This window comes from Kribbella catacumbae DSM 19601, from assembly GCF_000372465.1.
In the GTDB taxonomy this organism is placed as follows: domain Bacteria; phylum Actinomycetota; class Actinomycetes; order Propionibacteriales; family Kribbellaceae; genus Kribbella; species Kribbella catacumbae.
Genome location: NZ_AQUZ01000005.1, coordinates 226393 through 282293, shown reverse-complemented (window position 1 = coordinate 282293; position 55901 = coordinate 226393). Strand labels below are relative to the sequence as shown.

58 protein-coding genes (2 of these 58 only partly in view) are annotated in these 55901 nt (G+C 68.2%); 32 read left to right on the top strand and 26 right to left on the bottom strand.

All coding sequences use genetic code 11. The features are described from left to right. A protein-coding gene (locus A3ES_RS0108200; RefSeq protein WP_020386312.1) for an NAD(P)-dependent oxidoreductase crosses the window boundary here: on the bottom strand, positions 1 to 176 show its start. 514 nt of this gene lie to the left of the window's left edge; the window shows 176 of its 690 coding nt (coding positions 1-176); the start codon lies at positions 174 to 176; its stop codon lies beyond the left edge, outside the window. A 97-nt stretch (positions 177 to 273) separates the two neighbouring features. On the opposite strand from A3ES_RS0108200, the gene A3ES_RS0108195 reads away from it, so the two are divergent. Next, positions 274 to 936: a TetR/AcrR family transcriptional regulator C-terminal domain-containing protein gene (locus A3ES_RS0108195; protein WP_020386311.1), complete on the top strand. Its 663-nt coding sequence runs from the start codon at positions 274 to 276 to the stop codon at positions 934 to 936. Here the strand turns inward: A3ES_RS0108195 and A3ES_RS46585 are convergent. Together A3ES_RS46585 and A3ES_RS0108185 are read right to left on the bottom strand one after the other, a co-directional pair. Further along, complete coding sequence (locus tag A3ES_RS46585; protein WP_020386310.1) at positions 933 to 2222, bottom strand: HRDC domain-containing protein; 1290 nt, start codon at positions 2220 to 2222, stop codon at positions 933 to 935. The two genes, A3ES_RS0108195 and A3ES_RS46585, sit on opposite strands and share 4 nt — an antisense overlap. Continuing rightward, a complete protein-coding gene (locus A3ES_RS0108185; protein WP_020386309.1) occupies positions 2219 to 2821 on the bottom strand; it encodes a DUF3000 domain-containing protein in 603 nt (200 codons plus the stop codon). The genes A3ES_RS46585 and A3ES_RS0108185 overlap by 4 nt, the downstream gene beginning before the upstream one ends. An 83-nt stretch (positions 2822 to 2904) precedes the next feature. Here A3ES_RS0108185 and hemE point away from each other — a divergent pair, with 83 nt between their 5' ends. Genes hemE through hemG form a run of 3 tightly spaced genes read left to right on the top strand, consistent with a single transcriptional unit; the run spans position 2905 to position 5929 of the window. Next, entirely contained in the window at positions 2905 to 3990 is a 1086-nt protein-coding gene (gene hemE / locus A3ES_RS0108180) for a uroporphyrinogen decarboxylase (RefSeq protein ID WP_040454250.1), read from the top strand. Further along, positions 3983 to 4498: a GNAT family N-acetyltransferase gene (locus A3ES_RS0108175; RefSeq protein ID WP_237744884.1), complete on the top strand. Its 516-nt coding sequence runs from the start codon at positions 3983 to 3985 to the stop codon at positions 4496 to 4498. The genes hemE and A3ES_RS0108175 overlap by 8 nt, the downstream gene beginning before the upstream one ends. A gap of 12 nt (positions 4499 to 4510) precedes the next feature. After that, the gene (gene hemG / locus A3ES_RS0108170; RefSeq protein ID WP_040454203.1) at positions 4511 to 5929 is read left to right on the top strand and encodes a protoporphyrinogen oxidase; all 1419 of its coding nucleotides are present in this window, start codon (positions 4511 to 4513) and stop codon (positions 5927 to 5929) included. On the opposite strand, the gene A3ES_RS46580 is transcribed toward hemG, so the two are convergent. Continuing rightward, a complete protein-coding gene (locus A3ES_RS46580) occupies positions 5918 to 6562 on the bottom strand; it encodes a DUF4328 domain-containing protein (protein WP_157630387.1) in 645 nt (214 codons plus the stop codon). The genes hemG and A3ES_RS46580 overlap by 12 nt on opposite strands. An 88-nt stretch (positions 6563 to 6650) precedes the next feature. Between A3ES_RS46580 and hemQ the strand changes: the two genes are divergently transcribed. Together hemQ and A3ES_RS0108155 are read left to right on the top strand one after the other, a co-directional pair. Then, on the top strand, positions 6651 to 7352 hold the full coding sequence (gene hemQ / locus A3ES_RS0108160) for a hydrogen peroxide-dependent heme synthase (RefSeq protein ID WP_020386304.1): 702 nt from the start codon (positions 6651 to 6653) through the stop codon (positions 7350 to 7352). 3 nt (positions 7353 to 7355) lie between these two features. After that, on the top strand, positions 7356 to 7733 hold the full coding sequence (locus tag A3ES_RS0108155) for a VOC family protein (protein ID WP_020386303.1): 378 nt from the start codon (positions 7356 to 7358) through the stop codon (positions 7731 to 7733). 4 nt (positions 7734 to 7737) lie between these two features. On the opposite strand, the gene A3ES_RS0108150 is transcribed toward A3ES_RS0108155, so the two are convergent. From A3ES_RS0108150 to A3ES_RS0108135, 4 genes are all read right to left on the bottom strand, one after another. Next, on the bottom strand, positions 7738 to 8301 hold the full coding sequence (locus A3ES_RS0108150) for a molybdopterin-dependent oxidoreductase (RefSeq protein WP_272944602.1): 564 nt from the start codon (positions 8299 to 8301) through the stop codon (positions 7738 to 7740). A 198-nt stretch (positions 8302 to 8499) separates the two neighbouring features. Next, a complete protein-coding gene (locus A3ES_RS0108145; RefSeq protein WP_020386301.1) occupies positions 8500 to 8988 on the bottom strand; it encodes a hypothetical protein in 489 nt (162 codons plus the stop codon). A gap of 82 nt (positions 8989 to 9070) precedes the next feature. Then, the gene (gene msrB, locus A3ES_RS0108140) at positions 9071 to 9490 is read right to left on the bottom strand and encodes a peptide-methionine (R)-S-oxide reductase MsrB (protein WP_020386300.1); all 420 of its coding nucleotides are present in this window, start codon (positions 9488 to 9490) and stop codon (positions 9071 to 9073) included. A 117-nt stretch (positions 9491 to 9607) separates the two neighbouring features. Beyond that, the gene (locus A3ES_RS0108135) at positions 9608 to 11203 is read right to left on the bottom strand and encodes a M4 family metallopeptidase (protein ID WP_020386299.1); all 1596 of its coding nucleotides are present in this window, start codon (positions 11201 to 11203) and stop codon (positions 9608 to 9610) included. Between the two features lie 171 nt (positions 11204 to 11374). Between A3ES_RS0108135 and A3ES_RS0108130 the strand changes: the two genes are divergently transcribed. After that, a complete protein-coding gene (locus A3ES_RS0108130) occupies positions 11375 to 12454 on the top strand; it encodes a DNA polymerase domain-containing protein (protein ID WP_020386298.1) in 1080 nt (359 codons plus the stop codon). A 4-nt stretch (positions 12455 to 12458) separates the two neighbouring features. Here the strand turns inward: A3ES_RS0108130 and A3ES_RS0108125 are convergent, their stop codons facing one another. Beyond that, a complete protein-coding gene (locus A3ES_RS0108125) occupies positions 12459 to 13214 on the bottom strand; it encodes an SDR family oxidoreductase (RefSeq protein WP_020386297.1) in 756 nt (251 codons plus the stop codon). Between the two features lie 75 nt (positions 13215 to 13289). Continuing rightward, on the bottom strand, positions 13290 to 14087 hold the full coding sequence (locus A3ES_RS0108120; RefSeq protein ID WP_237744882.1) for an SURF1 family cytochrome oxidase biogenesis protein: 798 nt from the start codon (positions 14085 to 14087) through the stop codon (positions 13290 to 13292). 68 nt (positions 14088 to 14155) lie between these two features. Here A3ES_RS0108120 and moaA point away from each other — a divergent pair, with 68 nt between their 5' ends. Continuing rightward, positions 14156 to 15172, top strand: coding sequence for a GTP 3',8-cyclase MoaA (moaA, locus tag A3ES_RS0108115; RefSeq protein WP_026162667.1), 1017 nt, complete (start codon positions 14156 to 14158; stop codon positions 15170 to 15172). Positions 15173 to 15252: 80 nt separating this feature from the next. Here the strand turns inward: moaA and A3ES_RS0108110 are convergent, their stop codons facing one another. Then, positions 15253 to 15486, bottom strand: a complete 234-nt coding sequence (locus A3ES_RS0108110) for a hypothetical protein (RefSeq protein WP_020386294.1) — start codon at positions 15484 to 15486, stop codon at positions 15253 to 15255. A gap of 210 nt (positions 15487 to 15696) precedes the next feature. Then, positions 15697 to 16020, bottom strand: coding sequence for a DUF3099 domain-containing protein (locus tag A3ES_RS46575; RefSeq protein ID WP_083933265.1), 324 nt, complete (start codon positions 16018 to 16020; stop codon positions 15697 to 15699). A 72-nt stretch (positions 16021 to 16092) separates the two neighbouring features. On the opposite strand from A3ES_RS46575, the gene A3ES_RS0108100 reads away from it, so the two are divergent. From A3ES_RS0108100 to A3ES_RS0108080, 5 genes are all read left to right on the top strand, one after another. Next, positions 16093 to 16305, top strand: coding sequence for a dodecin (locus A3ES_RS0108100; RefSeq protein WP_020386292.1), 213 nt, complete (start codon positions 16093 to 16095; stop codon positions 16303 to 16305). 187 nt (positions 16306 to 16492) lie between these two features. Then, entirely contained in the window at positions 16493 to 17197 is a 705-nt protein-coding gene (fabG, locus tag A3ES_RS0108095; RefSeq protein WP_020386291.1) for a 3-oxoacyl-[acyl-carrier-protein] reductase, read from the top strand. A gap of 27 nt (positions 17198 to 17224) precedes the next feature. Continuing rightward, on the top strand, positions 17225 to 18001 hold the full coding sequence (gene fabI / locus A3ES_RS0108090) for an enoyl-ACP reductase FabI (RefSeq protein WP_020386290.1): 777 nt from the start codon (positions 17225 to 17227) through the stop codon (positions 17999 to 18001). Beyond that, positions 18001 to 19686, top strand: coding sequence for a Mur ligase family protein (locus A3ES_RS0108085; RefSeq protein WP_026162665.1), 1686 nt, complete (start codon positions 18001 to 18003; stop codon positions 19684 to 19686). The genes fabI and A3ES_RS0108085 overlap by 1 nt, the downstream gene beginning before the upstream one ends. 40 nt (positions 19687 to 19726) lie before the next feature. After that, a complete protein-coding gene (locus tag A3ES_RS0108080; protein ID WP_020386288.1) occupies positions 19727 to 20569 on the top strand; it encodes a hypothetical protein in 843 nt (280 codons plus the stop codon). Positions 20570 to 20705: 136 nt separating this feature from the next. Here A3ES_RS0108080 and A3ES_RS0108075 read toward each other — a convergent pair whose 3' ends face one another. The 8 genes from A3ES_RS0108075 to A3ES_RS0108040 all read right to left on the bottom strand — a co-directional run bounded on the left by A3ES_RS0108075 (position 20706) and on the right by A3ES_RS0108040 (position 31712). Beyond that, positions 20706 to 21728: a PQQ-dependent sugar dehydrogenase gene (locus A3ES_RS0108075; RefSeq protein ID WP_040454246.1), complete on the bottom strand. Its 1023-nt coding sequence runs from the start codon at positions 21726 to 21728 to the stop codon at positions 20706 to 20708. Between the two features lie 656 nt (positions 21729 to 22384). Further along, positions 22385 to 23548, bottom strand: coding sequence for a Dyp-type peroxidase (locus A3ES_RS0108070; protein ID WP_020386286.1), 1164 nt, complete (start codon positions 23546 to 23548; stop codon positions 22385 to 22387). After that, positions 23545 to 23940 (bottom strand): copper chaperone PCu(A)C, encoded by a 396-nt coding sequence (locus A3ES_RS46570; RefSeq protein WP_020386285.1) that lies wholly within the window; start codon positions 23938 to 23940, stop codon positions 23545 to 23547. Before A3ES_RS46570 ends, A3ES_RS0108070 begins: the two co-directional genes overlap by 4 nt. A 7-nt stretch (positions 23941 to 23947) precedes the next feature. Continuing rightward, on the bottom strand, positions 23948 to 26755 hold the full coding sequence (gene cphA / locus A3ES_RS0108060; RefSeq protein WP_020386284.1) for a cyanophycin synthetase: 2808 nt from the start codon (positions 26753 to 26755) through the stop codon (positions 23948 to 23950). Continuing rightward, a complete protein-coding gene (locus A3ES_RS46565; RefSeq protein ID WP_020386283.1) occupies positions 26752 to 27903 on the bottom strand; it encodes a cyanophycinase in 1152 nt (383 codons plus the stop codon). Before A3ES_RS46565 ends, cphA begins: the two co-directional genes overlap by 4 nt. Before the next feature lie 73 nt (positions 27904 to 27976). Beyond that, positions 27977 to 29389 (bottom strand): glycoside hydrolase family 16 protein, encoded by a 1413-nt coding sequence (locus tag A3ES_RS0108050; protein WP_020386282.1) that lies wholly within the window; start codon positions 29387 to 29389, stop codon positions 27977 to 27979. Positions 29390 to 29728: 339 nt separating this feature from the next. Then, positions 29729 to 30949, bottom strand: coding sequence for a phosphoserine phosphatase SerB (serB, locus tag A3ES_RS0108045; protein WP_020386281.1), 1221 nt, complete (start codon positions 30947 to 30949; stop codon positions 29729 to 29731). A gap of 28 nt (positions 30950 to 30977) precedes the next feature. Continuing rightward, positions 30978 to 31712, bottom strand: coding sequence for a hypothetical protein (locus tag A3ES_RS0108040; protein ID WP_157630386.1), 735 nt, complete (start codon positions 31710 to 31712; stop codon positions 30978 to 30980). A 148-nt stretch (positions 31713 to 31860) separates the two neighbouring features. On the opposite strand from A3ES_RS0108040, the gene A3ES_RS0108035 reads away from it, so the two are divergent. The 4 genes from A3ES_RS0108035 to A3ES_RS0108020 all read left to right on the top strand — a co-directional run bounded on the left by A3ES_RS0108035 (position 31861) and on the right by A3ES_RS0108020 (position 35979). Beyond that, positions 31861 to 32643, top strand: coding sequence for an ABC transporter ATP-binding protein (locus A3ES_RS0108035; protein ID WP_020386279.1), 783 nt, complete (start codon positions 31861 to 31863; stop codon positions 32641 to 32643). A 127-nt stretch (positions 32644 to 32770) separates the two neighbouring features. Further along, the gene (locus A3ES_RS0108030) at positions 32771 to 33295 is read left to right on the top strand and encodes an NfeD family protein (RefSeq protein ID WP_020386278.1); all 525 of its coding nucleotides are present in this window, start codon (positions 32771 to 32773) and stop codon (positions 33293 to 33295) included. Positions 33296 to 33928: 633 nt separating this feature from the next. Then, on the top strand, positions 33929 to 35092 hold the full coding sequence (locus A3ES_RS0108025) for an SPFH domain-containing protein (RefSeq protein ID WP_020386277.1): 1164 nt from the start codon (positions 33929 to 33931) through the stop codon (positions 35090 to 35092). Between the two features lie 140 nt (positions 35093 to 35232). Beyond that, the gene (locus tag A3ES_RS0108020; protein WP_020386276.1) at positions 35233 to 35979 is read left to right on the top strand and encodes a sulfite exporter TauE/SafE family protein; all 747 of its coding nucleotides are present in this window, start codon (positions 35233 to 35235) and stop codon (positions 35977 to 35979) included. Here the strand turns inward: A3ES_RS0108020 and A3ES_RS0108015 are convergent. Beyond that, the gene (locus A3ES_RS0108015; RefSeq protein ID WP_020386275.1) at positions 35963 to 36625 is read right to left on the bottom strand and encodes a TetR/AcrR family transcriptional regulator; all 663 of its coding nucleotides are present in this window, start codon (positions 36623 to 36625) and stop codon (positions 35963 to 35965) included. The two genes, A3ES_RS0108020 and A3ES_RS0108015, sit on opposite strands and share 17 nt — an antisense overlap. A gap of 87 nt (positions 36626 to 36712) precedes the next feature. Here A3ES_RS0108015 and A3ES_RS0108010 point away from each other — a divergent pair, with 87 nt between their 5' ends. Then, positions 36713 to 37666: a quinone oxidoreductase family protein gene (locus A3ES_RS0108010; protein WP_020386274.1), complete on the top strand. Its 954-nt coding sequence runs from the start codon at positions 36713 to 36715 to the stop codon at positions 37664 to 37666. Positions 37667 to 37693: 27 nt separating this feature from the next. Continuing rightward, positions 37694 to 38125, top strand: a complete 432-nt coding sequence (locus tag A3ES_RS0108005) for an organic hydroperoxide resistance protein (protein WP_020386273.1) — start codon at positions 37694 to 37696, stop codon at positions 38123 to 38125. 109 nt (positions 38126 to 38234) lie between these two features. Here the strand turns inward: A3ES_RS0108005 and A3ES_RS0108000 are convergent, their stop codons facing one another. From A3ES_RS0108000 to A3ES_RS0107990, 3 genes are all read right to left on the bottom strand, one after another. Continuing rightward, positions 38235 to 39059: a helix-turn-helix domain-containing protein gene (locus tag A3ES_RS0108000; protein ID WP_020386272.1), complete on the bottom strand. Its 825-nt coding sequence runs from the start codon at positions 39057 to 39059 to the stop codon at positions 38235 to 38237. Between the two features lie 65 nt (positions 39060 to 39124). Continuing rightward, the gene (locus A3ES_RS0107995) at positions 39125 to 39658 is read right to left on the bottom strand and encodes a YbaK/EbsC family protein (protein ID WP_020386271.1); all 534 of its coding nucleotides are present in this window, start codon (positions 39656 to 39658) and stop codon (positions 39125 to 39127) included. Then, entirely contained in the window at positions 39655 to 39951 is a 297-nt protein-coding gene (locus A3ES_RS0107990) for a GNAT family N-acetyltransferase (protein ID WP_020386270.1), read from the bottom strand. Before A3ES_RS0107990 ends, A3ES_RS0107995 begins: the two co-directional genes overlap by 4 nt. 62 nt (positions 39952 to 40013) lie before the next feature. On the opposite strand from A3ES_RS0107990, the gene A3ES_RS0107985 reads away from it, so the two are divergent. From A3ES_RS0107985 to A3ES_RS0107935, 10 genes are all read left to right on the top strand, one after another. Next, a complete protein-coding gene (locus A3ES_RS0107985; protein WP_020386269.1) occupies positions 40014 to 41486 on the top strand; it encodes a cobyric acid synthase in 1473 nt (490 codons plus the stop codon). Between the two features lie 15 nt (positions 41487 to 41501). Continuing rightward, on the top strand, positions 41502 to 42065 hold the full coding sequence (locus tag A3ES_RS0107980) for a DinB family protein (RefSeq protein ID WP_020386268.1): 564 nt from the start codon (positions 41502 to 41504) through the stop codon (positions 42063 to 42065). A gap of 370 nt (positions 42066 to 42435) precedes the next feature. Continuing rightward, complete coding sequence (locus tag A3ES_RS0107975) at positions 42436 to 43308, top strand: RNA polymerase sigma-70 factor (protein WP_020386267.1); 873 nt, start codon at positions 42436 to 42438, stop codon at positions 43306 to 43308. A 19-nt stretch (positions 43309 to 43327) separates the two neighbouring features. Beyond that, positions 43328 to 44071, top strand: a complete 744-nt coding sequence (locus tag A3ES_RS0107970; protein ID WP_020386266.1) for an SDR family oxidoreductase — start codon at positions 43328 to 43330, stop codon at positions 44069 to 44071. Then, on the top strand, positions 44068 to 44463 hold the full coding sequence (locus tag A3ES_RS0107965; protein ID WP_020386265.1) for a hypothetical protein: 396 nt from the start codon (positions 44068 to 44070) through the stop codon (positions 44461 to 44463). Before A3ES_RS0107970 ends, A3ES_RS0107965 begins: the two co-directional genes overlap by 4 nt. 39 nt (positions 44464 to 44502) lie before the next feature. Then, positions 44503 to 45627 carry a CaiB/BaiF CoA transferase family protein gene (locus A3ES_RS0107960; protein WP_026162661.1) on the top strand — a complete coding sequence of 375 codons (1125 nt, stop codon included), beginning with the start codon at positions 44503 to 44505 and terminating at the stop codon, positions 45625 to 45627. A gap of 27 nt (positions 45628 to 45654) precedes the next feature. Next, positions 45655 to 46797, top strand: coding sequence for an acyl-CoA dehydrogenase family protein (locus A3ES_RS0107955; RefSeq protein ID WP_020386263.1), 1143 nt, complete (start codon positions 45655 to 45657; stop codon positions 46795 to 46797). Positions 46798 to 47168: 371 nt separating this feature from the next. Beyond that, positions 47169 to 48242 (top strand): substrate-binding domain-containing protein, encoded by a 1074-nt coding sequence (locus A3ES_RS0107945; RefSeq protein ID WP_020386261.1) that lies wholly within the window; start codon positions 47169 to 47171, stop codon positions 48240 to 48242. After that, positions 48242 to 49033, top strand: coding sequence for an ATP-binding cassette domain-containing protein (locus tag A3ES_RS0107940; protein WP_020386260.1), 792 nt, complete (start codon positions 48242 to 48244; stop codon positions 49031 to 49033). Before A3ES_RS0107945 ends, A3ES_RS0107940 begins: the two co-directional genes overlap by 1 nt. Beyond that, entirely contained in the window at positions 49033 to 50256 is a 1224-nt protein-coding gene (locus A3ES_RS0107935) for a sugar ABC transporter permease (RefSeq protein WP_157630385.1), read from the top strand. Before A3ES_RS0107940 ends, A3ES_RS0107935 begins: the two co-directional genes overlap by 1 nt. A 9-nt stretch (positions 50257 to 50265) precedes the next feature. Here A3ES_RS0107935 and A3ES_RS0107930 read toward each other — a convergent pair whose 3' ends face one another. Next, positions 50266 to 51033 (bottom strand): MerR family transcriptional regulator, encoded by a 768-nt coding sequence (locus tag A3ES_RS0107930; RefSeq protein WP_020386258.1) that lies wholly within the window; start codon positions 51031 to 51033, stop codon positions 50266 to 50268. A gap of 91 nt (positions 51034 to 51124) precedes the next feature. On the opposite strand from A3ES_RS0107930, the gene A3ES_RS0107925 reads away from it, so the two are divergent. Beyond that, a complete protein-coding gene (locus A3ES_RS0107925) occupies positions 51125 to 52351 on the top strand; it encodes an acetyl-CoA C-acetyltransferase (RefSeq protein ID WP_020386257.1) in 1227 nt (408 codons plus the stop codon). Next, on the top strand, positions 52348 to 54492 hold the full coding sequence (locus tag A3ES_RS0107920; RefSeq protein ID WP_020386256.1) for a 3-hydroxyacyl-CoA dehydrogenase NAD-binding domain-containing protein: 2145 nt from the start codon (positions 52348 to 52350) through the stop codon (positions 54490 to 54492). The genes A3ES_RS0107925 and A3ES_RS0107920 overlap by 4 nt, the downstream gene beginning before the upstream one ends. 150 nt (positions 54493 to 54642) lie before the next feature. Here A3ES_RS0107920 and A3ES_RS0107915 read toward each other — a convergent pair whose 3' ends face one another. Then, positions 54643 to 55179 (bottom strand): YbhB/YbcL family Raf kinase inhibitor-like protein, encoded by a 537-nt coding sequence (locus tag A3ES_RS0107915; RefSeq protein ID WP_020386255.1) that lies wholly within the window; start codon positions 55177 to 55179, stop codon positions 54643 to 54645. Between the two features lie 146 nt (positions 55180 to 55325). Between A3ES_RS0107915 and cobT the strand changes: the two genes are divergently transcribed. After that, positions 55326 to 55901: the 5' portion of a nicotinate-nucleotide--dimethylbenzimidazole phosphoribosyltransferase gene (gene cobT, locus A3ES_RS0107910; RefSeq protein ID WP_020386254.1), read on the top strand. 465 nt of this gene lie beyond the right edge of the window; only the first 576 of its 1041 coding nucleotides appear in the window; its start codon is at positions 55326 to 55328; the stop codon falls past the right edge of the window.

The following is a 55901-nucleotide window of genomic DNA, read 5'->3' as shown; positions in this document are numbered from 1 at the left end:
ATCAACTCTGGGTCGTTCGTGGGGCCGGGAACCACCGTGATGCGGTCCGCGAACTCGGCGAGCTTCGGGACGCTGCGTTCGCGACAAACGCCGACGACTTCGTAGCCGCGGTCCAGCGCGTGCCGAACCAGGTACCGCCCGAGCTTGCCCGAAGCGCCGATGACGCAGACCTTCATATCCGTTCCCCGCCCTCTGTGAGTCACTGTCTGACTTACGACGTAAGTCACGGTAGACTTACAATGTAAGTAGGTCAAGCGGCAGCAGAGGAGCACCATGCGCGAGCGCAGCGCGAAACCGAAGCGGGCACCGCTCAGCCGGGAGCGGGTCGTCACCGCCGCGATGGCGCTGGCCGATGAGAAGGGCCAAGTCGGCGTAACTATGCGGGCGGTCGCCGCCCGGCTGGGCGTTGAAGCGATGTCCCTCTACAACCACGTGGCCGGGCGGGAGGACATCCTCGGCGGGATGGTCGAAGCGGTGTTCGCCGAGATCGACCTTCCGGCGTCGACCACGGACTGGAAGCAGGCGCTACGCGACCGTTCCGCTTCGGCCCGCACGGTACTTCGGCGCCATCCCTGGGCGGTCGGCCTGCTGGATTCCCGCAAGGAGCCCGGACCGGCGACCCTGCGCCACCACGACGCGGTCCTGGGCGCGCTGCGGGCGGGGGGCTTCTCCGTCGCGATGGCCGCGCGCGCCTTCTCCGTGATCGACAGCTACCTGTACGGGTTCGTCCTCCAGGAGCTGAGCCTGCCGTTCACGAACTCCGCCGAACTCGACGAGGTCGCAAGCGACATCCTGCGCGACCTGCCGGCCGGCACCTACCCGAATCTCGCGGCGGTCGTCACCGAGCAGGTCCTTGCCCCGGGCTACGACTCGGACGACGATTTCGAGTTCGGTCTGATGCTGATCCTCGACGCGTTGCAGCCCGACAAGGCCTAGTGGTGTGTCGCGTCGCCCGGATCCAGCGGTTCGCTGGGTGGGGCTTCGGTGGTTAGGGCGTCGGTTAGGACTTCGGCGGTCAAACCGATCTGCCACTCGCGGGCATTGTGTTCGCGCAGGAACCTTGAGACGGCTGCCCGGTCTGCGTCGCCCGGTGGGGTCCAGGCCAGGCGGCGGATGGTGTCGGGGGAGAGGAGGTTCTCCGTGGGGAGGCGATGGGCTTCGGCGATCTCGCCGACGGCTGAGCGGGCGGCTGACAGCCGTGCTGCTGCGTCGGGATCGCGGTCCGCCCAGGCGCGGGCCGGTGGCGGGCCGTCGTACCGGGGGCCTTGTTTCGGGAGTTCGCTCTCGGGGAGGCGGCGGGCGTGGTCGATCGCTTCCCACCAGGTGCGCATGTGGCGGTGTGCGCCGCGGCCCTTGAAGGCGGTGAGGCGCTGCAACGTGTCACGGTCGACGGGCATCGCCGCGGCGGCCTCGACGATGGCCGCGTCCGGGAGGATGCGGCCGGGGGAGATGTCGGCGGATTCGGCGATCTGGTCGCGGGCTTCCCACAGGGCGCGAACGACGGCCAGGCTGCGGCGGTTGCGCACCCGGTGCATTCCCGACGTACGCCGCCACGGGTCCGGCTTGGGCTCGCGGGGCGGGGCGTTGAGGATCGCGGTGAACTCCTGCTGAGCCCACTCCCATTTGCCTTCGCGGCGTAGCTCGGCCTCGATCGCGTCACGCAGCTCGATCAGCATCTCGACGTCGAGCGCGGCGTAGATCAGCCACGGGCCGGGCAGCGGACGCGTCGACCAGTCGGCCGCCGAGTGCTCCTTGCGCATCTTGTAGCCGAGTACCTCGCTGACCAGCGAGGCCAGCCCGACCTTGGGGTAGCCGAGCAGCCGGCCGGCCAGCTCGGTGTCGAAGATGGATCGCGGGACCATCCCGACCTCGGCGAGGCAGGCGAGGTCCTGGTTCGCGGCGTGGATGATCCATTCGGCGTCGATGATCGCGTCGCCGAGTGCCGACAGGTCGCCGAACGGGATCGGGTCGACCAGCGCCGAGCCGGAACCTACCCGGCGCAGCTGGACGAGGTACGCCCGGTGCGAATAGCGGTAGCCGGAGGCGCGCTCGGCGTCGACGGCGACCGGGCCGGTGCCGGCCCGGAAGGCTTCGACCACCTCGGTGAGCGCGGGGTCGGTGTCGACGACGTCCGACAGGCCGTCGCGCAGTTCGAGCAGTGGCAGGTTCTCGGTGGAGTCATCCGGGACGGGCGGCTGCTGCTGGGTCTCGGCCGGGCTCATCGGCCCCGCTGACCGCGCCGGGTCGGCATCGCGACCACCCCCGGCGGCACCGGCGGGAGTCCCGCCGCTGTACAGAGCACCTCGCCCCAGGCCTCGGCATGATGCGTCACGTCGACCATCCCGTCCGGGCCCGGCACAGGGCTCCAAGACGCACGGATCTCGATCTCCGCCGTCGCGTCGTCGTCGGCCATCCCGCCGAAACTCTCGGATACCACCCGAGTGACGGTACCGCTCGGCGCCAGGAACTCCGCGCCCCGGTCGGCAAGTGCCTCCATCAGCCAGGTCCAGCCCACGCCACCGAGCAGCGCGTCCGTCACCATCTCCGGTTCGACGGCAGCGCGCACATACGCGACACAGCGGAAGGTCGACTGCCAGGCGTCGTTCCCCGCGGGGTCGTAGAGGACGACCAGCCGGCCGGTGGCGACATCGTCACCATCGACCGTCACATCGGCGCTGACCGCCGCCGCATGCGGTGCGATCCGCTGCGGTGCGGGCATCTCCTCGACGAACACCTCGGGCCTGAACCGGGCCTCACGCAACTGCGTCAGGGCCTCGGCGAACTCCGCGGGTGGCGCGTCGACCTGCTTGCGGGCACCCATGCAACGCAGCCTACGACTGATTACTCACCGACGCCGGTGACGACGCGCCGGTGACCGGTTCCGGGCATGGGATCATCGGTCCTGTGCCCGTGACGCGACATGCTCAATCACCCACCGCTACCGATGCCCTACCGGAGTCCGCCTTCCTGCGCGCGGCCCGAGGTGTTCCGGTCCCGCACACGCCTGTCTGGTTCATGCGTCAGGCGGGTCGCTCGCTGCCGGAGTACCGGGCGATCCGCGAAGGCACGACGATGCTCGAGTCCTGTCAGCGACCCGACCTCGTCGTGGAGATAACGCTGCAACCCGTACGCCGTTACGGCGTGGACGCGGCGATCTTCTTCTCCGACATCGTGCTGCCGCTGAAGGCAGTGGGCGTCGACCTGGAGATCCAGCCCGGTATCGGCCCGGTCGTCGCCTCGCCGGTCCGGTCGTTCGATGATCTCGAGTCGGTGCGGCCGGTGACGCCGGCGGACGTCTCCTACGTCACGGAGTCGGTGCAGGAGCTGACGTCACAGCTCGGCGCGATCCCGTTGATCGGGTTCGCGGGGGCGCCGTTCACCGTCGCGTCGTATCTGGTCGAGGGCGGGCCGAGCAAGGATCACGCGAAGACGAAGGCGCTGATGCACGGCGACCCGAAGCTCTGGCACGCGCTGGCCGACCGACTTGCCGATGTCGCGATCGCGTACCTGTCTGTGCAGATCGAGGCGGGCGCGTCGGCGATCCAGCTGTTCGACTCGTGGGCGGGCGGGTTGTCGGCGCGCGACTATGCCGAGTTCGTCCAGCCGCACTCGGCGAAGGTCTTCGACGCGCTGGCGCAGTACGGCGTACCGCGGCTGCACTTCGGTGTGAACACGGGTGAGCTGCTCGGCCTGATGAGCGAGGCCGGCGCAGACGTCGTCGGGGTCGACTGGCGAGTGCCGCTGGATGAGGCCGTACGCCGAATCACGGCCGCGAGCGGTACGCCGAAGCCCGTCCAAGGCAACCTCGACCCGGCGCTGCTCATCGCCGGCTGGGACGCGATCGAGCCCGAGATCGACCGCATCCTCGCCGAGGGGAAGGCGGCCCCCGGCCATATCTTCAACCTCGGCCATGGCGTCCCCCCGACCACGGATCCCGACGTCCTCCACCAGGTCGTCCAGGCCGTCCACGCCAAGTCCACTCGTGCCTGAAAGCGCGGGCGGTCTGCCGGCAGGTGTGCGCCTCGAGCGTCTGCGCGCCGACCACGCGGACGCGGTGCTCGCCTTCGAGGTGGAGAACCGTGAGTACTTCGCTGCCCGGATCGCGGATCGCGGCGACGAGTACTTCGCGGAGTTCGCCGCCAGGCACCAGGCCCTGGTGACGGACCAGGAGGCCGGTGAGCTCCACTTCCACGTGCTGGTGGACGACGACGGCCGGGTGATCGGCCGGGTGAACCTGGTCGACGTCGCGGACGGCTCGGCGGAGCTTGGCTACCGAATCGCGGAGAGCGCAACTGGCCGCGGGTTGGCGACGGCGGCGGTGCTCGAGGTCTGTGCGCTCGCAGCATGGCAGTACGGCCTGCAGGAGCTGCGCGCCGGGACCAGCGTGGCCAACGGGGCGTCCCGGGCGGTACTGGACCGCACAGGCTTCGTAGTAGTCGGCGAGACGACTTACGAGGGCCGCCCCAACCTCACCTACCGCCGCTCTTTGACGGTCTGATCTGATGGACCCGTGGAGCGTAGGTCTGTAGTTGTCGTCGGTGGCGGGATCAGCGGTTTGGCGGCGGCTCACGCATTGGCGAGTGGGCCCAATCCACCGCGGATAACCGTCCTTGAGTCGTCGCCGCGACTCGGCGGCAAGCTGGCCGGTGCCGAGCTAGAGGGCGTCCCTGTCGACCTGGGTGCCGAGTCCGTCCTCGCCCGGCGTCCCGAGGGCATCGACCTGATCCGCGCCGTCGGTCTGGGCGACGACCTGGTCCACCCGGCGACGACCTCGGCCGGGCTGTGGATCGGCGATCGGATCCGCGCCATCCCGCCGACCGTGATGGGCGTTCCCACCGACGCGAGCGCCGCAGTCGATGTCCTGGGCAAGGAGGCCGCCGAGGCGGTCGCGCACGAGCCCGACCTCCCGGCACCGGCACTCACCGAGGACGTGGCGATCGGCCGGTTCGTCGCTCAACGCATGGGCGCCGCTGTCTCCGACAAGCTCGTCGATCCGCTGCTCGGCGGGGTCTACGCCGGTCGTGCCGAGGAGATCTCGCTGGCGGCCGCAGTACCGGAGCTCTACGCCAAGCTGCAGACCGCACCGAGCTTGCTGGCGGCAACGGCCGAGTTGCGGGAGACAGGCCAGCGCCGCAACGCCGCCGGCGAGCCTGTCTTCGCCGGCATCAAAGGCGGCGTCAACCGGCTCATCACCGCACTGGAAGCCGATCTGCTCGCCCGCGGCGTCCAGATCCACCGCAGCGCGACCGTACGCCGAATCCGCCGTACTGCGGACGGCTACGAGCTGGAGACCGGCCCAGTGCCCGCCCCGACGATCCTGCAGGCCGATGCGGTCGTCGTAGCCGTCCCTGCCACCCCAGCGGCCCGGATGCTAGCCGACCTGGTCCCGCAGGCGTCCACTGAGCTACAGAGCATCGAGTACGCGAGCATGGCGATCGTCACGCTCGCAGTACGCAAGAAGGACTGGCCCGAGGGTGCGACGGGGTCCGGATTCCTCGTCCCATCTGTAGAGGGCCGCACCATCAAGGCGTCGACCTACTCTCACGCCAAGTGGCAGTGGTCCGCCGACGCCGGGGGAGACCTCGCAGTACTGCGCTGCTCTGTCGGGCGGCTCGGTGAGGAGTATGTGCTCCAGCGGTCCGATGAGGAGCTCACGGCACTCGCTGCTGCGGATCTACGGGCCGCTGTGGGTTTGCAGGCGCCCGTGGTCGGGTCGCTCATCACCAGGTGGGGTGGAGGGCTTCCGCAGTACGCGGTAGGTCACCTGGACCGCATTGACCGAGTAGAGACGGCTGTAGCCGACCAGCCCGGTCTGGCGGTGTGCGGAGCGGCGTACCGGGGTGTCGGCATCGCTGCGTGCATAGCCTCAGCAGGGAAGGCTGCAGCCCAGGCGCAGGCTCACCTGGACGCGCTGACCCTAGCTGGCTGACGCGGGCGACGTATCGGTCTCCCACCACGCCGTGTGAGGCCGTGATGCCTGCAAGTTGGTGATCAGCTGGATCACCCGGACGGCATAGACCGCGCAGACGACCATCAGCACTGCGCTGGCGGTCGTGGCGAGCGCTGCCGTGAGGAGATCGCGGGCGCCCTGCTGGTCGGCGAAAAAGCCAGGATCGGCGAATTCCACCAAGGTGCCGGCGATCCAGGTGGCCCACCAGACCTGGACGACGCTGGAACGCAACGGCGGCAGTGTCTCGGCCTGCGGCGAGGTCCGGGGGTCGCTGGCCGCGATGATGTCGTCGACGATCTGCTTGGGAAACCAGAGGCTGACGATCGGGACCAGCCAGCCGCCGATCACCCAGCCTCGGCTGCGCCGGTGCGGCGCCTTGGTGAAGCGCTCCGCGGCGGCGCGCACCCGGCGCAGCCAGACGATGAACGTCACCGCCGCGGCCAGGCCTACGACGCCGTAGATCCCATCGATCACGTTGATGGCGACCGGGTCGAATCTCTGGGGGTCGTCTTTGAGGACCACATACGCGTGCCACTGCGACCCGGTGTACAGCAGCTGGCCGAGGACGGCGAGCCACACAAGGACCGACGTGACTTTGGGCAGATCTCTCATGGTGTTCCCCCCTGCGGTATCTGGCTTCGCGCACGATAGCGCCAACCCGGGTGCACAGTGACGTGAACGCATTGGTGACAATGGCTGGGTGACCGAGACGAAGCCGAAGGCGCGCGAGCTGAACAATGTGATCCGCTACACCATGTGGTCGGTGTTCAAGGTGGAGACGCCGCTCGGCGAGGTGGATCGCGACGAGCTCGTCGCGGAGCTCGCTGATCAGCTGGGCAAGCTGGCCGCCGACGAGGACGTGGTGATCCGCGGCTGGTACGACGTGGAGGGCTTCCGCGCCGATGCCGACTTCATGGTCTGGTGGCACGCGCCGACCTCCGACGCGCTGCAGAAGGCGTACCACGTACTGCGTCGCTCGCGGCTCGGCCGGCACCTGGCGCCGATCTGGTCGCAGTTCGCGCTGCACCGGCCGGCGGAGTTCAACAAGAGCCACATCCCGGCGTTCCTGGCCGACGAGGAGGCGCGCGGCTACGTGTGCGTCTACCCGTTCGTCCGGTCCTACGAGTGGTACCTGCTGCCGGACGAGGAGCGCCGGTTCATGCTTGCCGAGCACGGCAAGATGGCGCGCACCTACCCCGACGTACGGGCGAACACGGTGGCGTCGTTCGCACTCGGCGACTACGAGTGGATGCTGGCGTTCGAGGCGGACGAGCTGCACCGGATGGTCGACCTGATGCGCGACCTGCGCGCCTCGACGGCCCGCCGCCATGTGCGCGAGGAGGTCCCCTTCTACACCGGCAAGCGGACCCAGCTGAGTGACCTGATCGCGAACCTGGCCTGACGGATGGAGCGCAAAGCCTTCCCGGTCCTGTACGTGTCGAACGTCCGCAGGTCGGTCGAGTTCTACGGTCTGCTCGGCTACGAGACGCGGTACCAGTTCCCGCTCGAAGGCGACCCGCACTACGTCGGACTGGAGCGCGGCGAGTCCTCCCTGGGCATCGCCGACTCCAGCTGGCCCGAAGCCCAACTCGGCATCACCGTCGGCACAGCCCCCCGCTTCGAACTCTTCGTGTACGTCGACGCCGTCGAACCCACCGTCGAAACCTTCCGCACCGCCGGCTACACAGTCCTCCAGGAACCCGCCACCATGCCCTGGGGCGAACGCCAGGCCTACATCTCCGACCCCGACAACAACCCGGTCGCCCTGGCTACCCCGATCTGAGCACTCAGGCCCGCGGACGTGAGCCGCGCGAGCTGAGGTACCTGATCGGGCGAATCAAGCTCCGGTAGAAGGGCCGAACGACCCGCCCGGGCAACAGTCCGTGCCGCTCCTCTTCCCAGACCCTGCCTCGGGGATGACTCCTGAGCACCGGACCTTCGGTGATGGGCGGTGCGGCGGTCAGTAGCGCGACGCCAGACAGGTGCTTGACGCTGAAGTAGCCGTACTGACGGGGGCTGACCAGGCGAACCGGCGCTCCGTGGTCGCTGTCGAGCGGGCGGCCGTCGAGGTTGAATGCGATGAGTACGTCGTCGGCCAGGATGTCGTCGATCGTGAACACGCCTTCATACCCGTCGAGTGCACGACACGCGATATGCGTGATCGTGGTTCCCGGCCGAAGGACCGGTTCGAGGTGAGTCCGGTAGAACGTCTCGAACAAGACGCCTTCCCAGACCAGGTCGGTCGCCGACCAGCCGGCCACGCAATGGAAGTCGGCTTTGATCTCCTTGCGTGGCAGGGCCGAGAGCGTGGCGAGCGGAAGGTCGAGCTTCTCGGTCACCGCTCCGCGCACCTTGATCACCGGGTCCACCGGCACAGCCGGAGGAGGCTTCGAGAGATGCGTCCCGAACCGCGGAAACCCCTCAACCCGACGCTGCCCCGGCGGAAGCCCACTGTCTCGTCCCATGGACGAAGCATCTCTGCATCCCACCCATCCCGGCATCGCCCTGCAGACTGAACCCACCTCCACCGCCGGGATGAGATGCAGCGGCTACTCCGCAGCGTCAAGAGACGCGGGTCGGACCCGGGTTCGGAGTTCGGTGTCCAGCCAGGCAGCGAAATCCTTGGGGTGACGGAGGACCAGGTCCCGCACCGTGAGTGTCTGCTCACCGGGGAGCCCTGAGTGCAGTGTGACCGCGTCGTCCTGCACGTCCACCCGGTCGATCTCGGACCAAGCGAGCCGGCTCCGTCCGATCGAGACACCACCGTCGTCGACGGTCACTCGCGACCGTCCACCGCGCATGTTGTCGAGTGAACTCAGCACGTGAACCGCCGCGAAGACAGCGATCGCTGTGCGAACGTAGTCGTAGGCACTCCAGGTGTCAGCGAGTAGCTCCTGACCGACATTGACGCCGTTGACGATCCCGATGGCGGCGATGAAGGCCACGAACGCGATCTTGCCGCGGCGTACGCGCAGTACCACCCGGCCGTTTTGCTGTAACTCAGCCGTCCACTGCTCGACCGGATCTTCCTTCGGCATCGCACCTCACCTGTCCGGCTCCCGCGGCAACCACCGCTGGGCCGATCATCGCAAACCGGAGGCTCATCGATGCCTTCGATCGCTACTCCGCGGGCGCGAGCGACAGGCTGACGGAGTTGATGCAGTAGCGGAGGTCGGTGGGGGTGCCGTAGCCCTCGCCTTCGAAGACGTGGCCTAGGTGGGAGCCGCAGTTGGCGCAGCGGACCTCTACCCGCTTCATGCCGAGGTCGTGGTCCTCGATGTACTCCACTCGGTTCTCGGCCAGTGGGGCGAAGAAGGACGGCCAGCCGCAGTGGGAGTCGAACTTGGTCTCGCTGCGGAACAGTTCCGCGTCACACGCCCGGCACTTGTAGACGCCGATCGTCTTGGTGTCTGTGTACTCACCCGTGAACGGCCGCTCCGTGCCGGCCTTGCGCAGTACCTGGAACTCCGCGGGCGACAGCTTGGCCCGCCACTCCTCGTCTGACTTCTGTACGGCGTACTGGTTGGTGCTATCGGTCATGGCTCCATTATCGGCGGCCGGTCAACCGAAACCCCGTCCGGAGCGGCTACGTAAGACAGCCGTGATCGCCGGGTCCTGTCCGCCCCAGTGGGACAGGACCCGGCGACGTCACTCCGGTCAGTTGACGCTGACGGCCGACCAGGCGGCCGCGATGGCTGCCCGCTCCTGGCTCGAAGCGCCGTACAGGTCGGTGGCCGCGTTGAGCGTCGCGGTCCGGGCCTGCGCGTACGTCGTACCGGTGGTGAAGTACGTCGTCAGCGCGCGGTACCAGACCTTGGCGACCTTGGCCTGGGTGATGCCGGTCACGGTCGATCCGTTGCAGGTGGACGAGTTGTGCGGCAGGCCGCCGATGGTCTTGGCGCCGCTGCCCTCGGAGGCGAGGTAGAAGAAGTGGTTCGCCACGCCGGAGGAGTAGTGCACGTCGATGTTGCCGATGCCGGAGTACCAGCAGTCCTTCGAGTTGCCGTCCTTGCTCGGCTTGTCCATGTAGCGCAGCGCCGGGCGGTCCTTCATGATCTCCTCGCCGATGTAGTAGTCGCCCGGGTCGTTCGTGTTGTTGGCGTAGAACTCGACCGTTGTGCCGAAGATGTCGCTGGTGGCCTCGTTCAGGCCGCCGGACTCACCGGAGTAGGTCAGGTTCGAGGTCGCCGAGGTGACACCGTGGGACATCTCGTGGCCGGCCACGTCGATCGACACGAGCGGTCCCGCGATGACGCCGTCGCCGTCGCCGTACGTCATCTTCTTGCCGTCCCAGAAGGCGTTCACGTAGTTGACGCCGTAGTGCACCCGGCTCGGAACGCCCTTGCCGTCGTTGAAGATGCCGTTGCGGGCATGGTTGACCTTGAAGTAGTCGAACGTGGTCGCCGCGCCATAGTGCGCGTCCACCGCGGCCGAGGCCCGGTCGGTGTTCAGGCCGTTGCCCCAGTGGTTGTCCGCGTCGAGGAACTTCGCCGCGACCGGGCAGCCGATCCCGAAGATCTGGCACCAGATCGAGTCGGTCTTGTTCTGCGCGTCGAGGGTCGTCCCGTTGCCGTGGGTCGAGTCGGTCAGGTTGAACCCGCCCGTCACCGCGGTGGTGTCGATCGCGACGGTCCCGGAGTACAGGCTCTTGCCGTCGCCGCCGACCGTCTGGACGTGCTGCTCGCTGACGAGTTTGGCGCCGGTCAGCGCGTCGATCGTCGTGGTCACGTGGCTGGGCGTGCCGTCGGCCTGCGTACCGCCGCTGCGCACCAGGTACGCGAGCCGCGGAGCACCCTTGCGGGCCTCGATCACCAGGCTGGGCTTGCCCTCGGCCTTGAGACCGCCGGTGACCCCCTTGGCGAGTGCCGTGGCGCTGCTGACCTTGGGTGTCCGGCTGACGTTCGCCGACCGGCCGAGGCTCAGGCTGGCGCCCTTCCAGGTGCCGTCCTTGGCCTGGTGCACGACCACGTCACCACCCAGGACCGGGAGACCGCCGATGGAGCGGTCCATCCGGACGTGGCTGGAGCCGTCGGCGTCCAGGATGACATCGCGTACTGCGAACGCGTCGGCGCCGGTGGCTTTGAGGGTGCCGAGGTTCTCGGCGATCGCGGCCTTGGCCCGGGCGACCGCTGTGGCGGGGGTCGGGCCTGGGTCGGCCTTGGGTGCGCCGGTGGCCGTGGTGGCCCCGGTCAGGCCTAGAGCTGTTGCGGTCACCACTGCGGTGGCAGCGGCGAGCAGGGCGGATTTGTTCATCCTCGCGCTCCTTCAAGACTGTCCCGGGGGCCTCACGCCCCAGGAACGAGGTGCAGGCACGTTACCGCTCAGTCACCTAGCGTGGGTAGAGGTTGGGAAAAGTTGCCTTTCCAGTGGCACAGACCGCGCGCTCACAGCTTTTGGTCCGAGGCGGGCGGTAGCGTCCCCACCATGGCGGCGACCAAGGCAATCGAGCTGGAGATCGCGGGGCGGACGGTCCGGGTGAGCAATCCGGACAAGCCGTACTTCGCGGACCGTGGACTGACCAAGCTGGACATCGTGAACTACTTCGTCGCGGTCGGCGACGGCATCCTGGGCGCGCTCCGGGACCGGCCGACCACGCTGGAGCGCTGGCCGGGCGGCTGGTTCGAGGGCGCGAAGCTGTCCACCCGGATGGACAACAAGGGCGACGCGTTCTACCAGAAGCGGGTCGCCAAGGGCGCGCCCGAGTGGGTGGAGACCGCGACGATCAAGTTCCCCAGCGGCCGGCCCGCCGACGAGGTCTGTCCGACCGAGCTGGCAGTGGTCGCCTGGGCGGCCAACCTCGGCACCCTCACCTTCCACCCCTGGCCGGTCCGGCGCCCGGAGTTGGACTCACCGGACCAGCTGCGGATCGACCTCGACCCCCAGCCCGGTACGGACTTCAAGAGCGCCGCCGTAGTGGCTCCGGTACTCCGTGAGCTGCTGGCCGAGCACGGTCTGGAGGGGTACCCGAAGACCTCCGGCGGTCGCGGGCTACACGTCTACGTGCCGATCGAGCCGCGCTGGGACTTCATCCAGGCCAGGCGCGCGGTGATCGCGGTCGGTCGCGAGCTGTCCCGCCGGATGCCCGACCAGGTGACGGTGAACTGGTGGAAGGAGGAGCGCGGCGAACGCGTCTTCATCGACTACAACCAGATGGCCCGCGACCGCACGATCGCATCGGCGTACTCCGTCCGTCCCAACGCACGAGCCCGGGTGTCGGCACCGTTGCGGTGGGAGGAGGTGTCCGAGGTGGTGCCGGACGACTTCGACGTACTGACGATGCCGGCCCGCTTCGCCGAGGTCGGTGACCTGCACGCGGCCGTCGGCGAGAAGGCGTTCTCGCTGGACTCGCTGCTCGAGCTGTCCGCCAAGCAGGAACGCGACCTGGGCGAAGGCGACATGCCCTACCCGCCGGAGTACCCGAAGATGCCCGGCGAGCCGAAGCGCGTACAGCCGTCGAAGGACCGTGACCGCCCAAAGGACCGCCCGAAGGACCCCGAGGAGTAGGAAGTCAGATCGCGCGGAGGGCGCCGCCGTCGATCGGGATGATGGCGCCCGTCAGGTACGACGCGGCGGGGGAGAGGACGAACGCGGCGACCCGGCCGAACTCGTCGGGCATGCCGTAGCGGCGCAGCGGGATGGTCTTCTCCGAGGCGCGGCGAGCCGCGTCCGGGTCGCTGCTCTTGCCGTCGAGCTCCTTCAGCCGGTCGGTCGCGATCCGGCCGGGCATCAGGCCGTTGACCCGGACGCCGTTCGGCCCGAGCTCGTCGGCGAGCGTCTTGGCCACCATCGCGAGCCCCGGGCGCAGACCGTTGGAGATCGCCAGGCCGGCGATCGGCGACTTCACCGACGACGACAGCACGAAGGCGATCGACGTCCCCTCCGAGCCCGCTCGAGCGACCGATCGCGCGATCCGCAGTCCGCCGAGGAAAACGCTGTCAAAGGCTGCTCGCCAGTCGTCCTCCTCGGTGTCCATCGCCGTACCGGGACGGGGACCGCCGACGCTGATCAGCGCGCCGTGCAAGGCGCCCCACTTGGCGATCGCGGTCGCGGCCAGCCGCTCCGCGCTCTCCGGGTCGGCGTTGTCGACCGGGATGCCGACGACCTGGTCGCCCAGTTCGGCTGCCGCTCGTGAGATCGATTCCTCGTTGCGGCTGGAGATCACCAGCCGGGCACCTTCCGCGGCCAGAGCTTTCGCTGTTGCGAAGCCGAGCCCGCCACTGGCGCCGGTAACGATATAGATGCGATCACGAAGTCCGAGGTCCACGGCACCATCCTGCCTCAGACCACCACATCTCGCGCCGACACGCCGGTGGTGGCCAGAAGCAACGGCAACCAGTCCTTACGAACCAGCCGTACTCCGCTGTGTATCGGCCGATTTTGTTGCGGAGGGCAATGAATCTTCAGAGGTGGATTGCGCGTCTGTCACGTCCCGCCGGGAGAAGTAGACCAGCCCGCCGAGGGCCAGCAGCGCGAAGAAGAACCATTGCAGCGCGTAGAAGAAGTGCGGACCGGAGTCGATCTCGGGCCCGGGAAATCCACGAAAGGCCGGGTCGGCAGCGGGAACCTGCTGCTCCACCGTCAGATACCCGTCGTAAAGGGGCAGCCCGAGCGCCTTGGCGAAGTCGGGCCCGTTGATGAGCCGAGCGGTGCCGTCAGTCGGCGTACCGCCGGTTGTTTTTCCGCCACGCTCGCTGCGGCGCAACCGGCCAGTGACCGTGACCTCGCCGGACGGTACGGCGGGGATGTTGCTCGGGGCCAGCTCCCCACCCTGCCGAGCCAGGAACCCGCGGTCGACCAGTACTGCGGTGCCGTCGGAAAGGAGCAGTGGCGTGACGATCTCGAAGCCGGGACGGTCGTTCACGTTCCGATAGCGCATCACGACCTGTTTGGAGGCGTCGTACCGGCCGGTGACCACGGCGGTACGCCAGTCGTGTTGTTCGCCGACCACCCGCTCCGGCCCGACGATCCCGGCCAGCGGAGCTGCCGGAGCAGCCAGATTGGTGCGGGTGACCTCGTTGTGCGACTTGCGGGAATCCAGCCGGTGCAGCTGCCAACGACCGAGCTCTACGCAGGCCCCGGCCAGGGCCAGGATCAGCAACGCGGCGGCGATCCACCGCGGATTTATCAGACGACGCACAGTTCGAACTTAAGCCATCCACCGAAACGCCCAGCTCCCGCCTGTCCATTGGGACGTAGGCTGGGCCTGTGACACCGCCCAGCAGGACTCCGCTAGGCCTCGCCGACAACTACGGCCGGGTCGCTACAGATCTGCGCGTGTCGCTCACTGACCGCTGCAATCTGCGCTGCACCTACTGCATGCCCGAGGAAGGTCTGGACTGGCTCGCCAAGCCGGAACTGCTGACCGATGACGAGATCGTCCGCCTGGTTTCGGTGGCGGTGAACCAGCTGGGCGTCGACGAGATCCGCTTCACCGGCGGAGAGCCGCTACTGCGCCGCGGCCTGGTCGACATCGTCACCCGTACTACGCAGCTGCGGCCGCGGCCGCAGGTCTCGCTCACCACGAACGGAATCGGTCTAGCCCGCCAGGCGGAAGCCCTGCGCGACGCCGGACTGGACCGGGTGAATGTGAGCCTCGACACGGTTCGGCAGGACACATTCCAGGAGATCACCCGGCGGGACCGCCTCAAGGACGTCCTGGCCGGCCTGGCGGCGGCTCACGAGGCCGGCCTGGCCCCGGTGAAGGTCAACGCGGTGCTGATGCGCGGCCTCAACGACGACCAGGCGCCCGAGTTGCTGCAGTTCTGCCTCGACCACGGCTATGAGTTGCGGTTCATCGAGCAGATGCCGCTGGACGCCCAGCACGGCTGGAGCCGTGACCAGATGGTCACCGCCGACGAGATCCTCGACATGCTCTGCGATCGCTTCGGCCTGGCGGCGACGGACGCGGCGACTCGCGGCAGCGCGCCGGCGGAGTCGTTCACGGTCCACGGCGGACCGGCCACGGTCGGCATCATCGCGAGCGTGACGCGGCCGTTCTGCGGAGACTGCGACCGGGTCCGGCTGACCGCCGACGGTCAGGTCCGCGACTGTTTGTTCGCCCGGACCGAATCCGATCTCCGGACGGCTTTGCGCGCGGGTGCGGACGACGAGGAACTCGCGGACCGCTGGCGTCGCGCGATGCGGGGCAAACTGCCCGGCCACGGCATCAACGATCCGAGCTTTCTGCAGCCGGTCCGGCCGATGTCCGCGATCGGTGGCTGAGTACCGAAGCAGCCGGGTCGCGAAAGCTTTCTGAACCGGAAATTTACTTTTTCTGCTGTAACGCCCGCCGAAGGCCGCAGTTAGGGCTGCGGGAAAGGCTCGACCTCGCGCAGGAAAGAACGCCGGCCGAGGAAGTCGGACAGACTCTCCTTGTGCTCGTCACAGGCCAGCCAGGTCTTGCGCCGGTCGGGCGTGTGGATCTTCGGGTTGTTCCACAACAGTGCCCAGGTGGCGGGTTGCCCGCATCCCCTTGCAGAGCAGACGGACGGCAGGTCTCCCTGATCGGTCGCGGCATCGCTGACGGCATCGCTCATCGGGGGATCTCCTGGAGGCATTCCGGTCGGTCCGGGCAATTGTTCCTGACCACTCAATAATCAATAGCCTGGACAAAATGAAGCGACGTCGGACAGCCACGGGGGGAGCCGTCCGACGCCGCATCAAGTCTCTGAATTTCATCCATGCACTTCAGAGCACGCGGGAGATTCTGACACGGATCCATCGTGAGAATCCAGTCCCGACGCGGATCACTTTTTGGTGTCGTGTTCCGGACCCAGTTCGGGCCTGGCCGGCGGTACGTAGACCTCGGGTCCGGACACCTTCGCCGTCCGCCGCGCATTGGCCAGGACGACCGCCACCGAGGGCAGGAGGACGGCGCCGACCAGCAGGATCCAGCGCCACGGTGAAGGGGTCACGACAGCGCCCACGAAACACACCACCCGCAACGACATCATCCAGGCGTAGCGGAAGATCCTGCTCTCCAGGTCCTCCGACCGGCCGGGCTGCGCACTCGTCACCGAAATGACGGTTTCGCCGGCCCGCTCACGACCCCGCTTATGACGCTGTGACATCTATTCTCCTCACCAACACCAACGGTACGCCGAGGCGGAAGCCGGAGCGCACCCAGGCGAAGGGGAACTGTCATGACCGATCGCACCTACCGCGTCACCGAGATCGTCGGCACCTCCAAGGAGGGGGTCGACGCGGCGATCACGAACGCGATCACCCGGGCCGGCGAGACGCTGCGGCACCTGGACTGGTTCGAGGTGACCCAGATCCGCGGTCACATCGTCGACAACGCGATCGACCACTACCAGGTCGGCCTGAAGGTCGGCTTCCGCCTCGAAGACTCCTGAGCAGCACACCGCCACCCCTCACCTGTTCATTCGCCCCTTTTTCACCCGCCACGCCGAAGACGCTCAGGCCTGCGAGCTCGCAGAGCGGGTGAAAAAGGGGCGAATGAACAGGTGAGGGTGGCGGGCGATACCGTTCGTGCGGCAGCGCCGTACGGGCGGCCGAGTCGTTCAGTGAGGAGAGGCAAACGTGTCGAGATCGGTACTGGTCACCGGCGGGAACCGGGGCATCGGCCTGGCCATCGCGACCGCCTTCAAGGAGGCGGGCGACAAGGTCGCGGTCACCTACCGCAGCGGCGAGCCGCCGGAGGGGTTCCTCGGGGTCAAGTGTGACGTCACCGACAGCGCCCAGGTGGACGCCGCGTTCGACACCATCGCGGCCGAGCACGGCCCGGTCGAGGTGCTGATCGCGAACGCCGGCATCACCCGCGACACACTGCTGCTGCGGATGTCCGACGACGACTGGGACGCCGTCATCCAGACGAACCTGACCGGCTCGTTCCGGGTCGCCAAGCGGGCCGCCAAGGGCATGCTGCGGCTGCGCCGGGGCCGGATCGTCTTCATCTCCTCGGTGGTCGGCATGCTCGGCTCACCCGGCCAGGTGAACTACGCCGCCAGCAAGTCCGGCCTGATCGGGATGGCGCGGTCGATGGCCCGCGAGCTCGGCAGCCGCGGGATCACCACGAACGTGGTCGCCCCGGGCTTCGTCGAGACCGACATGACCGCCGTCTTGCCGGAGGAGACCCAGAAGCAGTACCTGAGCCAGATCCCGCTCGGCCGGTTCGGGCTGACCGAAGAGATCGCCAACGTCGTGCGCTGGGTGTCCTCGGACGAGGCCGGCTACATCACCGGCGCCGTGATCCCGGTCGACGGCGGCATCGGCATGGGCAACTAACCACTTCTTCTTTTTCCAAGAAAGGGCATGCCGGTGGGCATCCTCGACGGCAAGCGCATCCTGGTCGCGGGCGTCACGCTCGACTCCTCGATCGGTTTCGCGACCGCCAAGGTGGCGCAGGAACAAGGCGCCACGGTGCTGATCTCGAACTTCGGTCGCGCCTTGAGTATCACCAAACGGATCGCCAAACGGCTGCCCGTCGAACCGCCAGTGATCGAGCTGGACGTCACCGACGACGAGCACCTGGCGGCGCTGCCGGACGCGATCCGCGAGCACGTCGACGGCCTGGACGGCGTCGTGCACTCCATTGCCTACGGCAACCCGGAGACGATCCTCGGCGGCAAGTTCCTCGAGGGTCCGTGGGACGACGTGTCGCGCGCGGTGCAGGTCTCGGCGTACAGCCTGAAGTCGCTGGCGGTGACCTGTGCGCCGCTGATGAGCCGTGGCGGCAGCATCGTCGGGCTGACCTTCGACGCGTCCGTCGCCTGGCCGGGGTACGACTGGATGGGTGTCGCGAAGGCAGCGCTGGAGTCGACCTCGCGGTACCTAGCGCGTGATCTGGGCGCGCAGGGGATCCGGTGCAACCTGGTCTCGGCCGGGCCGTTGAAGACGCTGGCGGCGAAGGCGATCCCGGGCTTCGAGAAGTTCGAGGGACCGTGGCTGGACCAGGCCCCGCTGGGCTGGGACCCGTCCGACCTGGAGCCGACAGGCAAGACGATCGTCGCTCTGCTCAGTGACTTCTTCCCCTCCACCACCGGCGAGATCATCCACGTCGATGGCGGCTTTCACGCGATGGGTGCCTAGTGTCATCGTCATTGGTAGAGCTCCGCGTGCTGGACGGAGCCAACCTCTACTTCAGTCGCGCGGCGGTCAAGCTCACGCTTGATCTGACCGCTCTCATCGATGCACCGGCACCGGCCGCGAAGGCGTACGCGTCGGCGCTCGGGCTCGGCGCGACCCGGCCCGGGCGGATCGGGTCGGGGTTCCGGCAGCGGTTCGCCGTACGGGTCGTCGGGCATATCGTCCGGCGGATCGCGCGCGAGGCGGGGATCGGGCGGATCGGCGTACGGGTGCGGTCGGGGACGGACGTGCACCAGCTCGTGGTGGCGTTCCCGTGGGCGCACGAGGGTCGTGCCCGGGCGCTGGGCGAGGCGATCGTCGAGGTGGTCGATGCCTTCGGCACCGAAGAGCTGCCCGAGCTGGTCGCGGCCGTCGGCGACCGGGTCCGCAACGAACCGGCCGGCAACGCGCCGCCGACGCTGCGGCCGAAGATCCCTGTCGTCGCCGTCACCGGTACGAACGGCAAGACGACCACTTCGCGGATGATCGCGCACATCGGCCGCGCGGCCGGCCTGCACACCGGCTGGTCCAGCACCGACGGCGTGTACTTCGACGGCGAGCTGGTCAAGTACGGCGACTTCTCCGGCCCGAGCGGCGCCGGCCAGGTGCTCTCCCAGCCGGGCGTCCAGCTGGCCGTCACCGAGACGGCCCGCGGCGGCATCCTGCGACGCGGCGTCGGGGTGGCCTACAACGACGTCTCCGTCGTCACCAACGTCACCGCCGACCATCTCGGCCTGGGCGGGATCGACACCGTCGACCAGCTCGCCGAGGTGAAGGCCGTGATCACCAAGATCACCCGGCCGCGCGGCTGGTGCGTAGTGAACGGCGACGACCCGCGGACGTTCGCGATGCGGCTCGACTCGCCGGCCAAGTGCTGGGTGTTCTCCCGCGATCCCGACTCGCCGTCGATCCGGAGCGTGCTCGACGAGGGCGGCCGGGCGACCACCGTGCTGGACGGATTCATCACCGTGCTCGACCAGTCCAGCGACGCCGAGCCGCTGCTGAAGGTCGTCGACGTCCCGATGACGCTGTCCGGCCTGTCGCACTACAACGTCGAGAACGCGCTCGCCGCGGCCTCGGCCGCACTCGGCCTCGGGCTGCCGCGCGCCGCGGTGATCGAAGGGCTGAGCACGTTCTCGCCGGCCGAGAACAACCCGGGCCGGATGAACATGTACTCCGTCCGCGACTTCACCGTGGTGATCGACCTCGCGCACAACGAGGCCGGCCTGGAAGCGCTGCTCGAGATCATGAACGGTGTCCGCAGGCCGGGTGGGCGGCTGTTGCTGGCGCTGGGCTCGCCGGGGGACCGGGCCGACGACATGGTCACCGCGATGGGCGCGATCGGTGCCCGCGGCGCTGACCGCGTGGTGATCGGGCATAAGGGCGAGTACCTGCGCGGCCGACCGCCGGAGGAGCTGGAAGCGGTCTTCCGCGAAGGCACCAGCTCGGTCGGCGTCGACGACGTACCGGCCTTCCCGACCGAGCTCGAGGCGGCGCAAGCGCTGGTCGGCGAGGCGCAGGCCGGTGACGTGGTCGCGGTGATGTCTCTGCAGGATCGGGCGAGTCTTGACGCCTGGTTGCGGTCCGAGGGAGCTACCGTCGATAACCCGGAGACCTTGAAGGCGAAGGTCGAACGAGCACAGCACTGATCCCCGGGACCCCACCGCCCGGGGGCGGATCGGGGTTCCCATGCGCTACTTGTGGTCGGTACCGGCGGCGGTGATCGCCTGGTTCGTGGCCGGCTTCGCGCTGACCTACCTGCACGGGCTGCCGGCGGGCTCGACCATGTTCGTCGTCGACCGGGTGGATCTGCTGGTTCTGGGCGGGTTCACCGGGGGAGTGCTGGCCGGACTGATCATCGGGCGCCTCCGGTACGCCGTGCCGCTGGTCCTGGTCGTTGCCGGGGGCGCCTGGTGGCTGAGCGGGTACTCCCTGTCGGGCAAGGGTTTGCTGGCGACGTTGCTGGTGGCAAGTGTCGTCGGCGCGAGCCTCGGTGCCTTGGGCACCCGAAGTTCAGTACTCGCGGCTTTCGCGCTGTCGGTGCCGATCGCGTGGTACGCGTTGCGCCCCGCCGGCGAACTGGAGAACTGGCGCTGGCTGTGGCAGTTGAACGGCCTGCTCGTCGCGATCGGCCTCACCATCGTCCTGTACGTCGCCTGCTGGCGGCGCGGCTGGCCATCGGCGTACTCGTGGGTGCCGTTGATCGCCGTCTATGTGGCGTCGTTCGCGATCGTCGACGGCGTCCAAGCCGTGGCAGCAGCGAAGGGCCGGTCGACGGACGACGTCGCCAACGCGGGCACCGACGCGTTCTTCAACGCTTTCGAGCCGCTCGTGCGCGAGTACTGGCCCTGGCTCATCCTGGCCGTGCTGCTGGCGATCCCGATGGTCGCGCTCAAGGTCCGCGCGCTCCCACCACCACCCCGGGCCCTCACCGTCGACGACGGCCGTGGCAACGACGCAGTGCTGTCCGACGACCTCGACTGGATCGACCGCGAGGACCCCAAGCGCCGACTGCTCCCAGCACGCCGTTAAGAGCGCCGGGCCCCGACTACTGACCCAGCGCTCTCATCGAGTCCGCGGACCTAGTGGTGTGTCGCGTCAAAACCTCCGCCTTGCGATGCACCCACCTGGACACCGCCAGCACTCGAGTTTTTGACGCGACACACCACTAGCCGAGCACGACTCGCAGGATGGTGCCGTTGGTTTCGCTGATCAGCCACAGGGAGCCGTCCGCGGCCGGGGTGATGGTCCGCAGCCGGCCCTGCTGGTTGGTGAAGGAGGCGACGGGGGAGCCGTCGCGGGCGCCGTCCTTGATCGGGATCGCCCAGAGCCGCTGACCGCGCAACGCCGCCATCCACAGCGTGTTGCTGGCGAAGGCGAGGCCGGACGGTGACGCCTGGGCGGTCGACCAGGTCGCCTGCGGGTTGATGAACCGCGTGTCGGTGCAGGTGCCCTCACAAGTCGGCCAGCCGTAGTTGCCGCCCGGCCTGATCTGGTTCAGTTCGTCGAAGGTGTTCTGACCGAGCTCGCTGGCCCAGAGTCGTTTGCCCTCGTCCCAGGCCAGGCCCTGGACGTTGCGGTGGCCGAGGCTGTACACCCTGGTGCCGCTCGGGTTGCCGGGCGCGGGGCTGCCGGTCGGTGTGACCCGCAGGATCTTGCCGCCGAGCGAGTTCGGGTTCTGTGCGTTGCTGGTGGTCCCGGCGTCGCCGGTACTGATGTAGAGGAAGCCGTCGGGCCCGAAGGCGAGCCGGCCCCCGTTGTGGATGTTGGCCCGTGGGATCCCGGTGACCACGGTCTGCGGCGTACCGAGACTGGTGCCGTTGTAGGTCATCCGGACGACCCGGTTGTCGCCCGAGGCGGTGTGGTACGCGTAGAGCAGCCGGTCGGTGCCGAAGGTGGGCGCCACCGCGATACCGAGCAGGCCGCCTTCGCCGCCGTGCCGAACGCCCGGCACGGTGCCGATCTGGCGGACCACGCCGGCCGCGGTGACGTGTTTGATCCGGGCGGTGTCTCGCTCCGAGACCAATGCGGAACCGTCCGGCAGGATCGCTAGACCCCACGGAGACTGGAACCCGCTCGCCACCGTCCCGGTGATCCGGGGCGTCGGCGGTACGGCGGCGGCCGCAGGCAGGGCGGTCGTCACCATCAGCAGGGCGGTTACTGAGGCCAGGGCGGAGAGTTGTTTGCGCATACTCAGGTCCTCACTGTCGAGTCCCCCCTCATTCGACAGCAAGCTTGCCTTACTTCCGCCGCTGAAACCACCCACAGTGATGATCTGGTCACCCTCCGACTTCCGATCAATCACCTCGTACCCGACCTGAGCGAATCAGCCCCGCCAGTAGCCTCACGTCAAGCAGGCGCGGACGGCCGCGCACGCACGCCCCCTCCCCGATGCCCCGACACGCCGAGGGAAGCGTTTGCCGGGCGGAGACGGGTATGCGCAGCCGTCCGATCCCCGCCCGGCCCTGCGCCCTACGGGGGTCACGTCGCCGCCGCCCCTTTTCGCCGGCCTGTCCGAGCCCGCCAGAGGTGGGCTCGGACCTCTAGCGGCGACCTTGAACAAGGTGCACCCTGTTCAGGGTCACCAGACGATGTTCATGCCCACCACTGGTGGGCTTGGCCGCCTTGCCGACGAAAGAGCCGGCCCGGTCGCAGCCGGTGGTGTGGTGGATGACTCGGGCCCGAGCGTGGCGTACCGGCGTATCGGCCAAGCCAGGCCGGGCGGCCGGGCTATCCAGCCATGCCGGGTACGCCGAGTTGCGGGTGGCCGATGGCTTGTCCTGTTGCCGATGGCGCGCTGTAGCAGGCTATTGGTCGGATAGGGCGCTATCGAGCAGACCGCGAGCGCTAGGCCAGGAGACTCTGGCCGAGCCAGGTGCCGGAGCGGAAGCCGGGTGGGATCGCGAAGACGGCTGAGCCGATCGTGGTGGTCCATTCGTTGAGCGCGTCTGCGGCGTCGAGGCGGGCCAGGAGCGGGAGGAACTGCCCGACCAGGTCGGCCTGGTAGCTGAGGAAGATGAGGCCGGACTCGCGGGTGGCTCCGTCGTCCTGCACGTAGTTGAGGCCCTTGCGGAAGATTCGCCGGCCGTCGTTGACGGAGTGATGGGACAGTCGCGAGTGCGCGTTCTCCGCGATCACCAGCCGGCCATCGGCGTCCCGCTTCTCGAGATCGAGTTCGTCGTGCTCGGCCGTCCCGGTCGTCGGCGCGCCGTTCGACAGCTTTCGCCCGACCGCGCGCTCCTGCTCGGAACGCGTCAGTTCATCCCAGGCGTCGAGGTTCAGCTTGATCCGCCGGACCACCAGGGTTGTCCAGCCGTCGGTGGACCAGACCGTGCTGTCGAACTCCGGCGTACCGGGCGCGGGGTTGCCGGTGCCGTCGACCTGGTTGAAGAGATTCCGACCCGTCACTGGCTGGCCATCAGCTCCAGTCCCGTTCCAGAACCCGGTCTGCCGCCACAGCGGCTTCGCGAAAGGCGCCGCATCAGCCACCAGCCGCCGTACGGCGTGGACAACCGACACCGCGTCATCCGCACCCACCAGCACGAGCAGATCGCCACCGGACCACGCTGGCTGCAGGCGATCATGCGACATCACCGGTACTTCGCTGAACCCACGCGGCTTGACGAGATCCGGCAACGTGAACACCTTCGGTCCGAAGCCGACCGTCACGGTCAGCGCGACTCCAGGAACGGCCAACTCGGGTGCCGTGTCACCGGGTGCGGGACGACCGGCGCTCAGGGCAACGATGTCGTTGGTCCAAAGACGCATCAGCCGACCGAGTGCCGCCTTGTCGGTGCTGGGTAGCAGGGTGAGCGCGACCAATTCGGCATGCTTCGGCGAGGCGGCTGCAATGGCCGGCTGGTGGTCGCCGTACGGGTCGATGTCCCGGGCAACGACCACCGTCTCGGGCGTATCATTGCCCAGAGCAACAACTCCGCCAGTGACAGCGGCACCCGCGGCGGCGGCACCGGCGTACCCGAAGAGCTGCCGCCGGGACGGGCGTCCGGTCACGGTGTCGTGCTCGGTGTGGCCGACGGCTGGTAGTGCTCTTCCTCTTCGGTGAACGCCTTCACCGGCACGGTCAGATCGTGCGAGGACCCGTCGGAGAACCTCAGGGTGATCGGTACTTCGTCGCCTGGCTTGAGCGCCTGCTTGAGTCCCATCAGCATGACGTGGTCACGGCTGGGCGCCAGATGCGCGTGCGACCCGGCAGGCACCTTGACCCCGCCGGCCTTCTCCTGCATCACCATCTTGCCGTCCTTCATCGCCATCTCGTGGAGCTGCATGATGCCGGCCACCGGGGACGTTGCCGAGGTCAACGAGATGTCGGTCTTGCCCGGGTTGGTCAGCGACATGAAGGCCGCCGTCATCGTGGTGTCCTCGGCCCCGACGGTCGCGCGCACGAACCGTCTATTCGTCTGACTCCTCAGCTTCCGGCTCCGACTTCACGTAGTCCGGATCGCCGCCCTCGTCGCCGGAACGGGCGCCGGCCTGAGCGAGGTGAGAAACGGACTCGAGATGCGAAAGCACCTGCTGGTGCTGGTCGACACAGAGCACCACCAAGTCGCTGCGGTTGGACCGCGACAGTGCATGCTGGACCGCGGTCAGCTCCTCGAGCACCGTCTCGACCTGGCGGCAGCGAGCACCGTTGTCCATCGCCGCACGGACGCCCTCGGTGACCAGTTCGGCGGTGGTGCCGCGCTTGCGACCACGCAACCGCGCGTCCTCACGGACGATCACGACGTCAAAGTGCTGCGCGGCGACCTCACCCAGCTCGCGCATGTCGTCGTCGCGCCGGTCGCCCGCCGTCGCGATCACGCCGATCCGCGACGACCGGCCAAGCTCGGAGGACGCGTTGAGGCTCTCACCGAGCTTGTCGACGAAGTCGCCGAGCATCCGCATCGCGGGCGCGTTGTGGCAGTAGTCGACGATCACCGTCCGCCCGTCGACGTCGATCTCGTTCAGCCGACCAGGCGACAGATAGTACGACGTGTTGAACGTGCGCAGGCCTTGCCGGATGTCGTGCAGCGGTGCACCCGCGGCGAAGGCGGCAGCCGCGGCGGCCATCGCGTTCTGCACGTTCATCATCGCCCGGCCGCCGAAAGTTGCCGGCAGCAAGTGCGTCCAGGCCAGCTGCATCGAGCGCCGGCCGTGCTTCATGATGATCATGTCGCCCAGGTCGGACCGCTCCAGCACGACCGCGCGGCCGCCTCGCCGGCAGTGCCCCTCGATGTACTCGCGAACCTCGGTGCCCGCCTCCGCGACGCTGAACCACACCACCTCGCCCGAGCACTTCCGCCGCATCTTCCGGACCAGCGGATCATCGGCATTCAGTACCGCGAACCCGTTGCGCGGCACGGCCTCGACCAGCACGGCCTTCACATCGGCCAACTGCTCCAGCGTGTCCACACCCCGCATGCCGAGGTGGTCGGGCTGGATGTTCAGGACGACGGCGACGTCGTTGCGCTCGTACCCGAGTCCCTCGCGCAGGATCCCGCCGCGCGCCACCTCGAAGACGGCGAAGTCGACCCGCGGGTTCTGCAGCACCATCCGCGCGGACTTCGGCCCGGACGCGTCCGACCGGATCACCAGCCGCTCGTCGATCACGATGCCGTCGGTCGACGTCATCCCGACCTTGCGTCCCATCCCCTTGAAAACATGGCTGATCATCCGCGAGGTGGTGGTCTTGCCGTTCGTCCCGGTCACCGCGACGATCGGGATCCGGCTCGTCGCCCCGGGCGGGAACAGCATGTCCACCACCGGCTTGGCGATGTACTGCGGATCGCCGATCGTCGGGTTGGTGTGCATCCGGAAGCCCGGCGCCGCGTTCACCTCGCAGATAGCGCCACCGGTCTCGCGGACCGGCTGGGTGATGTCGGGGCAGATGAAGTCGATGCCGGCGATGTCCAGCCCGATCATCCGGGCCGCCTCCTCGGCGATCTCGACGTTCTCCGGGTGTGCCTCGAAGGTCCGGTCGATCGAGATCCCACCGGTGGACATGTTGCCGGTGAGCGTCAGCTTCACCGTGGTGTCCTCGGGCGGTACGTCGTCCAGCTCGAAGCCCTGCGACCGGACCAGCTCGCGCGCGGCCTGGTTCATCGTGATCCGGGTCAGGATCTTCTCGTGCCCGACACCACGGCGCGGGTCCGCGTTGGTGATGTCGACCAGCTCGGCCACGGTGTGCACGCCGTCGCCGACCACGTGCGCGGGCACTCGCTCGGCGATGGCCTCCATCCGCCCGTTGATGATCAGGCAGCGGTAGTCCTTGCCGGTGACGAAGTTCTCGACGATCACCGAACCACGCCGCGACTGCTCAGCCGCGATCGGGAAAGCCGCCCGTACGGCGTCCGCGTCCTGCAGGTTCAGGCAGACACCGCGGCCGTGGTTGCCGTCGAGCGGCTTGCACACGACCGGGTAGCCGATCCTGGTCGCGACGATGACGGCGTCCTCGACCGAGCGAACCGAGTCCGACCTCGGCACCGGCAGGCCCGCCGAGGCGAGCAGCCGGGTGGTCAGATCCTTGTCGCTGGCCACGTCCACCGCGATCGAGCCGGTCTCGGACGTCATCGTGGCCCGGATCCGCTTCGCGTGCACACCCTGGCCGAGCTGCACCAGGCTGGCCTTGTTCAGCCGGATCCAGGGGATGTCGCGCGACACCGCCTCGTCCACGATCGCCTGCGTCGACGGCCCGAAGGCGCTCCGCTCGGCCTGCCTGATGAACTTCTCCAGCTCGGTGGTGAAGTCGAAGTCCGGCGTCGGCTGGACCAGGTAGTTCACGAACCGGATGGCGAGCTCACCCGCGGCCAGGCCGACACCCTCGTCGGCGTACGAGTAGACGATGTTGTACCGGCCGGGGACACCTTTGACCTGGCGGGTCTTGCCGCGCCGCATGTCGTGGCCGGCCTCCTGCTGGAGCTGCAGCGACACGTGCTCGGCGATGTGCCCGAGCCAGGTGCCCTCGTGCAGCCGCTCGATGAAGCCGCCGCGGCGGCCGCGCGAGCAGTGGTGCTGGTCGAGGCGGGGGAGATACTCCAGCAGCCCCTCGGTGAACCCGTCGATGGTGTTCGACGGGAAGTCCTCCAGCGATCCCAGGTCGACCACCAGATGGATCGCCGGCTCGTAACTCCAGATGTTCGGACCGCGGTAGACGCGTGTCTCGATGATCTTCAGGTCCGGGCTCGGGGTCCCGTGGGTCGGCTCAGGGGCGGTATCGGTCATGCGGTCCCACTGTCTGGTCGTGGCCTGGAAGGCGACTCGGTGTCAGGTCGGCTGGGTTCGGCGCCCGCGCTCAGAGGCTCGGTCGCCTCCGGTCTGGACTGACTCGCGGCCGACGATCTGGCCTTCTTCGGCGCGACCTTCTTCGCGGTTGCCTTCTTCTTCGGAGCGGTCGGGTCGGCAGCCTTCGCCGTACGCCGGCCGGCCCGCCGCCTGCGCTCGGCGTAGTACGCCGGGGAGACGCCCTCGGCGGCGATCTCCTTGGCCAGTTTGCGCAGATCCGCCTCGGCGGCCTCGATCGAGGCGATCTCCTCGGCCGGCGGCTGCGGACCGTAGGACAACAGCACCCGTGCCTTCAGGTCGAAGGTCGCGGTCGCGGGCAGCACGTGCAGTACGACGCCGGACGCGAGGATCGCCTCGGAACGACTGGCGTAGTGCGCGTTGGAGGTGATCCGGCTGCCGTCGAAGATCGTCACGGCACCACGCCCGACGACCTCCAGATGGGTGCCCCGGACGACGGCCGCGGTGTCTTCGTCGACGCCGATCCCGAGCAGCCCGGGGGACTGCGCGACGAGCGACAGCAGCCGGCCGTACCGGTTGCGCTGGGCGAAATGCTGGTCCACGATCGCGCCCTGGACCAGGCCGAGCCCACCGGCCAGCTGGCTCATCCGCTGCCTCGGCGTCGCGCCGGATCGACCGAAGGCGATCATGTGCTCGGCGAGGATGCTCGCGCCGGCCGACGTACCGCCGACGGCCGCTCCCCGGGCATGGGCTTCGGTGACGGCTCGGCCGAACGCAGTACCGGTGACGACGCCGCTCAGTTTGAGCTGGTTGCCACCGGTCATAAAGATGCCGGTGGCCTCGGTCAGCGGCTCGATGAAGGCTGGGTCGTCGGCGTCCTCGCGGTTCTCCGGCCGTACGCCGACCACGCTGGCGGCGCCAAGCGCGGCGAACAGCGCCGAGTACACGTCGATCACGTCCGGTCCCAGCGCGGAGGCGGTCGGAACCACCACGATCCGCGCCTTCGGCCCGCCGGCCGCCTCGACGAACTCCTGCAGAACGAGCCGCTTCTTCAGCTTGTCCTCGGCCCCACCGATGGCGAACAGGGCGCCAGGCCCGCTCGTCGTCACCCCACCCTGCTGTTCTGACATAGCCGAAGAATAGGTGCTCCGCCCCCAAACAGCGCTCAGTGGTGCCGGGCGGGACAGCCCGGCACCACCTGGCTCAGTGGCCGAAGGTGAACCAGTTGACGTTCACGAAGTCGGCCGGCTGGCCGCTGGTGAAGGTCAGATAGACGTTGTGTACGCCCGTCACTGCGCTGATGTTGGCCGGGACGCTGCGCCAACTCTGCCAGCCGCCGGTGTTGGCGATGGCGAAGCTTCCGATCGGTGCGTTGGTTCTGCTGTCCAGGCGAACCTCCACGAGGCCGCTGACCCCGCCGGCGGCTCCTGATGCCACTCGGGCGACGAACTGACGGGCGGCCGAGCTGCCGAAGTCGACATTGGGGTAGAGCGCCCAGTCGCCGTTGCCGACCTGCATGAGGTTTTGGCCGCCGCCGGAGTCGACGGTTGTCTCGACGCCGACACCGCCTTGCTGGCTGTACGACTCGGCCTGGATGGTGCTGTACGCGCTGCCGCCACCGCCGGGCGGGGTCGTGGGCGGGGTTGTCGGGGGAGTGGTCGGATCGCCACCGCCGCCGCGAGTGGAGACGGCCACGTAGTCGACGATCATCGGGCGGTCCGGCACTGTCTCAGCGCGAGGAGTGGGTCCGTTGAGGGCGTCGGGGAAGGCGCCGCCGATGGCGAGGTTCAGCAAGATGAAGTAGCCCGCGTGCGAGGTCATGTTGTTCCAGGTGTCGGCCGGCAGTTGCCCTTGGCTGACCGAGTGGAACTGCTGGCCGTCGACATACCAGCGGAACTGGTTCGGCGAGATGCTGGTGTCCCACTCGAACCTGTAGGTGTGGAAGCCGCTCTGGCAAGTGCTGCCCGGGCAGGCGCGGCTGTTGGCGATGCCGCTGGTCTCGTTGCACGGACCGCCCGGGTTCACGCCGCAGTGCAGCACGCCCCAGACCGAGTTGATCCCGTTGACGTTCTCCATGATGTCAAACTCGCCGATGCCCGGCCAGTTCCAGTAATTCCCGCGGTACGGCGAACCGAGTGCCCAGAACGCGGGCCAGTAGCCGAGCGCCGCGTTGCCGGTGACGTTGGGCATCTGGATCCGGCCCTCCATCGCGACGACACCGCCGGCCGGGGGCTTGAAGTTGCTGCGCTGGGTCTCGATCCGGGCCGACGTCCAGTTGCCGGCCCCGTCGCGCCGGGGCGTGATGCGCAGGTTGCCGGTGCCGTCGAGGGCCAGGTTGTTCGTGCTGTTGGTGTAGTTCTGCACCTCGCCGGTACCCCAGTTGCCCGGACCGCCTGGATAGGAGTGGCCGGTATCGATAATCCAGTTGGCGCTGGACGGCAGGCTGCCGCTCGCGCCGTTGAAGTCGTCACTCCAGATCGTCGTCCAGCCGGCCGGGGGCGGCGGCACACTGGCCTGCGCGGCGACGGTCAGAGCGGTCGCAACCAGGACGGGGACGAGCAGGGCACTCAGAAGCGTTCGGCGACGTGTGGATGGTTTGTCGGGGCGGAAACGCATAACGACCTCCACGGTCAGACCAGGCACCTTCCCCAGACAGGCCCCGGACGGGTGATTACGCACCATGAGAGCGCTCTCATATCCGTGTGTCAACGCCTCATCACCAGATCCACCCCAGGGAACGTTCCCGGCGCTACAAGAACGCGGGAGCCCGGGGCTGCACCACATGCCAACCTCGCCCAGCGCCCTCCCGACCCGCCCCCGCACGCGGGGACCGTGGTACCCGGCGGCGTTGGCATGTGGTGGCGGTCCGCAGTGCCCGACCACAGCACCGCGAGCCGACCGGCCAGGAAGACGCCCGGCGGCGGCTAGAGCTGGCGGGCCGGAGCGCGCGCGGTTTCAGTCGACGGTGGCGTCGGCGTCGGCGGCTTCTACTTCTTCGCGGCTGATGCCGAGGAGGTAGAGGATCGTGTCGAGGTAGGGGACGCTGACGTGGGTGTCGGCTGCCGCTCGGACGACGGGCTTGGCGTTGAAGGCGATGCCGAGGCCGGCTGCGGCGAGCATGTCCAGGTCGTTGGCGCCGTCGCCGATCGCGACCGTCTGGGACAGCGGCGTACCGGACGTCTCGGCGAAGCGGCGCAGAGTGGTGGCCTTGCCGGCCCGGTCGACGATTTCGCCGAGCACCCGGCCGGTGAGTTTGCCGTCGACGATCTCCAGCACGTTCGCGGCGGCGAAGTCGATCCCGAGGTCGGCCGCGAGCTTGTCGGTGATCTGGCTGAAGCCGCCGCTGACGATGGCGAACTGGTACCCGAGCCGCTTCAGCGTCCGGACCAGCGTGCGCGCACCCGGCGCCAGCTCGATCTCCCGGTAGACCTCGTCCAGCGCCGACTCCGGCAACCCCTCGAGCGCCGCCACCCGGCTGCGCAGCGACTCGGCGAAGTCCAGCTCACCGCGCATCGCCTGCTCGGTGACCGCGGCAACTTCCTCGAGCCGCCCGGCGTGCGCCGCGAGCATCTCGATCACCTCGCCCTGGATCAGGGTCGAGTCGACATCCATCACGATCAGCCGCTTGGCCCGCCGGTACAGACCACCAGGCTGTACTGCGACGTCCAGTCCCTGCCTGACCCCTTCGAGCGCGAGCACCGTCCGCAGCGAGTCGGGGTCGGCGCCCGACACGGCGATCTCCATCGCGGTGACCGGGTAGCGCGCCATCCGGCTGATCCGGTCGATGTTGGCGCCGGTGTCGGCGATCCGCCCGGCGATCGCGGCGAAGCCGTGCGCGGTCAACGGACTACCGATCACCGTGACCTGGGTCCGGCCCTTGCGGCGCGGCTCGTTGTCGCCGAACCCCTTCTTCAGGCTGATGTCGACTTCGAGGTTCTCGGCGAGCGCCTTGAGTTCCCGCTTCAGCTCTTTGTGGTCCCGCGGCGCCGTGAGCAGCACGCCGAGCACCAGCCGGCCGCGGAGTACGACCTGCTCGGCGTCGATCACGTCGAGGCCGCGGAGCGCGAGCATCGACAGTACTGCGGAGGTGAGGCCCGGCCGATCCGTACCGGTCAAGGTGACCAGCAGGGTGGGGCGGTCTGCCATCTGCGTCTCGTGCTCAGCCTGTCCTGTCATCTCAAGGCCTCAGGCTACCGATGAATTGTTAACGGGAGGTGGGCGGTCCACATGCCGCGACGAGAGCACGCCGGGCAGCGGCGGCCAGATCCAGCAAGGTCCGGCGGCGGGCGTCGGCTTCCGCGCCGGTGACGGCGGCGCCGTCGTCCTCCAGAGCGGCGTCGGCGATGGCCAGGCAGCGGCGCGCGGTCGCGGCGGCCTTCACGGCTCGCGCCTCGTAGCCGGGGGCAAGGTCGTCGCCCTTGCCCGAACCGATCCGGCGGATGTCGATCAGCGCGTCCGCGACCTCCGGCTTCCACCGGGCGACGTCGAGCGCGGCCAGCGATTCGGCCGCCTCGATCAGCGCCGCCCGCAGCCCACGATCGGCTTCACCCAGGTCGGCCGGCAGGGGACTGGTTGCCCGCAGCACGGTCCACTGCACCGCCGGACCGACGTACGCCGGTATTAGCCCGATCTCGGCACCACTCAGTACTACGGCCTCACCCGTCTCCAGCGCGGCCTCATTGAAGGGAGGCGGCCCGGCCAGCCCGATCGGGTCGCCCGGGATCGGCAGTGCGAGATGCGCCTGGGTGGCGCCGGCCGCGCGCAAGAGGTTGAGGGCCACGGGCAACGTCGCCGGGGTGGGATGCGCCGCGAGGCCGGACACGTGGTGCCCGACGTCCTCGCCGAGAATCTTGTGCGCTGCGGTGTCCGGATCGCAGGCGCCGGTCAGCATCGCGTTCGTCCACACGGTGAAACGCACCGAGGCGGCAGTGGTCAGCACACCCACCAGTGTCCCACCCTGCTGGCCGCGCCTCGACACCAGCAGGGTCGGCGCGAGCGACCCCCACCCACCACACTCGCCGTTCTCTCATCCGGACGGTCGTGACCCGGCGACAGCAGGGTCGGTGCGACCCCGTAGGTTTTGGCCCATGACTGCAGTGGCGGAGCTGGCCGGTGTCTCGATCGTGCGCGGTGGCGCGCTTCTGCTCGACGCCGTCGACTGGTCCATCGAGGAGACCGACCGCTGGGTCGTGATCGGGCCGAACGGGGCCGGCAAGACGACGATGCTGCAGATCCTTGCGGCCCAGATGCACCCGACGACCGGCGTGGTCGGACTGCTCGGCGAGGTGCTCGGCGCGATCGACGTGTTCGAGCTGCGGCCGCGGATCGGGCTGACCAGCGCCGCGCTCGCGGACCGGCTGCCGAGGTCCGAGCGCGTCGCGGATGTCGTCGTCTCCGCGTCGTACGCCGTACTGGGTCGCTGGCGTGAGGAGTACGACGAGCTGGACCACCAGCGGGCCAAGGAGCTGCTGACCGAGCTCGGCATCGGCCACTTGAGCGAGCGCACCTTCGGGACGCTGTCCGAGGGGGAGCGCAAGCGGGTCCAGATCGCCCGCGCGCTGATGACGGATCCCGAGCTGATGCTGCTGGACGAGCCGGCCGCGGGTCTCGACCTGACCGGGCGCGAGCAGCTGGTCCGGTCGCTCAGCTCGATCGCGACCGCCGAGGGCTCGCCAGCGATGGTGCTCGTCACCCATCACGTCGAGGAGATCCCGCCGGGCTTCACCCACGGTCTGCTGCTCAAGCAGGGCCGGGTCGTTTCGGCCGGCCCGATCGACCAGGCGCTCACCGCTGAGACCCTGAGCGAGACCTTCGACCTCGCCCTCAGCCTCGACCACCAGGACGGCCGGTACTTCGCCCGCGCCCTCTGACCCAGCTTCCCTTCCCCGCCGATGTGATGCCCACTTCACCGGACGTCGGCGGAATCCGGCGGTGGATTCCGCGCGTCACACTGGTGGTGGGCCTGCCTGAGGTCCCGAACGCGGATAGGCTTGGCAGATGATGGATTGGCTGCGGGAGAACGTGTGGGCGGCGTGGCTCGGGCTCGCCGCCGTACTGGGCCTGGCGGAGTTGGCTTCGCTCGACTTCACCTTGCTGATGCTTGCCGCGGGGGCGATCACCGCGGCCGGCGTAGGCGCCCTGTTCCCGCATCTGCTCTGGCTGCAGATCGTCGTCGGCCTGATCACCGCCGCGGCGATGCTGGCCGCGATCCGGCCGCTGCTGGTTCGCAAGATCCACCACGGCATCGAGCTGAAGACCGGTTCGGCCCATGTGATCGGCCGCAGCGGCGTCGTGGTCAAGGAGATCCACCCCGACGGCGGCGGCTCGATCAAGCTGAACGGTGAGCTGTGGACGGCCCGCCCGTACGACGAGGTCTCCACCATCGCGCCCGGCACCCGCGTCGAGGTGATGTCGATCGACGGCGCCACCGCGGTCGTCTACCCGATCGGCCAACCCATCGACCACACCCTCCCCGAACTCGGCACCGACCCGGAACAGAAGAACGCCGAACCACCCCACTGACCTCCCCGCCTCGTGACGCTTCGCGTCACCTCGAAGGAACAAAGTGCGCGGGCACACGCCCCCGGCTCGTGACGCTTCGCGTCACCTCGCACGAGGATCCGCTGACGAAAGGCTCGTCGCCCCAGACCCGAGGCGACACCTCGGCCAGTCGTCTGGCGCCATGGCGACCGATCAGTGGGCTCAACCCTCCCTGTCGGGGTTCGCCCCCTGGTAGAGCAGTGGGCGAACCCCCAGACGAGGGGCGAACCCCCAGACAAAGGGCGAACCCCCAGACAAAGGGCGAACCCCCAGACAAAGGGCGAACCCCCAGACAAAGGGCGAACCCCCAGACAAAGGGCGAACCCCTGCGGAGTACGGCGAACCCCGCGCAGCCGTCGATCGGCCCGCGCAGCTGTCGATCGGGGCAGATGCGGCGACCTTGGCCGTGCCCGCCACTCGGGGAGGGATCGGTTGCCTGCGCGTGGTGTGGCGCGGTTGCGCCGGCGGGCGGTCGAAGTACTGTCGGGTCCACGGACATCGTTGCCATCGACGCCTCAAAGGGCAGTTTCCGGATCGTGAGGGAACCGTTGCCCACAGTGGCCCGTCGATAGGAAAGACTGTCCGTCCTGAGGGTTCTTCGAGTGGGAGGGTCACGTGACCGCGTTCCTCATAGTGCTGGCATTGGTCGCCTTACTGGTGGTCGTCACACTGATCAAGTCCGTCCGGGTCGTGCAGCAGCAGACCGTCGGCATCGTGGAACGGTTCGGGAAGTTCAAGGTCGGCTTGCAGCCCGGCCTGAACCTGCTGACCCCGTTCGTCGACAAGGTCCGCTACACGATCGACATGCGCGAGCAGGTCGTCGCGTTCCCGCCGCAGGGCGTCATCACCGAGGACAACCTGATGGTGTCGATCGACTCCGTCATCTACTTCCAGGTGAACGACCCGGTCCGGGCGACGTACGAGATCTCCAACTACATCCAGGCGATCGAGCAGCTCACCATGACGACGCTGCGCAACATCATCGGTGGCATGGACCTCGAGCAGACGTTGACCAGCCGCGAGGAGATCAACGAGAAGCTGCGGTACGTGCTCGACGAGGCGACCGGCAAGTGGGGCATCCGGGTCAACCGGGTGGAGCTGCGCTCGATCGACCCGCCGCCGTCGATCCAGGACTCGATGGAGAAGCAGATGCGCGCGGACCGCGACAAGCGCGCCGCGATCCTGACCGCCGAAGGTATGCGCCAGTCGGCCGTCCTGTCGGCCGAGGGCCAGAAGCAGTCCGCGATCCTCACCGCGCAAGGTGATCGCGAGTCCCGCATCCTGCGGGCGCAGGCCGAGCGGGAGGCGCGGATCCTGAAGGCACAGGGTGAGGCGCAGGCCATCACCACCGTCTTCAACGCGATCCACGCCGGCAAGCCCGACCAGGGTCTGCTCGCCTACCAGTACCTGCAGATGCTGCCGTCGATCGCTCAGGGCGACTCGAACAAGCTGTGGATCATCCCGAGCGAGATCGGCAAGGCGATGGAAGGCCTCGGCAGCGCCGTCGGCCAGATCGCCGGCATCACCCAGAAGGCCGAGGGCCCGTTCCCGGAGCCCGAGCTGGGTGACTCCGCCGCCGTCCAGGTCGACAGCGGGATGGGCACGGCGGCGACCCCGGATGCCGCGGTGGCCGAGGCCGACAACGCAGTACAGGAAGCTATCGCGGCCGCGCAGAACGCCGCGGTCAGCTCGCGCAGCCAGCAGGCGGCGGCCCCGGCGGTCACCTCGGCTCCCGAGCCGGCGCCCCCGGTGCAGGACGGCCCGGCACAGGAACGCTGACACCCGGTACGACGTACTGGCACCCGGCCCGGCTCACCCATCACGGGGGAGCCGGGCCGTGTGATGTGCAATGCAGTTTTGCGTTCACTTGCCGGACTGATACGCAGGAACGACCGTCAGATGCGTAGAGTCTGGCAGCGATGACATGGTTCGAGGCGCTGTTCGTCCTGGTGGCAGGAATGGGCGCGGGCACAATCAACGCGGTGGTGGGTTCAGGCACCTTGCTGACCTTCCCCGCGTTGCTTGCCGTCGGCATCCCACCGGTCCTGGCGAACGTCAGCAACAGCGTCGGCCTGGCACCCGGTACTGCGGCCGGCGCGATCGGCTATCGGCGCGAACTCGAAGGCCAGCGCGGCCGGATGTTCCGGCTGATCCCGGCCTCGCTGATCGGTGGCATCGCCGGAGCCGTCCTGCTGCTCACGCTTCCCGGCTCGGCCTTCAAGGCCGTCGTACCGGGGTTGATCCTGCTCGGCTGCGTGCTGGTCGCCCTGCAGCCCTGGTTGTCCAAACGCATCAACCGCCCTAACCACGTCCATCGCGGCGCCTGGTGGGTGATCCCGGCCGTCTTCCTGACCGGCGTGTACGGCGGGTACTTCGGTGCCGCCCAGGGCGTACTGCTGATGGCGATCCTCGGCATCGGCATGGACACCAACCTGCAGCGGATGAACGGCCTGAAGAACGTGCTCGCCACGGTCGTCAACGGCGTGGCCGCGATCTTGTTCATCATCGTCGCGGACGTGGACTGGCTGGCGGCGGCGCTGATCGCGGTCGGCTCGACGATCGGCGGTTTCGTCGGTGCCCGTTACGGACGCAAGCTGCCGCCGACGGGTCTGCGCGCGCTCATCGTCGTGATCGGCATCGTCGCCATCGTCACGATGGTCTTCTGACCTCGAGCCCGGCCAGCAGAAGGTCCAGCCCGTAGTCGAACTGCTCGTCGCCACCCGTAGTACGGGCCAATTCCGCAGCCAGCTCGACGACGGTCGGGTACTGATGCGACGACAGCGACTCCATCGTCGTACGCAATCGGCGCCAGGAGTCGGGGTCACGCCGCTCGGCCGCCATCTGGATCTCCCAGGACGTCGCTCCGAGCACATAGGTGAACAAGGTGGTGTGCGTCCGGGCCGCGGTCTCGGCGTCGAGCCCGGCGGACCGCAGTACGCCGAGCAGGCCTTCGGCCACGCGGGCGGTCTCGTGGCCGCTCAACGGGCGGCTCCCGAGTAGTTGCGCGAGGCAAGGATGCTGCAGCATCAGCGCGCGCATCCCACGGCAGACGGACCTGACCTGGTCCGGCCAGGCCAGCTCCTGCGGTACGGCGGGCACGAGCGCCATCAGGTGGTCGCGCACCGCGTCGTACAGGTCGTCCTTGTTGCGGAAGTAGGTGTAGAGGGCCATCGGGCCGACGCCCAGCTCGGCCGCGAGACCGCGCAGGCTGAAGGCGTCGGTGCCCTTGGCCTCCATCAGGTCGAGCGCGGTCTGCACGATCAGCTCGGAGCTGAGCGTGTTGCGCGGCGTCCTGGCTCGGCTGGCTGGCATCTGGCTGTCTCCCAAGTCACATCGAAAGCTATAACGTACGGTGTATAGTACACCGTAGAGCAGACCGAAGACGAGAGGAACGTAACCGTGCGAGCCGTACAGATCACCGAGTTCGGTGGCCCCGAGGTGCTGAAGGTCAGCGAGATCGAGGAGCCGGTGCCGGGCGAGGGTCAGGTCCTGATCACCGTGGACCGGGCCGGTGTGAACTACGCCGACACCCACCAGGTCGAGAACAGCTACCTGTCGAAGGCGGAGCTGCCGCTGATCCCGGGTGGCGAGGTCGTCGGCCACACCGCGGACGGCCGTCGCGTCGTCGCACTGGTCGGCACGGGCGGGTATGCGGAGAAGGCCGTCGGTTACGCCCAGGCCGCGTTCGACGTACCGGAGGGTGTCAGTGACGCCGATGCGCTGGCTTTGGTCGTGCAGGGTACGAGTGCTTGGCACCTGCTGAAGACGTCGACCCACCTGCAGCCGGGGGAGTCCGTGCTGATCCACGCCGGTGCCGGCGGGGTCGGTTCGCTCGCCATCCAGCTCGCGAAGCTGTCGGGCGCCGGCCGCGTGATCGCGACCGCGTCCACCGAGGAGAAGCGCAAGCAGATCCTCGAGCTCGGTGCGGACGCCGCCATCGACGGCAACCCCGAGGGCCTGAAGGACCGGATCATCGAGGCCAACAACGGCAAGCCCGTCGATGTTGTGCTCGAGATGGTCGGCGGCAAGACCTTCGACGAGTCGTTCGACGCGCTCGCCAAGTTCGGCCGCATGGTCACCTTCGGTGCCGCCTCGCGTGAGGCCGCGGCCGCCATCCAGCCCGCGCGGCTGATGAAGGGGTCGAAGACGATCGCCGGCTTCTGGCTGGCCGACTGCTTCAAGGACCCGGCGATGCTGAGCCTGCCGCTGGCCGAGCTGTTCGCGCTGGTCCAGGACGGCAAGCTGCATGCGGTCATCGGCGGCGAGTACGGCCTGTCCGAGATCGCCACCGCCCACGAAGACATGCGAGCCCGCCGGACCGTCGGCAAGCTCGTTCTTGACCCCACTCGCTAAACCCCGCCCCCACTAGGAGTTCAAGCAATGACCATCGCAGTCGAAAAGGTTCTTTACACCGCCCGCGCCACCGCCGAGGGCGGCCGCGACGGCCGCGCCGCGTCCGACGACGGCAAGCTCGACGTCACCGTCGCGCCGCCGAAGGAGCTCGGTGGCAACGGCCAAGGCACCAACCCCGAGCAGTTGTTCGCCGCCGGCTACGCGGCCTGTTTCCACAGCGCGATGAAGACCGTCGCCCGGGTCACCAAGCAGGACGTCACGGGCTCGACCGTCAGCGCGGCCGTCGGCATCGGCCCGATCAACGGCGGCGCCGGCTACGGCCTCGAGGTCGAGCTGGTCGTGAGCCTGCCGACCCTCGAGCGGGAGGCCGCCGAGGAACTCGTCGCCAAGGCCCACCAGGTCTGCCCGTACTCCAACGCCACCCGCGGCAACATCAAGGCCACCCTCACCGTCGCCTGACCAACCACACCGTTCATTCGCCCCTTTTTGACGCTCCCGACCAACGCCCCAACGCCGGGCTTTATCCACAGAGCGTCAAAAAGGGGCGAATGAACGGTGTGTCGGGTGGTCAGGTCATTCGCTGGAGGGCTTCGGCGAGGAGGGACTGGGTGGCGTTGACCGGTGCTGCTGCGATGGTCAGGGCTTCCATGATCGCGGCGTACTCGTCCAGGTCCTCGAGCTTGTCGAGGTAGAGCGCGCTGGCCGCGTGCTCGATGTAGACGACATCCGGCAGATCCCCTTCCGGGAATCGCAGGATGCTGAACGCGCCACCCGCACCCGGATAGCCGACATTGCTGAACGGCATGATCTGCAGCGTGATGTTCGGCAGCTGCGAGACCGTGATCAGGTACTCGATCTGCTCCCGCATGGTCGCCCGCCCGCCGACCGGCCGATGCAGCACGGCCTCGTCGATCACCACCCACAACCGGGCCGGATCGGGCCGGGTCAGGATCTGCTGCCGGGTCACTCGCAGCGACACCCGCTGGTTGACCTCGTCGGCCGGCAGGTAGGCCTTGCCGAGCTGGACGACGGCCCGGGCATAGTCCTCGGTCTGCAGCAGGCCGGGAACGAAGAGCACCTCGTAGGTACGGATCAGCTTGGCCGCGACCTCGAGCCCGACGTAGTTGGCGAACCAGCTCGGCATCACGTCGCCGTACCGCGACCACCAGCCGGGGTTGTTCGCCGCCCGGGCGAGCTCCATCAGCCGCTCGCGTTCCTGGCTGTCCTTCATCTCGTACAGGTCGAGCAGGTCGTTCACATCGCGTTCTTTGAACCCGACGCGGCCGAGTTCCATCCGGCTGACCTTGGACTCCGAGGCCCTGATCTGCCAGCCCGCGTCGGCGCGGCTGATCCCCGCGGCCTCACGCATCCGGCGCAGGTGACCACCCAGCATGATGCGCAGCGCGGTCGGCCCACCATCCCCTCCCGCAACCGTCACCCCAGCATGTTATCGAACGTTCAGACTGCGGAGGCGAGTCCGAGCACCGTGGCGCCGGGAAGCTTGGCGAGATCCGCGCCCTCGACGAGCAACTTCGAGCCGCGGATCCCGCTGCCGATCACGACCAGCCCGGCCTGGGCCACCGCGTCGTCCACCAGCACCGGCCAGGCCGCCGGTACGCCGATCGGCGTGATGCCGCCGTACTCCATCCCGGTCGAGCCGACCGCGTCGTCCTGCGCCGCGAACGAGATCTTCCGGACGCCGAGGTGCTTGCGGACGACGCCGTTCACGTCCGCCCGATGAGTGGCGAGCACCATCACCGCCGCGTACGTCGACTCGCCGGCCCGCTTGCCATGCACGATCACGCAGTTGGCCGACGCGGCCATCGGTACGTCGTACTCCGCGCAGAATGCTGCCGTGTCGGCCAGGGTCGGGTCGATCGCCACCGCCCACGCCGGCAGGTCGTCGAGCGCCGTACGGACCGGCTCGGCCAGGAGTTCGGGGACGTCGGCAGCGGGTCGCCAGCCGAGATTGCCCAGCACCGGCGCCGTCACAGCGGGGCGTCCACGAGGTCGGCGTACTCGGTGTGTTCCTTCAGAAAGTCTTGGTAATAAGGGCATGCCGGCCGGACCCGCAGCCCTGCATCCCGGGCGTCGTCAAGCGACCTGGTCGCGATCTTGCCCGCCACCCCACGGCCCCGGTACTCCGGCAGCGTCTCGGCATGCAGGAAGGAAATCACCGAGTCGTGCAGCTTGTAATCGACGAAGCCCATCAGGTTGCCATCGGCATCTCGGGCCTCGTACCGGCTGGCGTCCTTGGCATCCGCGATTGCGATCTCGTTCTCCATGCCAGCCACTGTATCCAGCCTCCTACGACACTCGACAGCTAGCCACAACCTAGGATCACCCCGTGGGTTCTCTCCTGGTAGCCGGTACTACGTCCGATGCGGGTAAGACGACTGTCGTGACCGGGCTTTGCCGGTGGTTGGCGCGCCAGGGGGTTCGCGTCGCGCCGTACAAGGCGCAGAACATGTCGAACAACTCCATGGTCTGCGCCGACGGAGCCGAGATCGGCCGCGCGCAGTGGATCCAGGCTGTCGCGGCTGGGGCCGAGCCTGAGGCGGCTATGAATCCGGTGCTGCTCAAACCGGGGAGCGATCGCCGCAGCCATGTGGTGCTGATGGGGGAGCCGTGGGGTGAACTGACCGCTCGCGGGTTCCTCACCGAACGTGCCGAGCTGGCGAAGGCGGCGTTCGCGGCGTACGAAGACCTGGCCTCGCGGTACGACGTCGTGATCAGCGAGGGTGCCGGCAGCCCCACCGAGATCAACCTGCGCCAGTCGGACTACGTGAACATGGGGCTCGCTCAGCACACGCGGGCGCCGGTGGTCGTTGTCGGCGACATCGATCGCGGCGGGGTCTTCGCGTCGATGTTCGGCACGGTGGCGTTGCTCGATGCGGCGGATCAGCAGTTGATCAGCGGGTTCGTCGTGAACAAGTTCCGCGGCGACGTCTCGTTGCTGCAGCCCGGGATCGACATGCTCGGCGCCGTGACCGGACGGCCGACGTACGGCGTACTGCCGTGGTTGCCGGGCCTTTGGCTCGACTCGGAGGACGCGCTCGACGTACCGGCTCGGCGGGTGGCAGGGGAGTCGGATGTGCTCACGATCGCGGTGGTGCGCTTCCCGCGGATCAGCAACTTCACGGATCTCGATGCGCTCGCCGTCGAGCCGACCACCAGCGTCTTCTTCACGGCGAGTCCCGCTGAGGTCCGCGACGCCGATCTCGTCGTCCTGCCCGGTTCGCGCGCGACGACCGCCGACCTCGCCTGGCTGCGGTCGACGGGTCTGGCTGACGCGGTGACGGCTCGGGTGGCGGCTGGACGGCCGGTGCTGGGGATTTGTGGTGGGTATCAGTTGCTGGGCGGGGAGATCTCGGATCCGCTGGGGGTCGAGGGTGGCGGGTCCCATCACGGGCTGGGGTTGTTGCCGGTGGCAACTGTCTTCGCTGCGGAGAAGGTGCTTGCCCGGCCGGCGCGGACGGCGTACGAGATCCATCATGGTGTCGTGACGGTGAGTGGGTCGGCTGAAGAGTTCCCTGGCGGCTGCCGGTCGGGGGTGGTGTGGGGGACTATTTGGCACGGGTTGCTGGATGACGACGTCGCGCGGCACGCGTTCTTGACCGAGGTCGCCGCGCTGACCGGCAAACCTGCGCCGGACGGTACGACGTCGTTCGCCGCTCTCCGCGAAGCCCGGCTGGATCTGCTCGCCGACGCCATCGACGAACACCTCGACACCTCGGCCCTGCTGAGCCTGATCGAATCCGGAGCGCCCGGCGGCCTGCCCTTCGTGCCGCCTGGTGCGCCGACTTTGTCGGTGGGCTGATCTAGCGTCTTGTCCGTGGACCTCAAGACAGAGCTACACCTCAAACTCAAGGCATCCCGCGCCATCCTGCTGTCGAAGCTCGACGGCCTCACGGAGTACGACCGGCGCCGCCCGCTCGTACCGTCCGGCACCAACCTGCTTGGCCTGGTCAAGCACCTGGCCGGGCTGGAGTATGGCTACCTGGGCGAATGCTTCGGCCGGGTACCTCCGGAGAAACTCGCCTGGTACGAGGACGGCTCAGTCTGGGACGGCGCCGACATGTGGGCCCTCCCGACCGAGTCGACGGAGTACCTGACAGGTCTGTACGAACGCGCCTGCGCCTTCGCCGACGAAACGATCACCACGCTGGACCTGGACGCTCCCGGCTCAGTAGCCCACTGGGCCGAGGGCAGCCGAGCAACCACCCTAGGCGTCCTCCTGATCCGCATGGTCGACGAAACCGCCCACCACGCGGGCCACGCCGACATAGTCCGAGAGCTGATCGACGGCACCGGCGGCCCCGACGCCGACGTACTCGACGAGGCCGGCTGGACGGAGTACTACACGAACCTCGAGCAGGCCGCAGCGACTTTCAAGTAGAAGGGCTCCCATCGCCCCGCCCACTCCGGGTGCGCCGCTCCTGCGTCGCGGCTTGGGTGCCGGTCCTCCACCACATGCCAACCCCGGTGGCATGCCACCGGAACCCCTCGCTTGAGCGTGCGACCGGCGCCACCACGCGACTTGGCGTGTGGTGGCCGTCCGGCCCACGAGGAACTCCACCAGCGCACGGACAAGCCACCGAAGGCGGCTCTCTCTTGGTCAGATGCCGCCAACGATGTGCTTAACCCCGCTTCGCGGGGATCGCCCCCTGGCAGACCAATAGGCGAACCCTCCCGCAAGGGGCTAAGCACACCAACCGCGACGCAGGAGCCGCGAAGCGGGGCGTAGTGCTGCCTGCGAAGATGGCGGGGTGGATCGACTGGAGCTGTTCCAGCAGCATCGTGGGCGGATGTTTGGGATCGCCTACCAGATGCTCGGCTCGGCGACAGACGCTGATGAGGTGCTTCAAGAAGCCTGGCTGCGGTGGCAGTCCGTTGATCACCAGACGGTCAAGGAGCCGGCCGCGTTTCTGGCGAAGGTCGTCACCAACCTCTGCCTCAATCAGTTCACGAGCGCCCGTGCCCGTCGCGAGACCTACGTCGGCGAGTGGCTACCAGAGCCGACCAACCACCAAGGCCCACTCGACCAGCTAGCCCAGCAGGAGTCCGTCTCCTACGCCCTGCTACTCGTGCTCGAGAAGCTGACCCCAGCCGAGCGGGCGGCGTACGTACTGCGGGAAGCCTTCGCCTACTCCCACCGTGAAGTCGCCGACCTGATCGGTACGACGGAAGCCAACGCGCGCCAACTCCATTCACGAGCGCGCAAGCACGTCGCCGCCGACCAGCGAACCGCTCGCGTGGACCCCGGCAAATGGCGCCTGCTCGTCGAGCGGTTCCTCGCCGCGGCCCAGCACGGCGACATCGCCGGTCTGGAAAAGCTGCTCGCCGCCGATGTCGTCTCCCGCGCGGACGGCGGCGGCAAGGTCATGGCGGCCCGCAACCCGATCCACGGTCGCGACCGGGTGGCGCGCTACCTGATCGGCACGCTGACCAAGTTCGGCGCCGGCATCACGCCGTACCTCGGTGAGGTCAACGGCGAGCCAGCGATCATCGCCGCCGCCCCCGATGGCATGCGCGGGGTGATCTTCATCCACTTCGAGGGTGACCTGATCGCGAGCCTCGAGATGGTGCTGAATCCCGACAAGTTGTCACGAATCGAAGGGCTGCCCGGTCTGGACTGGTGAACCGAAAGGAAACCACTCCATGCGAACCATCCTCGTCACCGGCGGAACAGGAACCCTCGGCCGCCCGACCGTCCAGCGACTGCGCGCCGCCGGACACGACATCCGCGTCCTGAGCCGCAAACACGGACCCGGCCTGGTGACCGGCGATCTCACCACCGGCCAGGGCATCAAGGAAGCCGTGAACGGCGTAGACACCGTCGTGCACCTCGCCACCAGCCTCGGCCGCCGTGACGTCGCACAGACCCAGAACCTGATCGAAAGCGTGCGCCCGTCCGGCGTCGAGCACCTGATCGCGATGTCGATCGTCGGCATCGACGAGATCCCGCTCTCGTACTACCGCTACAAGCTGGAATCCGAGCGACTGATCACCCAGTCATCGATCCCGTACTCCGTACTGCGCGCAACCCAGTTTCACGACCTCATCGACCAGGTCTTCACCGCCCAGCGCTTCCTGCCGCTCCTCCTGGCCCCGTCGATCAAGCTGCAACCCATCGCCGTCGAAGACATCGCCGACCGCCTGGCCGAACTCGTCACCGCCCAACCGGCCGGCCGCGTCCCCGACATCGGGGGCCCTGAGCAACGATCCGTCCCCGACCTCGCCCGAGCCTGGAAGCACGCCGCCAACGCGAGCCGACCAGTGCTCCCACTACGCCTGCCAGGCAAGATTTTCCGCTCCTATGCGAGTGGATCAGCCATGACCACCGGTACGCCGTACGGCCACCAAACCTTCGACGACTACCTCACCAAGCGATTCGACCGATGAAGCTACGAGCCGGCCTGATCTTCCTCGCAGCCCTCCAAATGCTGGTAGGCAGCTGGACGCTGTTCTTCCCGTCGAGCTTCTACAACGACGTCCCCACGGTCGACTGGACCCCGCCGTACAGCGAACACCTCTTCAGGGACTTCGGCAGCACCACCCTTGGCATCGGCATCGTGCTGATCGCCGCCGCGATCTGGCTCGAACGGCGCCTGGTGCTCGTCGCCCTGCTCGCCTACCTCGCCTATTCCGTCCCACATCTGGCGTTCCACGCGCACCATCTGGAGGGCGATTCGCCAACGCTGTCGACCTTGCTCCTGGCCTTCACGATCCTGTGGGTCCTGATCCCGCTCGCACTGCTCCCAGCAGCGCTCAGCCGACCCCGCACCGGACACTGACTTGACTACTGTGACAGTACTACTGTCACAATAGGCCTCATGGGGCCACTGGATGGTGTGAAGGTTGTCGAGCTGGCCGGGATCGGGCCGGCGCCGTTTGGCTGCATGATGCTGGCGGAGCTGGGCGCCGACGTACTGCGGATCGAGCGCCCCGGCGGCGGTCTCGCGCTGGGTCCGCCGGAGCTGGAGCTGGTGAATCGCGGCCGCCGAAGCGTCGCCCTCAACCTGAAGGACCCGGCCGCCGTTGCGACCGTCCTCGAGCTGGTCGCCAAGGCCGACGTGCTCGTCGAAGGCTTCCGGCCGGGCGTCGCCGAGCGGCTCGGGCTTGGTCCGGAGGCCTGTCACGAGGTCAACCCGAAGCTGGTCTACGGCCGGATGACGGGCTGGGGACAAGACGGCCCGCTCTCGCAATCGGCCGGACACGACATCGACTACCTCGCATTGTCCGGTGCTCTGCACTTGATCGGTCGGGCCGGCGGGCCTCCGCAGGTGCCCGCCAATCTGCTAGGCGACTTCGCCGGCGGTTCGCTCTATCTCGTCATCGGCGTCTTGGCCGCCTTGTTCGAGGCGCGGGGGAGCGGGCGCGGGCAGGTGGTCGACGCCGCGATCGTCGACGGCTCCGCGCACCTCACCACCATGCTGCTCGGCGCCCTCGCCGGCGGCAGCTGGAAGCAGGAGCGCGGCAGCAACCTCCTCGACACCGGCGCCCCGTTCTACGACGTCTACGAAACCTCGGACGGCGAGTACATGGCCGTGGGTGCCATCGAGCCGCAGTTCTACGAAGAGCTGGTCCGCCTGCTCGGCATCGACGCCCCCGACCGGTACGACGTGGCGAACTGGCCGGCCCTGCACAAACTCCTGACCGAGACCTTCGCCCAACACACCCAGGCCGAATGGACCGAGCTCTTCGACGGTACCGACGCCTGCGTCTCGCCCGTCCTCCCGCTGGCCGGCGACCACCCGCACTTAGTTGCCCGCAGCACCTTCATCGACCGGCACGGCGTTCGCCAGGCAGCGCCCGCTCCACGCTTCTCCCGTACTGCGACCGACGTCACCGAGCCGCCCCCGTCGCCCGGCCGGCACACCCGGGCCGCGTTGACCGATTGGGGAATCGCGAACGTCGACGCGCTGCTGGAGTCCGGCGCCGCCATCCAGGCCCCGTAGTACCAGCTCAACGACAGGAGACCGCCCGTGGAACGTCATCTCTTCGACGCCGATCACGATGCCTTCCGGGAGACCGCGCGAGCCTTCTGTGAGAAGGAGATCGCGCCGCATCACGACAGCTGGGAGGAAGCCGGCATCGTGCCGCGCGAGCTCTGGACCGCGGCGGGGGCAGCTGGGCTGCTCGGCTTCATGGTGCCCGAGGAGTACGGCGGCGGCGGGGTGCGCGACTTCCGGTTCAACGCCGTGGTGATCGAGGAGGTGACCAAGGCGCGCGCGAGCGGCCCTGGCTTCACGATTCACGCGGACATCGTTTCGGCGTACCTGCTGGACTACGCGACCGAGGAGCAGAAGGCGCGCTGGCTGCCGAAGTTCTGTACTGGCGAGATCGTCACCGCGATCGCCATGACCGAGCCGGGAGCCGGCAGCGACCTGCAGGGGATCACGACGACGGCCAGGCGTGACGGTGACGACTACATCGTGACCGGCCAGAAGACCTTCATCTCCAACGGCATCCTCGCCGACCTCGTCATCGTCGTCGCCAAGACCGACCCGGACGCCGGCTACCAGGGCATCTCGCTGATCGTCGTCGAGCGTGGGATGGAGGGCTTCGAGCGCGGCCGCAACCTGGACAAGATCGGGCTGAAGGCGCAAGACACCGCCGAGCTCTTCTTCGACAACGTCCGGGTGCCCGCCACGAACCTGCTCGGCGAGGAGGGCAAGGGCTTCGTCTACCTGATGGAGAAGCTGCCCCAGGAGCGGCTCGCCATCGCCGTGGTAGCTGCCGCCGCCTGCGAGAGCATGCTCGAGACGACCTTGCAGTACGTGAAGGACCGCAAGGCGTTCGGCCGCCCGATCGGCTCCTTCCAGAACAGCCGCTTCGTACTCGCCGAACTGGCCACCGAGACCCAGATCGCCCGCGTCTTCGTCGACCGCTGCATCGAGGAACTCAACGCCGGCGCCCTCACCGTCTCCGAGGCCGCGATGGCCAAGTGGTGGACCACCGAACTCCAGAAGAAGGTCGTCGACAAGTGCCTCCAGCTCTACGGCGGCTACGGCTTCATGACGGAGTACCCGATCGCCAAGGCCTACCTCGACACCCGGATCCAGACCATCTACGGCGGCACCACCGAAATCATGAAGGAAATCATCGGCCGCACAATGGGCATCTGAATGAGCAGGTAGCGCGGCCGGACCGCCGCCACTCACAAACCTCAACTGATCGCACCCGGTCAGGCGTGCGCAGGCGTGCTCCCGGGTGGAAACGGGCGGTTTGTGAGTGCCGGAGGTCCGGGCCTGCCGCCCAACATCACGAACGTACCTGGACCTTCGAGGGCTATCGCAGCAAGGCCATCGCCGTCGCGGTGCTGGGCGGCATCGAGTGTGAGTTCATCGTCCAGGGCTACGACGATGACGAGAGGCCCGACAGAGCGTGGCTCGGGTCCTTCATTGTCGTTGTGATCTTGACAGCGACATCTCGCCTGCGGTTGTGTTCTTAACATCCAAGTTTGGGAAGTTAACATGATCGAGTGAGAGGTAAGCGGATGAGGCAGGTGCGTGGGCTGGTTGCCATCGCCACGACGATGGTGGTCGCCATGGCGGCCGGAGCATGTGGTGCCGAGAACGACGCGGCGGCTGGCGGCGGTGGGAAGAACGCGAAGATCGCGTTCCTGATGCCCGACATCGCCTCGACCCGGTACGAACTGTTCGACGCGCCGCTGTTCAAGGCGAAGATGAAGGAGCTCTGCGCGGACTGCGAGGTGCTTTACCAGAACGCGGCGGCAGACCCCGCCAAGCAACAGCAGCAGGCGAACTCGATGCTCGCCCAAGGTGTGAAGGCGATCGTGATCGACCCGGTCGACTCCGCCGCGGCCGCCTCGATCGTCCAGGCCGCACAAGGCCAGGGCGTGCCGGTGATCGCCTACGACCGGCCGATCCCGGACAAGAAGGCCGACTACTACATCTCCTTCGACAACGAGAAGATCGGTCAGCTGATCGCCGAGTCGCTCGTTGACCACTTGAAGGAGACCAAGGCCACCGGCGGGATCCTGCAGGTCAACGGCTCACCCACCGACGCCGCTGCCGGCCTGATCAAGAAGGGGATCCACAACGCCGTCGACACCAGCGGGTTCAAGCTGCTCGCGGAGTTCGACACCCCGGGCTGGCAGCCGCCGAAGGCGCAGGAATGGGTGAGCGGTCAGATCACCCGCTTCCCCGGCAACCAGATCGCCGGCGTGGTCGCAGCCAACGACGGTACGGGCGGCGCCGCCATCGCCGCGTTCAAGGCGGCCGGTACCAAGGTGCCGCCGATCACCGGCAACGACGCCGAGCTCGCGGCGATCCAGCGGGTGATCGCGGGCGACCAGTACAACACCATCTCCAAGCCGATCAAGATCGTCGCCGACGCGGCCGCCGTGGTCGCCAACGAGTTTGCCCAGGGCAAGAAGCCGGCCGGCAAGGCCACCCTGTTCGACACCCCGTCTGAGTTGTTCACGCCGACCGTCGTCACCCAGCAGAACGTCGCCGAGATCCTCAAGGCTCCGGACTTCGCCCTGAAGATCGCTGACGTCTGTACGGCGGAGTACCAGGCCGGGTGCGAGAAGCTCGGGATCAGGTGATGGCGATCCTTCGCCTTCAGGGCATCAGCAAGAACTTCGGCGCGGTCGCGGCGCTCACCGACGTCGACCTCGAGGTGGACGCCGGCCAGGTGGTCGCGATCGTCGGCGACAACGGCGCGGGGAAGTCGACGCTGGTGAAGGTGCTCTCGGGAGTGCACAGCCCGGACGGCGGCCGGATCGCGTTCGAGGGCCGTGAGGTGACCATTCCCGGACCGGCGGCGGCTCACCGGCTCGGCATCGCCACGGTGTTCCAGGATCTTGCCCTGTGCGAGAACCTCAACGTGATCGAGAACCTGTTCCTCGGTCAGGAACTCAGCCCGTTCCGGCTCGACGATGTCGCGATGGAGGTCCGGTCCTGGGAGTTGCTCCGGCAGTTGTCGGCCAAGCTTCCGGCCGTCAGGTTGCCAGTGGCAGCGCTGTCCGGTGGGCAGCGGCAGACCGTGGCGATCGCGCGATCGTTGCTCGGGGATCCGAAGATCATCATCCTCGACGAGCCGACCGCCGCCCTCGGCGTCGCGCAGACCGCGGAAGTGCTCAACCTGATCGATCGCCTCCGGGAGAACGGTCACGGGGTCGTCATGATCAGCCACAACATGTCCGACGTACGAGCGGTGGCAGACCAGGTAGTGGTTCTGCGGCTCGGCCGGAACAGCGGCGTCTTCGATGCCCGGACCACATCGTCGGAGGAGATCGTCGCCGCGATCACGGGCGCCGGCGACAACGCGGTCACGCAACGAGCCGCGCGCTCCGAGACGGTTGACCGAAGCGGTATGGCTGGGGGTGCATGGTGATGGCGGCTGTCGACCTGAGCGATGAGCGGTTGCGGCAAGGCGTGGGGCCGCGGGCGGTTGTGGGTCTGCTGGTGGATCGGGTCCGGGCCGGCGAACTCGGGATGGTTCCCGTGGTCGCGGGGCTGGTGGTGATCTGGGCGGTTCTGCAGGCGCTGAATCCGATCTTCCTGTCCAGCACCAACCTGGTGAACCTGACGATGGAGTGCGTGCCCGTCGGGATCGTTGCGCTAGGCATCGTCTGTGTGTTGCTGATCGGCCAGATCGACCTGTCCGTCGGCTCGATCAGCGGACTTGCGGCGGCGATCACCGCGATCCTCTTCGTCAACGAGCAGTGGCCGGTCTGGGCCGCGGTACTCGCGGCCGTCGCGGCCGGATGCGCGATCGGCGTCCTCTACGCCCAGATCTACAACCGAGTCGGCATCCCGAGCTTCGTGATCACGCTCGCCGGTCTGCTGTCCTTCTTGGGCCTGCAACTGAAGGCGCTGGGCACTTCCGGTTCGGTGAACCTCCCGTACGACTCCGCCCTGGTCAGGTTCGCGCAGCTCTCCTTCGTGCCGGCCTGGTTGTCGTATCTCCTCGTCCTCGGAGCGGCAGCAGGCCTGTTCCTGGTCGGATACCTGTACGCGCGCAAACGCCGTACTGCGGATCTCCCGGCACGCTCGCTCCGGTTCCTGGTGATCCGGAGCGCGGTCCTCGTCATCGGACTCGGCTTCGCCGTCTGGTATCTGAACCGGAGCCGCGGCGTCGGCTGGATGTTCGTACTCTTGGTGGCGCTCGCCCTGGCCCTCCACTACGCCCTGACCTCGACCAAATGGGGCAAGTCCCTGTACGCCGTCGGCGGCAACGTCGAGGCAGCTCGTCGAGCCGGCATCAACGTTCGCTTGGTCTACGTCTCGGCCTTCGCCTTCTGTACGACGCTCGCGGCAATCGGCGGCGTACTCGGAGCAGCGCGACTGGCCGCTGCCAACCAGAGCAGCGGAGGTGGCGACGTGAACCTGAACGCGATCGCTGCGGCCGTGATCGGCGGTACCAGCCTGTTCGGCGGTCGAGGCACCGCCTTCGCCGCGGTGCTCGGCATCCTCGTGATCCAGTCGATCTCGAGCGGGCTGACCCTGCTCAGCCTCGATTCGTCGTACCGGTTCTTCGTCACCGGCGTCGTGCTGTTGCTGGCCGTCGGCGTCGACTCCCTGGCCCGCCGCTCTCGCGCCAGCCACGGCCGCTGAGGCGGGTGGTCAGCGGCGTGGGGGCTTGTCGCGGGAGCGGCGGATCGTGTCGCGTTGGGTTTCGCCGACGGCTCGCTCGTAGGCCAGCACCAGGCCCTGGATCGTCACCGGCTTGAAGCGTTCGACGAGTTGCTGGATGTGCTCTGGCGGGCCGCCTGAGTCGCGGTAGTGGGGCCAGACCTTGGTCCGGAACACCTCGGTCAGCTCCTCGGCCAATGCGCGCCCGTGCTCGGTGAAGATCCGCCCGGCGTCCAGCACCGCCTCGACCGGCAGGTCGAGGTCGAGCAGTTCCACCCCGAGGCTGAGGTGCGCCGTCGCGACCTGGAAGACGTCCTCGTCCGGCGTCGGCTCGACCACGCCCAGCGCGACGAGCATTTCGATGTCGTCATCGGTCAGTTCACGCCCAGTACGCCGTACCAGCGCCGTCCGGTCGAGCGTTTCGGGCAGGTCGCGCATCCAGGGGGTGAGCAGGGTCCGGTGCAGCGCGATGTCCTGCGGAGTCGCGTCGGCCGGGATGCGATCCAGGTAGCCCTCGATTGCCGACAGGGTGAACCCGTGCGCCTGTAGCTCTCGGACCAGATCCAACCGGGCGATGTGCTCGGGACCGTAGTACCCGACGCGCCCGCGGCGTACCGGCGGGGGGATCAGGCCGCGGCCGGCGTAGAAGCGCAGCGTGCGCACGGTCATCCCGACCCGCGCGGAGAGCTCGTCGACGGTCAGCATCGCCTCGTTCTGGCCGGACGGCTCGGCATCGGCTGGGACTGACGACAGGGGCATGGCGCAGATCATAGTGGCCCCCACTTGACCATCGTGACACCATCACTGTCACAATCGACTCAGACCATCCGAGGCAGACGACGGGATCACCATGACCGCAGCCAGCGAAGCCTTCCTGTACGACGCGATCCGGACTCCCCGCGGCAAGGGCAAGGCGGCGGGCGCCCTGCACGAGGTCAAGCCGATCCAGCTCATCACCGGGCTGCTCACCGAGCTCCGCGTCCGGCACCCGGAGCTGGACGAGTCCGCCATCGACGACGTCGTACTCGGTGTCGTCAGCCCGATCGGCGACCAGGGCATGGACATCGCCCGTACTGCGGTCCTCGCGGCGGGCTACCCGGAAACCACGGGCGGCGTGCAGCTCAACCGCTTCTGCGCGTCAGGCCTGGAAGCCGTGAACCAGGCGGCCCAGCGGATCCGCTCGGGCTGGGAGGACTTCATCCTGGCCGGCGGCGTCGAATCGATGTCGCGGGTGCCGATGGCCTCCGACGGCGGCGCTTGGGCGATGGATCCGGAGACCGCGATCCAGACCAACTTCATCCCGCAGGGCATCAGCGCCGACCTGATCGCCACCATGGACGGCTTGTCCCGCACCGACGTCGACGCGTACGCCGCGGAGTCGCACGCGCGGGCCGCGAAGGCCTGGGCCAACGGGTACTTCGCCCGCTCGGTCGTCCCGGTGACCGATCGCAACGGGCTGCAGATCCTGGACCACGACCAGCTCGTGCGGCCCGGTACGACGGTCGAAACGCTGGCCGGGCTGCCCGCCTCGTTCGCCGCGATCGGTGAGCACGGTGGCTTCGACTCGGTCGCGCTGGAGAAGTACGTGACGGTCGAGCGGATTAACCACGTGCACCACGCCGGCAACTCGTCTGGCATCGTCGACGGCGCCGCACTGGTTGCCATCGGCAACGAGAAGGCCGGCGAGGCGCTCGGCCAGGCGCCGCGCGGCCGGGTGGTCGCGGCGGCGGTCAGCGGAACCGATCCGACCATCATGCTGACCGGGCCGGCGCCCGCGGCCCGCAAGGCGCTTGCCAAGGCAGGGCTCGAGGTCTCCGACATCGACCTGTTCGAGATGAACGAGGCGTTCGCCGCCGCGGTGCTGCACTTCATGAGCGACCTCGGCGTCCCGCACGAGAAGGTGAACGTCAACGGCGGCGCGATCGCGCTCGGCCACCCGCTCGGCGCCACTGGCGCGATGCTGATCGGAACCCTGCTGGACGAGCTGGAGCGGCGCGAGCTGCGCTACGGTCTGGCCACCCTGTGCGTCGGCGGCGGCATGGGCGTCGCGACCATCATCGAGAGGCTTGCGGCATGATCGACTGGAAGAACTCGAACGGTGTCGTCACGCTGACGATGGACGAGCCGGGTGCCTCGGCGAATACCATGAACGACGCCTATGTCGGCGCGATGGCCGCGACCGTGGAGCGTCTGCAGGCCGAAAAGGACAGTCTCCAAGGCGTCGTCATCACCAGCGCCAAGTCCACGTTCTTTGCCGGCGGCAACCTGCAGCTGCTGTCCCAGATCCAGCCGGAGAATGCGGCCGAGGTGTTCGAGACGGTCGAGGAGATCAAGCGGCAGCTCCGCGTGCTGGAGACGCTCGGCGTCCCGGTCGTTGCCGCGATCAACGGTGCCGCGCTCGGTGGCGGGCTGGAGATCGCGCTCGCCTGCCACCACCGGATCGTTGCCGATGACAACCGCATCGAGATCGGTGTTCCTGAGGTGACACTCGGCCTGCTGCCCGGCGGTGGCGGCGTCACCCGCACGGTCAGGATGCTCGGCCTGCAAGACGCGTTGATGAAGGTCCTGTTGCAAGGGCAGCGGATGAAGCCCGCACACGCCAAGTCGGTCGGCATCGTCGACGAGGTCGTCCCCGCCGACGAGCTGCTCGACGCGGCGTACCGGTGGATCGACGCGTACGACGGTGACGCCAAGCAGCCGTGGGATCGCGACGGCTACAAGATCCCCGGCGGTACTCCGTCCTCGCCGAAGCTGGCCGCGTTCCTCCCGGCCTTCCCCGCGAATCTGCGCAAGCAGCTCAAGGGCGCGCCGTACCCGGCCCCGCGAGCCATCATGAGCGCGGCGGTCGAGGGCAGTCAGGTGGACTTCGCCACGGCCAGCAGGATCGAGTCCCGGTACTTCGTGTCGCTGGCGACCGGCCAGATCGCCAAGAACATGACCAACGCGTTCTTCTTCGAGCTCCAGGCGATCAACGCCGGGGCATCGCGGCCGGCCGACGTACCGGCGTACAAGGCCCGGAAGGTCGGGGTACTCGGCGCGGGCATGATGGGTGCCGGGATCGCCTACGTCTGCGCGAAGGTGGGCATCGAGGTGGTGCTCAAGGACGTCTCCCTGGAGGCGGCCGAGAAGGGCAAGGCGTACTCCGAGAAGCTGCTCGCCAAGCAGGTGCAGAAGGGCCGCAGTACGCCGGAGAAGGCGGAGGCGTTCCTGAGTCTGATCACGCCGGCTGCCGACCCGAACGACCTGGCCGGGTGCGACCTGGTGATCGAGGCGGTGTTCGAGAGCGAAGAGCTGAAGCAGAAGGTCTTCGCTGAGATCGCCGCTGTGGTGGAGCCGGACGCGTTGCTCTGCTCGAACACCTCGACCCTGCCGATCACGTCGCTTGCCGAGGGCATCGACCGGCCGGACGACTTCGTCGGCATGCACTTCTTCTCACCGGTCGACCGGATGCCGCTGGTCGAGCTGATCGTGGGGGAGAAGACGTCCGATCGCGCGCTGGCGAAGGCGTACGACCTGGTCCGGCAGATCAAGAAGACGCCGATCGTGGTGAACGACAGCCGCGGCTTCTTCACCTCGCGCGTCTTCGGCACGCTGGTGATGGAGGGTGCCGCGATGATTGCCGAGGGCATCAACCCGGTGACGATCGAGCGCGCCGCGACCCAGCTGGGCTTCCCGGCGCCGCCGCTGGCGATGCTCGACGAGGTCACCCTGACGCTGCCGATGAAGATCCGTGACGCGGCTCGCGCGGCCGGGGACAGCGCGGGTGCCTTCGACGACCACCCGGGCATGGCGGTTGCCGATCGCTTGGTCACCGAGTTCGACCGCAAGGGTAAAGCGGCCGGCGCGGGCTTCTACGAGTACCCGGCGGATGGTCCGAAGCACCTGTGGCCGGGGCTGTGGGAACACTTCGTGCGCGAAGGGGTCGACGTACCGCTGATCGACCTGCAAGAGCGGATGGCGTTCGCGATGTCACTCGAAACGGTGAAGTGCCTGGACGAGGGAGTACTACGCTCCGTCGCCGACGCCAACATCGGCTCCATCTTCGGCATCGGCTTCCCACCCCTCCACGGCGGCGCCCTCCAGTACATCAACGCCTACCAGGGTGGCCTCCCCGCCTTCGTCACCCGCACCCGCGAGCTAGCTCAAACCTACGGCTCCCGCTTCGAACCCCCCGCGCTCCTGGTCCGCAAGGCGGAGGCAGGCGAGAAGTTCGCCTGACCCCTGACCGGGACATTCAGTCCGGCATCAAGGACTGACCCAACCTCCTCCGTTCATTCGCCCGCTTTTCATCCGTTAGGAAACTGTCACCAATGGGCGGCCTGCACCGCGGGTGAAAAGGGGGCGAATGAACGGAGGAGTGGCGGGGGATCAGCTGTCGGCCGGCAGCTGGTACCTCGGTGTGACGATGGCGCGGGCCAGCGTGTGGAAGGCGAGGTTGAAGCTGACCACCGCGGGGCTCACGTCGCCGTCGATGTCGAGGGCCTCCACGTCGATCGCGTGCACCACGAAGTAGTAGCGGTGCACATGGTCGCCGGGGGGCGGGGCAGCGCCGCCGTACGACTTGGTGCCGTAGTCGTTGCGGATGTGGAACGCGCCGTTCTCCAGCCGCTCGGTGGTGCCCGCCCCGGTCGGGAGCTCGGTGACGGTGGCCGGCAGGCCGACCAGGACCCAGTGCCAGAAGCCCGACGGTGTCGGCGCGTCCGCGTCGAAACAGGTGACGACGAAGCCCTTGGTCTCGGTCGGGAAGCCGTTCCAGCTGAGCTGGGGTGACGTGTTCCCGCCGGCGAAGGCGTGGTTGTCGTCGAGTCGCTTGCCTTCGGCGACGTCGGTACTGGTGACCGTGAACGAACCGACCTCGGGAAGCAGTTGGTACGGGTCCGGCGCGACTGGCCGATGAAGCGACATCTGTGATCCTCCAGGATCTCGCGACGTGTGGTGAATCCGACATTACTGCTCAGATCCAGCCCACCCTGGCCGGGGCACCTGCCCGAAGGTGCGAAGATCGGTGGAGGCCTGCGTCCAGGCGGCCGAACGGACTGGAGGGATCAGCGGTGGAGGAGTATCTGGCCAGGATCGGCCCGGCCGACGCGGCCGCGATGCGGGCGGCCACGGAGCGTCAGCTGAAGCTGACGAAACCGGCCGGTTCCCTCGGCGTACTGGAGGAACTGTCCGTCCGGGTCGCCGGGATGACCGGCTCGTGCCCGCCCGCGGTGCCGACCGCCGCCGTCGTGACGGTCTTCGCCGCCGACCACGGTGTGCACGCGCAGGGCGTCTCGCCCTGGCCGCAGGAGGTGACTGCGGCGATGCTCGCGAACTTCGCGGCCGGCGGCGCAGCGGTCAATGCTTTCGCGGCGAACAACCGCGTCGATGTCCGAGTGGTGGACGTCGGCGTGGCCACCGCTGTGGACGAACTGGACATCGTGCATGCGAAGGTCCGTCCGGGGACGAGGGACCTCGCGGTGGAGAAGGCGCTCACGGCGGACGAAGTACTGGCTGCGGTGACGGTCGGCTTCGAGCTGGCCGACAAGTTGGTGCTCGACGGGTACCAGTGCCTGCTGACCGGTGACATGGGCATCGCCAACACGACGGCATCTGCCGCGCTGATCGCGACCTTCAGCGGTGGGACG

Coding starts and splice junctions, on each gene's coding strand:
- A3ES_RS0108195 (WP_020386311.1), top strand. CDS start 274: ATGCGCGAGCGCAGCGCGAAACCGAAGCGGGCACCGCTCAGCCGGGAG.
- A3ES_RS46585 (WP_020386310.1), bottom strand. CDS start 2,222: ATGAGCCCGGCCGAGACCCAGCAGCAGCCGCCCGTCCCGGATGACTCC.
- A3ES_RS0108185 (WP_020386309.1), bottom strand. CDS start 2,821: ATGGGTGCCCGCAAGCAGGTCGACGCGCCACCCGCGGAGTTCGCCGAG.
- A3ES_RS46580 (WP_157630387.1), bottom strand. CDS start 6,562: ATGAGAGATCTGCCCAAAGTCACGTCGGTCCTTGTGTGGCTCGCCGTC.
- A3ES_RS0108155 (WP_020386303.1), top strand. CDS start 7,356: ATGGAGCGCAAAGCCTTCCCGGTCCTGTACGTGTCGAACGTCCGCAGG.
- A3ES_RS0108145 (WP_020386301.1), bottom strand. CDS start 8,988: ATGCCGAAGGAAGATCCGGTCGAGCAGTGGACGGCTGAGTTACAGCAA.
- msrB (WP_020386300.1), bottom strand. CDS start 9,490: ATGACCGATAGCACCAACCAGTACGCCGTACAGAAGTCAGACGAGGAG.
- A3ES_RS0108135 (WP_020386299.1), bottom strand. CDS start 11,203: ATGAACAAATCCGCCCTGCTCGCCGCTGCCACCGCAGTGGTGACCGCA.
- A3ES_RS0108130 (WP_020386298.1), top strand. CDS start 11,375: ATGGCGGCGACCAAGGCAATCGAGCTGGAGATCGCGGGGCGGACGGTC.
- A3ES_RS0108110 (WP_020386294.1), bottom strand. CDS start 15,486: ATGAGCGATGCCGTCAGCGATGCCGCGACCGATCAGGGAGACCTGCCG.
- A3ES_RS46575 (WP_083933265.1), bottom strand. CDS start 16,020: ATGTCACAGCGTCATAAGCGGGGTCGTGAGCGGGCCGGCGAAACCGTC.
- A3ES_RS0108100 (WP_020386292.1), top strand. CDS start 16,093: ATGACCGATCGCACCTACCGCGTCACCGAGATCGTCGGCACCTCCAAG.
- fabI (WP_020386290.1), top strand. CDS start 17,225: ATGCCGGTGGGCATCCTCGACGGCAAGCGCATCCTGGTCGCGGGCGTC.
- A3ES_RS0108080 (WP_020386288.1), top strand. CDS start 19,727: ATGCGCTACTTGTGGTCGGTACCGGCGGCGGTGATCGCCTGGTTCGTG.
- A3ES_RS0108075 (WP_040454246.1), bottom strand. CDS start 21,728: ATGCGCAAACAACTCTCCGCCCTGGCCTCAGTAACCGCCCTGCTGATG.
- cphA (WP_020386284.1), bottom strand. CDS start 26,755: ATGACCGATACCGCCCCTGAGCCGACCCACGGGACCCCGAGCCCGGAC.
- A3ES_RS46565 (WP_020386283.1), bottom strand. CDS start 27,903: ATGTCAGAACAGCAGGGTGGGGTGACGACGAGCGGGCCTGGCGCCCTG.
- A3ES_RS0108050 (WP_020386282.1), bottom strand. CDS start 29,389: ATGCGTTTCCGCCCCGACAAACCATCCACACGTCGCCGAACGCTTCTG.
- serB (WP_020386281.1), bottom strand. CDS start 30,949: ATGACAGGACAGGCTGAGCACGAGACGCAGATGGCAGACCGCCCCACC.
- A3ES_RS0108035 (WP_020386279.1), top strand. CDS start 31,861: ATGACTGCAGTGGCGGAGCTGGCCGGTGTCTCGATCGTGCGCGGTGGC.
- A3ES_RS0108030 (WP_020386278.1), top strand. CDS start 32,771: ATGATGGATTGGCTGCGGGAGAACGTGTGGGCGGCGTGGCTCGGGCTC.
- A3ES_RS0108020 (WP_020386276.1), top strand. CDS start 35,233: ATGACATGGTTCGAGGCGCTGTTCGTCCTGGTGGCAGGAATGGGCGCG.
- A3ES_RS0108015 (WP_020386275.1), bottom strand. CDS start 36,625: ATGCCAGCCAGCCGAGCCAGGACGCCGCGCAACACGCTCAGCTCCGAG.
- A3ES_RS0108005 (WP_020386273.1), top strand. CDS start 37,694: ATGACCATCGCAGTCGAAAAGGTTCTTTACACCGCCCGCGCCACCGCC.
- A3ES_RS0108000 (WP_020386272.1), bottom strand. CDS start 39,059: ATGCTGGGTGGTCACCTGCGCCGGATGCGTGAGGCCGCGGGGATCAGC.
- A3ES_RS0107990 (WP_020386270.1), bottom strand. CDS start 39,951: ATGGAGAACGAGATCGCAATCGCGGATGCCAAGGACGCCAGCCGGTAC.
- A3ES_RS0107970 (WP_020386266.1), top strand. CDS start 43,328: ATGCGAACCATCCTCGTCACCGGCGGAACAGGAACCCTCGGCCGCCCG.
- A3ES_RS0107965 (WP_020386265.1), top strand. CDS start 44,068: ATGAAGCTACGAGCCGGCCTGATCTTCCTCGCAGCCCTCCAAATGCTG.
- A3ES_RS0107960 (WP_026162661.1), top strand. CDS start 44,503: ATGGGGCCACTGGATGGTGTGAAGGTTGTCGAGCTGGCCGGGATCGGG.
- A3ES_RS0107945 (WP_020386261.1), top strand. CDS start 47,169: ATGAGGCAGGTGCGTGGGCTGGTTGCCATCGCCACGACGATGGTGGTC.
- A3ES_RS0107940 (WP_020386260.1), top strand. CDS start 48,242: ATGGCGATCCTTCGCCTTCAGGGCATCAGCAAGAACTTCGGCGCGGTC.
- A3ES_RS0107935 (WP_157630385.1), top strand. CDS start 49,033: ATGGCGGCTGTCGACCTGAGCGATGAGCGGTTGCGGCAAGGCGTGGGG.
- A3ES_RS0107930 (WP_020386258.1), bottom strand. CDS start 51,033: ATGCCCCTGTCGTCAGTCCCAGCCGATGCCGAGCCGTCCGGCCAGAAC.
- A3ES_RS0107925 (WP_020386257.1), top strand. CDS start 51,125: ATGACCGCAGCCAGCGAAGCCTTCCTGTACGACGCGATCCGGACTCCC.
- A3ES_RS0107920 (WP_020386256.1), top strand. CDS start 52,348: ATGATCGACTGGAAGAACTCGAACGGTGTCGTCACGCTGACGATGGAC.
- A3ES_RS0107915 (WP_020386255.1), bottom strand. CDS start 55,179: ATGTCGCTTCATCGGCCAGTCGCGCCGGACCCGTACCAACTGCTTCCC.